58 protein-coding genes (1 of these 58 cut by a window edge) are annotated in these 55,339 nt (G+C 60.4%); 24 read left to right on the forward strand and 34 right to left on the reverse strand.

The window, feature by feature from the left end; translation table 11 throughout:
- Positions 1-179: 179 nt before the first annotated feature.
- On the forward strand, positions 180-1,016 hold the full coding sequence (locus tag ACTJJW_RS08830) for an exodeoxyribonuclease III (RefSeq protein WP_462643877.1): 837 nt from the start codon (positions 180-182) through the stop codon (positions 1,014-1,016).
- Positions 1,017-1,079: 63 nt separating this feature from the next.
- On the opposite strand, the gene ACTJJW_RS08835 is transcribed toward ACTJJW_RS08830, so the two are convergent.
- The 5 genes from ACTJJW_RS08835 to ACTJJW_RS08855 all read right to left on the reverse strand — a co-directional run bounded on the left by ACTJJW_RS08835 (position 1,080) and on the right by ACTJJW_RS08855 (position 7,733).
- A complete protein-coding gene (locus ACTJJW_RS08835; RefSeq protein ID WP_462643879.1) occupies positions 1,080-3,242 on the reverse strand; it encodes an ATP-dependent Clp protease ATP-binding subunit in 2,163 nt (720 codons plus the stop codon).
- A gap of 212 nt (positions 3,243-3,454) precedes the next feature.
- Entirely contained in the window at positions 3,455-4,027 is a 573-nt protein-coding gene (locus ACTJJW_RS08840) for a DUF305 domain-containing protein (RefSeq protein WP_462643881.1), read from the reverse strand.
- 208 nt (positions 4,028-4,235) lie between these two features.
- The gene (locus tag ACTJJW_RS08845) at positions 4,236-4,661 is read right to left on the reverse strand and encodes a DUF6153 family protein (RefSeq protein ID WP_462643883.1); all 426 of its coding nucleotides are present in this window, start codon (positions 4,659-4,661) and stop codon (positions 4,236-4,238) included.
- Positions 4,662-4,739: 78 nt separating this feature from the next.
- Entirely contained in the window at positions 4,740-6,104 is a 1,365-nt protein-coding gene (locus ACTJJW_RS08850) for an NAD-dependent succinate-semialdehyde dehydrogenase (protein ID WP_462643884.1), read from the reverse strand.
- A 120-nt stretch (positions 6,105-6,224) separates the two neighbouring features.
- The gene (locus ACTJJW_RS08855) at positions 6,225-7,733 is read right to left on the reverse strand and encodes a helix-turn-helix domain-containing protein (RefSeq protein WP_462643885.1); all 1,509 of its coding nucleotides are present in this window, start codon (positions 7,731-7,733) and stop codon (positions 6,225-6,227) included.
- A gap of 125 nt (positions 7,734-7,858) precedes the next feature.
- Here ACTJJW_RS08855 and gabT point away from each other — a divergent pair, with 125 nt between their 5' ends.
- The 3 genes from gabT (at position 7,859) to ACTJJW_RS08870 (ending at position 12,150) form a co-directional block, all read left to right on the forward strand.
- Positions 7,859-9,220 carry a 4-aminobutyrate--2-oxoglutarate transaminase gene (gene gabT, locus ACTJJW_RS08860; RefSeq protein ID WP_462643887.1) on the forward strand — a complete coding sequence of 454 codons (1,362 nt, stop codon included), beginning with the start codon at positions 7,859-7,861 and terminating at the stop codon, positions 9,218-9,220.
- 124 nt (positions 9,221-9,344) lie between these two features.
- Positions 9,345-10,811 carry an NAD-dependent succinate-semialdehyde dehydrogenase gene (locus ACTJJW_RS08865; RefSeq protein WP_462643889.1) on the forward strand — a complete coding sequence of 489 codons (1,467 nt, stop codon included), beginning with the start codon at positions 9,345-9,347 and terminating at the stop codon, positions 10,809-10,811.
- A gap of 202 nt (positions 10,812-11,013) precedes the next feature.
- Positions 11,014-12,150: a class I SAM-dependent methyltransferase gene (locus tag ACTJJW_RS08870; RefSeq protein ID WP_462643891.1), complete on the forward strand. Its 1,137-nt coding sequence runs from the start codon at positions 11,014-11,016 to the stop codon at positions 12,148-12,150.
- 566 nt (positions 12,151-12,716) lie between these two features.
- On the opposite strand, the gene ACTJJW_RS08875 is transcribed toward ACTJJW_RS08870, so the two are convergent.
- From ACTJJW_RS08875 to ACTJJW_RS08900, 6 genes are all read right to left on the reverse strand, one after another.
- On the reverse strand, positions 12,717-14,267 hold the full coding sequence (locus ACTJJW_RS08875) for an amidohydrolase (RefSeq protein ID WP_462643893.1): 1,551 nt from the start codon (positions 14,265-14,267) through the stop codon (positions 12,717-12,719).
- 3 nt (positions 14,268-14,270) lie between these two features.
- A complete protein-coding gene (locus ACTJJW_RS08880; protein ID WP_462643894.1) occupies positions 14,271-15,062 on the reverse strand; it encodes an amino acid ABC transporter ATP-binding protein in 792 nt (263 codons plus the stop codon).
- Positions 15,062-16,015 carry an amino acid ABC transporter permease gene (locus ACTJJW_RS08885; protein ID WP_462643896.1) on the reverse strand — a complete coding sequence of 318 codons (954 nt, stop codon included), beginning with the start codon at positions 16,013-16,015 and terminating at the stop codon, positions 15,062-15,064. The genes ACTJJW_RS08880 and ACTJJW_RS08885 overlap by 1 nt, the downstream gene beginning before the upstream one ends.
- A gap of 15 nt (positions 16,016-16,030) precedes the next feature.
- Entirely contained in the window at positions 16,031-16,993 is a 963-nt protein-coding gene (locus ACTJJW_RS08890; RefSeq protein WP_462643898.1) for an ABC transporter substrate-binding protein, read from the reverse strand.
- Between the two features lie 74 nt (positions 16,994-17,067).
- On the reverse strand, positions 17,068-18,177 hold the full coding sequence (gene menC, locus ACTJJW_RS08895; protein ID WP_462643900.1) for an o-succinylbenzoate synthase: 1,110 nt from the start codon (positions 18,175-18,177) through the stop codon (positions 17,068-17,070).
- On the reverse strand, positions 18,174-19,040 hold the full coding sequence (locus ACTJJW_RS08900) for a hypothetical protein (RefSeq protein WP_462643902.1): 867 nt from the start codon (positions 19,038-19,040) through the stop codon (positions 18,174-18,176). The genes menC and ACTJJW_RS08900 overlap by 4 nt, the downstream gene beginning before the upstream one ends.
- 151 nt (positions 19,041-19,191) lie before the next feature.
- Here ACTJJW_RS08900 and ACTJJW_RS08905 point away from each other — a divergent pair, with 151 nt between their 5' ends.
- Positions 19,192-20,793, forward strand: a complete 1,602-nt coding sequence (locus ACTJJW_RS08905) for a PucR family transcriptional regulator (protein ID WP_462643903.1) — start codon at positions 19,192-19,194, stop codon at positions 20,791-20,793.
- 9 nt (positions 20,794-20,802) lie between these two features.
- Here ACTJJW_RS08905 and ACTJJW_RS08910 read toward each other — a convergent pair whose 3' ends face one another.
- Positions 20,803-21,909, reverse strand: coding sequence for a M20 family metallopeptidase (locus ACTJJW_RS08910; RefSeq protein WP_462643905.1), 1,107 nt, complete (start codon positions 21,907-21,909; stop codon positions 20,803-20,805).
- A gap of 195 nt (positions 21,910-22,104) precedes the next feature.
- Between ACTJJW_RS08910 and ACTJJW_RS08915 the strand changes: the two genes are divergently transcribed.
- From ACTJJW_RS08915 to ACTJJW_RS08940, 6 genes are all read left to right on the forward strand, one after another.
- Positions 22,105-22,587 (forward strand): DUF2975 domain-containing protein, encoded by a 483-nt coding sequence (locus ACTJJW_RS08915; RefSeq protein WP_462643907.1) that lies wholly within the window; start codon positions 22,105-22,107, stop codon positions 22,585-22,587.
- Entirely contained in the window at positions 22,587-22,808 is a 222-nt protein-coding gene (locus tag ACTJJW_RS08920; protein WP_462643908.1) for a helix-turn-helix domain-containing protein, read from the forward strand. Before ACTJJW_RS08915 ends, ACTJJW_RS08920 begins: the two co-directional genes overlap by 1 nt.
- A 233-nt stretch (positions 22,809-23,041) precedes the next feature.
- Positions 23,042-23,392 carry a GntR family transcriptional regulator gene (locus ACTJJW_RS08925; RefSeq protein WP_462643910.1) on the forward strand — a complete coding sequence of 117 codons (351 nt, stop codon included), beginning with the start codon at positions 23,042-23,044 and terminating at the stop codon, positions 23,390-23,392.
- A complete protein-coding gene (locus ACTJJW_RS08930) occupies positions 23,389-24,108 on the forward strand; it encodes a hypothetical protein (RefSeq protein WP_462643912.1) in 720 nt (239 codons plus the stop codon). Before ACTJJW_RS08925 ends, ACTJJW_RS08930 begins: the two co-directional genes overlap by 4 nt.
- Positions 24,109-24,179: 71 nt before the next feature.
- A complete protein-coding gene (locus ACTJJW_RS08935; RefSeq protein WP_462643914.1) occupies positions 24,180-24,464 on the forward strand; it encodes a helix-turn-helix domain-containing protein in 285 nt (94 codons plus the stop codon).
- On the forward strand, positions 24,461-25,846 hold the full coding sequence (locus tag ACTJJW_RS08940; RefSeq protein ID WP_462643916.1) for a type II toxin-antitoxin system HipA family toxin: 1,386 nt from the start codon (positions 24,461-24,463) through the stop codon (positions 25,844-25,846). Before ACTJJW_RS08935 ends, ACTJJW_RS08940 begins: the two co-directional genes overlap by 4 nt.
- 396 nt (positions 25,847-26,242) lie before the next feature.
- On the opposite strand, the gene ACTJJW_RS08945 is transcribed toward ACTJJW_RS08940, so the two are convergent.
- Entirely contained in the window at positions 26,243-26,506 is a 264-nt protein-coding gene (locus ACTJJW_RS08945; RefSeq protein WP_462643917.1) for a ribbon-helix-helix domain-containing protein, read from the reverse strand.
- Between the two features lie 174 nt (positions 26,507-26,680).
- Between ACTJJW_RS08945 and ACTJJW_RS08950 the strand changes: the two genes are divergently transcribed.
- The 6 genes from ACTJJW_RS08950 (at position 26,681) to ACTJJW_RS08975 (ending at position 30,698) form a co-directional block, all read left to right on the forward strand.
- Entirely contained in the window at positions 26,681-27,019 is a 339-nt protein-coding gene (locus tag ACTJJW_RS08950; protein WP_462643919.1) for a PadR family transcriptional regulator, read from the forward strand.
- Positions 27,016-27,693, forward strand: coding sequence for an HAAS signaling domain-containing protein (locus ACTJJW_RS08955; protein ID WP_462643921.1), 678 nt, complete (start codon positions 27,016-27,018; stop codon positions 27,691-27,693). The genes ACTJJW_RS08950 and ACTJJW_RS08955 overlap by 4 nt, the downstream gene beginning before the upstream one ends.
- Before the next feature lie 52 nt (positions 27,694-27,745).
- Positions 27,746-28,327 (forward strand): RNA polymerase sigma factor, encoded by a 582-nt coding sequence (locus tag ACTJJW_RS08960; protein ID WP_462643923.1) that lies wholly within the window; start codon positions 27,746-27,748, stop codon positions 28,325-28,327.
- The gene (locus tag ACTJJW_RS08965) at positions 28,293-29,375 is read left to right on the forward strand and encodes a CU044_5270 family protein (protein WP_462643925.1); all 1,083 of its coding nucleotides are present in this window, start codon (positions 28,293-28,295) and stop codon (positions 29,373-29,375) included. The genes ACTJJW_RS08960 and ACTJJW_RS08965 overlap by 35 nt, the downstream gene beginning before the upstream one ends.
- 215 nt (positions 29,376-29,590) lie before the next feature.
- Positions 29,591-30,046 (forward strand): N-acetyltransferase family protein, encoded by a 456-nt coding sequence (locus ACTJJW_RS08970; protein WP_462643926.1) that lies wholly within the window; start codon positions 29,591-29,593, stop codon positions 30,044-30,046.
- Positions 30,047-30,236: 190 nt separating this feature from the next.
- Positions 30,237-30,698, forward strand: coding sequence for a nuclear transport factor 2 family protein (locus tag ACTJJW_RS08975; protein WP_462643928.1), 462 nt, complete (start codon positions 30,237-30,239; stop codon positions 30,696-30,698).
- 122 nt (positions 30,699-30,820) lie between these two features.
- Here the strand turns inward: ACTJJW_RS08975 and ACTJJW_RS08980 are convergent, their stop codons facing one another.
- From ACTJJW_RS08980 to ACTJJW_RS09010, 7 genes are all read right to left on the reverse strand, one after another.
- Positions 30,821-31,093, reverse strand: a complete 273-nt coding sequence (locus ACTJJW_RS08980) for a hypothetical protein (RefSeq protein ID WP_462643930.1) — start codon at positions 31,091-31,093, stop codon at positions 30,821-30,823.
- Between the two features lie 167 nt (positions 31,094-31,260).
- Positions 31,261-31,707, reverse strand: coding sequence for a hypothetical protein (locus ACTJJW_RS08985; protein WP_462643932.1), 447 nt, complete (start codon positions 31,705-31,707; stop codon positions 31,261-31,263).
- 36 nt (positions 31,708-31,743) lie between these two features.
- Positions 31,744-32,073 (reverse strand): hypothetical protein, encoded by a 330-nt coding sequence (locus tag ACTJJW_RS08990; protein ID WP_462643934.1) that lies wholly within the window; start codon positions 32,071-32,073, stop codon positions 31,744-31,746.
- A gap of 137 nt (positions 32,074-32,210) precedes the next feature.
- Positions 32,211-32,876 carry a GNAT family N-acetyltransferase gene (locus tag ACTJJW_RS08995; RefSeq protein WP_462643936.1) on the reverse strand — a complete coding sequence of 222 codons (666 nt, stop codon included), beginning with the start codon at positions 32,874-32,876 and terminating at the stop codon, positions 32,211-32,213.
- 63 nt (positions 32,877-32,939) lie between these two features.
- Positions 32,940-34,523, reverse strand: a complete 1,584-nt coding sequence (locus ACTJJW_RS09000) for a molybdopterin-dependent oxidoreductase (protein ID WP_462643938.1) — start codon at positions 34,521-34,523, stop codon at positions 32,940-32,942.
- Between the two features lie 99 nt (positions 34,524-34,622).
- Positions 34,623-35,351 carry a cache domain-containing protein gene (locus ACTJJW_RS09005; RefSeq protein ID WP_462643940.1) on the reverse strand — a complete coding sequence of 243 codons (729 nt, stop codon included), beginning with the start codon at positions 35,349-35,351 and terminating at the stop codon, positions 34,623-34,625.
- 97 nt (positions 35,352-35,448) lie between these two features.
- The gene (locus ACTJJW_RS09010; RefSeq protein WP_462643942.1) at positions 35,449-36,252 is read right to left on the reverse strand and encodes a FadR/GntR family transcriptional regulator; all 804 of its coding nucleotides are present in this window, start codon (positions 36,250-36,252) and stop codon (positions 35,449-35,451) included.
- Between the two features lie 131 nt (positions 36,253-36,383).
- On the opposite strand from ACTJJW_RS09010, the gene ACTJJW_RS09015 reads away from it, so the two are divergent.
- The 4 genes from ACTJJW_RS09015 to ACTJJW_RS09030 all read left to right on the forward strand — a co-directional run bounded on the left by ACTJJW_RS09015 (position 36,384) and on the right by ACTJJW_RS09030 (position 40,402).
- A complete protein-coding gene (locus tag ACTJJW_RS09015; RefSeq protein ID WP_462643944.1) occupies positions 36,384-37,442 on the forward strand; it encodes an ABC transporter ATP-binding protein in 1,059 nt (352 codons plus the stop codon).
- A 62-nt stretch (positions 37,443-37,504) separates the two neighbouring features.
- Positions 37,505-38,683, forward strand: a complete 1,179-nt coding sequence (locus tag ACTJJW_RS09020) for an extracellular solute-binding protein (RefSeq protein ID WP_462643945.1) — start codon at positions 37,505-37,507, stop codon at positions 38,681-38,683.
- 71 nt (positions 38,684-38,754) lie between these two features.
- Positions 38,755-39,582 (forward strand): ABC transporter permease, encoded by an 828-nt coding sequence (locus ACTJJW_RS09025; RefSeq protein WP_462643947.1) that lies wholly within the window; start codon positions 38,755-38,757, stop codon positions 39,580-39,582.
- A 7-nt stretch (positions 39,583-39,589) separates the two neighbouring features.
- Positions 39,590-40,402 carry an ABC transporter permease gene (locus ACTJJW_RS09030; RefSeq protein WP_462643949.1) on the forward strand — a complete coding sequence of 271 codons (813 nt, stop codon included), beginning with the start codon at positions 39,590-39,592 and terminating at the stop codon, positions 40,400-40,402.
- Positions 40,403-40,477: 75 nt separating this feature from the next.
- Here the strand turns inward: ACTJJW_RS09030 and ACTJJW_RS09035 are convergent, their stop codons facing one another.
- Genes ACTJJW_RS09035 through ACTJJW_RS09045 form a run of 3 tightly spaced genes read right to left on the reverse strand, consistent with a single transcriptional unit; the run spans position 40,478 to position 43,462 of the window.
- Positions 40,478-41,446 carry an ArsA family ATPase gene (locus tag ACTJJW_RS09035; protein ID WP_462643951.1) on the reverse strand — a complete coding sequence of 323 codons (969 nt, stop codon included), beginning with the start codon at positions 41,444-41,446 and terminating at the stop codon, positions 40,478-40,480.
- Positions 41,437-41,730, reverse strand: a complete 294-nt coding sequence (locus tag ACTJJW_RS09040) for a cory-CC-star protein (protein ID WP_462643953.1) — start codon at positions 41,728-41,730, stop codon at positions 41,437-41,439. The genes ACTJJW_RS09035 and ACTJJW_RS09040 overlap by 10 nt, the downstream gene beginning before the upstream one ends.
- A 4-nt stretch (positions 41,731-41,734) precedes the next feature.
- Positions 41,735-43,462 carry a carbon starvation CstA family protein gene (locus ACTJJW_RS09045; protein WP_462643955.1) on the reverse strand — a complete coding sequence of 576 codons (1,728 nt, stop codon included), beginning with the start codon at positions 43,460-43,462 and terminating at the stop codon, positions 41,735-41,737.
- Between the two features lie 318 nt (positions 43,463-43,780).
- Between ACTJJW_RS09045 and ACTJJW_RS09050 the strand changes: the two genes are divergently transcribed.
- From ACTJJW_RS09050 to ACTJJW_RS09060, 3 genes are read left to right on the forward strand one after another with little or no spacing between them, the layout of a single operon-like run.
- On the forward strand, positions 43,781-43,990 hold the full coding sequence (locus ACTJJW_RS09050) for a type II toxin-antitoxin system VapB family antitoxin (RefSeq protein ID WP_462643957.1): 210 nt from the start codon (positions 43,781-43,783) through the stop codon (positions 43,988-43,990).
- Positions 43,990-44,394 carry a PIN domain-containing protein gene (locus tag ACTJJW_RS09055; RefSeq protein ID WP_462643959.1) on the forward strand — a complete coding sequence of 135 codons (405 nt, stop codon included), beginning with the start codon at positions 43,990-43,992 and terminating at the stop codon, positions 44,392-44,394. The genes ACTJJW_RS09050 and ACTJJW_RS09055 overlap by 1 nt, the downstream gene beginning before the upstream one ends.
- A 33-nt stretch (positions 44,395-44,427) precedes the next feature.
- Positions 44,428-44,613, forward strand: coding sequence for a hypothetical protein (locus ACTJJW_RS09060; RefSeq protein WP_462643961.1), 186 nt, complete (start codon positions 44,428-44,430; stop codon positions 44,611-44,613).
- A gap of 75 nt (positions 44,614-44,688) precedes the next feature.
- Here ACTJJW_RS09060 and ACTJJW_RS09065 read toward each other — a convergent pair whose 3' ends face one another.
- The 11 genes from ACTJJW_RS09065 to ACTJJW_RS09115 all read right to left on the reverse strand — a co-directional run.
- Entirely contained in the window at positions 44,689-46,014 is a 1,326-nt protein-coding gene (locus ACTJJW_RS09065; RefSeq protein WP_462644271.1) for an aminotransferase class III-fold pyridoxal phosphate-dependent enzyme, read from the reverse strand.
- Positions 46,015-46,129: 115 nt separating this feature from the next.
- Entirely contained in the window at positions 46,130-47,281 is a 1,152-nt protein-coding gene (locus tag ACTJJW_RS09070; RefSeq protein ID WP_462643962.1) for an ABC transporter substrate-binding protein, read from the reverse strand.
- Between the two features lie 83 nt (positions 47,282-47,364).
- Positions 47,365-48,216, reverse strand: a complete 852-nt coding sequence (locus ACTJJW_RS09075; protein WP_462643964.1) for an ABC transporter permease — start codon at positions 48,214-48,216, stop codon at positions 47,365-47,367.
- A gap of 26 nt (positions 48,217-48,242) precedes the next feature.
- Complete coding sequence (locus tag ACTJJW_RS09080) at positions 48,243-49,139, reverse strand: ABC transporter ATP-binding protein (RefSeq protein ID WP_462643966.1); 897 nt, start codon at positions 49,137-49,139, stop codon at positions 48,243-48,245.
- Positions 49,136-50,017, reverse strand: coding sequence for an ABC transporter permease (locus tag ACTJJW_RS09085; protein WP_462643968.1), 882 nt, complete (start codon positions 50,015-50,017; stop codon positions 49,136-49,138). Before ACTJJW_RS09085 ends, ACTJJW_RS09080 begins: the two co-directional genes overlap by 4 nt.
- Positions 50,018-50,021: 4 nt before the next feature.
- The gene (locus tag ACTJJW_RS09090) at positions 50,022-51,038 is read right to left on the reverse strand and encodes a TIGR03842 family LLM class F420-dependent oxidoreductase (protein ID WP_462643969.1); all 1,017 of its coding nucleotides are present in this window, start codon (positions 51,036-51,038) and stop codon (positions 50,022-50,024) included.
- Positions 51,039-51,085: 47 nt separating this feature from the next.
- Positions 51,086-52,549 carry a dihydropyrimidinase gene (hydA, locus tag ACTJJW_RS09095; RefSeq protein ID WP_462643971.1) on the reverse strand — a complete coding sequence of 488 codons (1,464 nt, stop codon included), beginning with the start codon at positions 52,547-52,549 and terminating at the stop codon, positions 51,086-51,088.
- 66 nt (positions 52,550-52,615) lie between these two features.
- Positions 52,616-53,464: a nitrilase-related carbon-nitrogen hydrolase gene (locus ACTJJW_RS09100; RefSeq protein ID WP_462643972.1), complete on the reverse strand. Its 849-nt coding sequence runs from the start codon at positions 53,462-53,464 to the stop codon at positions 52,616-52,618.
- Between the two features lie 146 nt (positions 53,465-53,610).
- A complete protein-coding gene (locus ACTJJW_RS09105) occupies positions 53,611-54,396 on the reverse strand; it encodes a YqjF family protein (protein WP_462643974.1) in 786 nt (261 codons plus the stop codon).
- A 30-nt stretch (positions 54,397-54,426) separates the two neighbouring features.
- Complete coding sequence (locus ACTJJW_RS09110; protein ID WP_462643976.1) at positions 54,427-54,861, reverse strand: heat shock protein transcriptional repressor HspR; 435 nt, start codon at positions 54,859-54,861, stop codon at positions 54,427-54,429.
- 5 nt (positions 54,862-54,866) lie between these two features.
- Positions 54,867-55,339 carry the final stretch of a DnaJ C-terminal domain-containing protein gene (locus ACTJJW_RS09115; protein ID WP_462643977.1) on the reverse strand. It continues 511 nt past the right edge of the window, so the window shows 473 of its 984 coding nt (coding positions 512-984); the start codon falls outside the window, past its right edge — the gene reads right to left on this strand; its stop codon occupies positions 54,867-54,869.

Here is a 55,339-nt window from a genome sequence, read left to right on the forward strand (position 1 = left end):
AGACAACGGGTCGAGTTGAGAGAGTTCGGCACACCTAAGGGTCACCGAGTATGACAACCTCGCTCTTGCCCAGTATTCATATGGTCAGATCAAGATCCCATCCACACGTTTTGGCCTATAACCCGCGCTTCGACCGCTGTCGTCGCCCAATCCGGGGGTAGAACGATTAGCGTTGACGTATGCGTATTGCTACATGGAACGTGAACTCGATTCGAACCCGCGTCAGTCGCGTTGTCGACTGGATGCTTCGTGAAGATATTGACGTTCTGGCAATGCAAGAAATTAAGTGCAAACCCGAACAGTTTCCGCACGACGCGTTCGTCGAAGCGGGCTACGAGGTTGAGCTTCATGGCCTGAACCAGTGGAACGGTGTTGCCTTCGCAAGCCGACTTCCCATGGAAGACGTAACCGTCGGTTTCGACACGCAACCCGGCTTTGGCAAGCCTCTCGATGACGGCACCATCCCCATCGAGGCACGCGCTATCGGGGTCACCGTTGAAGGCACGCGCCTGTGGAGCCTCTACGTTCCCAACGGTCGTGAGCTCGACAACCCGCACTACCCATATAAGCTCCAGTGGCTCGCCAACCTAGCCGAGCAAACCAGCAAGTGGATGCGCGACAACCCCGAACAGCCCCTCGCGCTGATGGGCGACTTCAATATTGCACCGTTCGATATCGACGTGTGGGATATCGGCGCGTTCGAAGGCAGGACCCATGTGAGCGATGCCGAGCGCGCAGCATTTAGAGCATTCGAAACCGCTGGCCTCATCGACGCACTGCGCAGTCGCGGCATCGAGGGCTACACCTACTGGGACTACCAACGCCTGCGTTTTCCGCGCAACGAGGGTATGCGCATCGACTTCATCATGGGCTCTCCCCAGTTTGATGAGCTCGTGACCGAAGCATCCATCGACCGCGAAGAGCGCAAAGGCGATGGCCCAAGCGACCACGTTCCCGTCGTCGTTGACCTCGCGGTCGACACCGAGAACGATGACGATCGGCCGATGTTCCTGTAGCTATTCGAGCCCGGCAGCACAGCCAATTAGCTACGCGGCCAGCCATTACTTTTCTGGTGTTCTCTAACTGCCGTCAGCCTGCATCCGAGTCACAACCAGAGCGTTGCCATCTGAGGCGAGCGCCACAAGCACAGTGTCTCCGTCGCGAATATCGCCGGCGAGCAGAGCCTTGGCGAGCCTGTCGTCGATCTCGCGCTGCATGAGTCTGCGCAGCGGACGCGCCCCATAAATCGGGTCGTAGCCACGCTCAGAAAGCCAGGTGCGAGCATCCGGAGTCACCGCCAATTCGAGCCTGCGGTCAACGAGGCGCTTGCTGAGCCGATCGATGTCGAGCTCAACGATCTGGCTGAGGTCATCGGTCGAGAGCGGCTGGAACACCACAATGTCGTCGAGTCGGTTGATGAATTCTGGCTTGAACGACTTGCGCACCAGGTCGTGCACAGCGTCCTTGCGGGCCTCCCACGGCAGTGCCTGCTCGGTAATGAACTGGCTGCCCAAGTTGCTCGTCAGGATCAGAATCACGTTGCGGAAATCGACTGTGCGACCCTGGCCATCAGTGAGGCGCCCGTCGTCGAGCACCTGCAAGAGAACATCGAAGACTTCTGGATGCGCCTTCTCAACCTCATCGAGCAGAATCACCGAATACGGCCGACGTCGCACGGCTTCGGTCAGTTGACCGCCCTGCTCAAAGCCGATGTAGCCGGGAGGGGCGCCGACGAGTCTTGAGACCGAGAACTTCTCGCCGTACTCGCTCATGTCGATGCGGACGAGGGCTTTCTCGTCGTTGAAGAGGTACTGAGCGAGCGCCTTCGCGAGTTCAGTCTTTCCGACGCCGGTGGGGCCGAGAAACAGGAATGAACCGGTGGGCCTGTCGGGGTCGGAGATTCCCGCACGAGTTCGACGTACGGCTTCGGAGACGGCTTGCACCGCTTCTCGTTGGCCGATGAGTCGCTTGCCCAGTTCCGCTTCGAGGTGCAGCAGCTTTTCCGTTTCGCCCTCAGTGAGCCGATCAACAGGGATGCCGGTCCACGCGGCAACGACTGCGGCAATGTCTTCTTCGGTCACCTGGTCGTTGACCATGCGTGGGCCGGTCGGCTCGTTGCTTTCTGCCGTTGCGATGGCTTCCTCGATGGAGGGAATGGTCTCGTAGTTAAGCTTGGATGCCTTCTGATATTCACCGTCGCGCATGGCGCGGTCGAGCTCAATGCGAGCATCGTTGAGCCGAGTTTTGAGTTCACCGACGCCCGTGAGGCTCGACTTTTCGATCTTCCAGCGCGCTTCAAGTTCGCTCAGCTGTTTTCCCTGAACTGCAAGATCTTCGCGCAGTTTCGCCAGGCGAGCTTTAGAGGCGTCGTCTTTCTCTTTCTTGAGAGCCAATTCTTCGATGCGGAGCCGATCAACGGCACGCTTCAACTGATCGATCTCCACCGGTGAGGAGTCAATCTCCATCTTGAGACGGCTGGCTGCTTCATCGATCAGGTCAATGGCCTTGTCGGGAAGCTTGCGCCCGGAGATGTAGCGATTGCTCAAGGTTGCGGCAGCAACGAGCGCCGAATCTGCGATCGCGACCTTGTGGTGCGCTTCGTAGCGCTCCTTCAGGCCGCGCAAGATTGCGACGGTGTCTTCAACGGATGGCTCACCCACGAATACTTGCTGAAAGCGTCGTTCGAGTGCGGCATCTTTCTCGATGTACTGGCGGTATTCGTCGAGAGTGGTTGCACCGATCAGGCGGAGCTCACCGCGCGCCAACATCGGCTTAAGCATGTTGGATGCCGCGACAGAGCCTTCGCCACCACCGGCTCCCATGAGGGTGTGAAGCTCGTCGATGAAGGTAATGACCTCACCGTCAGACTCTTTGATCTCCTTGAGCACTGCCTTGAGTCGCTCTTCGAATTCACCGCGGTACTTTGCGCCGGCCACGAGAGCAGCAAGGTCGAGCGAGATGAGTTGTTTGCCCTTAAGCGAGTCGGCGACGTCGCCGGCGATGATGCGCTGCGCGAGGCCTTCGACTACAGCAGTCTTGCCGACACCGGGTTCGCCGATGAGCACCGGGTTGTTTTTGGTGCGCCGAGTCAACACTTGGCTAACGCGGCGGATCTCGGCATCTCGCCCGATTACGGGGTCGAGCTTGCCGCTGCGCGCGATTTCAGTGAGATTGACGCCGTATCGTTCCAGAGCACTTTGTTGCTCTTCATCAGAGCTCGGGGCCCCCTGCATGTTTGCCATTGCAAACCCTCCACAAAAGTTGAGTTAAGACGACTCAAGTTTATACCGGCGAGCGGACTCGTGGCTAGGCGAACGCAGCGTGCTCACAGGGAACAACTCCGAGTTCACCCGCGCTGCGAGGGTGGTGTCGACAACCGCGGCCAGAAACGGCGGGCAGTGGCTGCGCGCACCCTTGCGGAGAACGCGCAGCCCTAACCAGTGTGTGCCGAGCCCTAGAACGCCGGGACCGGTCGCGCGTCTGCTTCCTCCTGGGTTGTTGCCTTGCCGTTCGCCGCGATGTCATCAATGAGCCACTTCATCTCGGCTATCTCTTTCTCCTGAGCGTCAATGATTCCGTCGGCAAGTTCGCGAACCCGCACATCATCGAGGTTCGCGCGCGTGCTGGTGAGAATGGCGATCGAGTGATGCGGGATCATTCCATCCATGTAGGCAACGTCCTCTACCAACACCTGTGAACGGGAGAGGCCCAACGCCGAGCCACCGAGCACAAGTGCGACGAGAATGATCGCAATATTGACCTTCACATTGCGGTACATCATCACCCACATGAAAATCAACATGATGATTGCCATCGCCGAGCCCATGAGTAGCGCCATATAAAAGCGTTCCTCGCTCCAGCGAACATGGTCGATGCTGAAGTTGTTCGTATAGGTGAGAAGGAACATCGCCGTCGTAGACGTGAGGATCATCGCGACAAACAACAAGTACATGCGCCGTTGGCTATGGGCGCCCGACTCGCTCCCCTCGTTTTGGTGATCTTTAGATTCGTGGTTACCAATGCTCATTTCGATTCCTTTTCTCCGTCGGCGGGGCAAGCAAACCGGCTCACCCTCGCCGTTTCATATGTACCCATGGGGGTATCTTTCGCAGGGTTTTCTGCAGCATCAATCGAGGCTAGAAAGTCTCGAGGATTGCGCCGAGTTTTCGCCGGTGTTGCCGCCTGTTTGGGCCGCCGCCGAGCATCCAGCGTTGGTCGCACCAGAGCGGGCGGAATCAGGTCCTACTGATTGAAAGAACGTGGAGCGAAGGCGGTTCAGGTAAGGGTAAAAATGCGAGCGTCGCGGCGAACGACGCAATCACGCGCCGAACAGGACGCCAGCCCGCAATTGCGCGGATTCGAGCACCAACAAGCACGGCACCGACAAGTGCGAGGATGCAGCCCATCACGATCATCGAATGCTCCGGGGCGCACGACCCACCGCATGCATCTGGACTCGCCGAGGCACTAGGAACAAGAGCCATTGCACCGTCGTGCTGCGACGCGGAACTGCTCATCGCGGTCGAACTATGGTCGAGGCTCAGCGAGTGCATAGCTACGAGCGCAAGAACCACACCCGTGACGACTAACACAGTGAGTATGAGGCTATGCAGAAGAGCATGCTGCGGACGCAGCGCTCGACTTAGCCCAGTCATGCCCATGTGCACTCCCCTCTCGCAGCGAGAGTAAATCAGCTTCTTGAGTGAGCGCTGTAAGTTGGTAACTTCAGTGGCGAGACACTAGGGGCGCTTGACCAGCTTGCGGTTCATGAACTCGTCAACACCGTGAGCGCCAAGCTCGCGACCGGTGCCGGAGTTCTTGACTCCACCGAATGGCAGCTCGGGAGCATCCGCCCCCACCTCGTTGATGTAAACCATGCCAGCGTCGATGCCGTCGGCGATGCGGTCGGCCTGGTCGGCATCCGTCGTGAACACGTAGGAGCCAAGACCGAACGGCGTTGCGTTGGCAAGCTCGATTGCCTCTGCTTCACTGCTCACGCGGTGAAGTTGAGCCACCGGCCCGAAGAATTCGGTGCTGTAGGCAGGGTTCTCGGGGCTGATGTTCTCAAGAACGGCAGGCGCAAACTTGGTGCCATCGCGCTTGCCTGTACCGACGCGAAGGGTCGCGCCAGCCGCAACCGCTTCAGCAACCTGCTCTTCAAGATTCTTGGCCGCAGCCTCCGATGAAAGCGGGCCCAACTCAGTGCTCTCATCCATCGGGTCACCAACGGTGATAGCACCCATCGCGGCACTAAACTTTTCGGCGAACTCTTCATAGAGGGAGTCGAGCACAACGAATCGCTTCGCACCGTTGCAGGCCTGTCCATTGTTGTCGATTCGGGCAGCAACTGCAGCCTCGACCGTGACATCCATATCGTCGGTCGACATCAGGATGAACGGGTCAGAGCCTCCCAGTTCAAGCACGCTCTTCTTGAGGCTCGCACCGGCGGCAGCACCCACGATACTTCCGGCGCGCTCTGAGCCAGTGAGCGAGATTCCTTGGATGCGGGGGTCGTCAATTATTTTCGCAATTTGGTCGTTATCGGCGAGCAGGTTCTGGTATCCGCCGACCGGCATCCCAGCATCGCGAATGAGCTTTTCGAGCGCTGCCGATGACTCGGGGCACTGCTCTGCTGGCTTCACCAAGACGGGGTTGCCGAGCACCATGTTGGGGCCGGCAAATCGTGCGATCTGATAGATCGGAAAGTTCCACGGCATGATGCCCAAGATGGGCCCGATGGGGCTCTTACGGATCCAGGCGGTGCCCGCTCCAGCGGGAATTTGTTCGTCGGCCAAGAACTCTTCGGCGTTGTCGGCGAAATAGCGGAAAATGTCGGCCGAGAACTCAACTTCTCCAACCGCCTGAGCCAGCGGCTTGCCCATTTCACGCACGATGATGTCGCCGAATTCGGCCGCGCGTTCGACCAACAGATCGGCAACCCGGGTAACAATTGCAGCGCGCTCTTTTACCTGATCACGGCGCGATCCGTTCGCGTACTCGGAGTGTGCTGCGGCGACGATCTGCTCGACAACTTTGTCGCTCGCAGCGGGGTGTTCCGTGCCCGCTTCACCAGTGTAGGGATTGATCAATTGGTAGGTCTTCATGAGAGGTTCCTCGCTGCTTGAGAATGTCCGGCGACGCCGCCGAGAATTGTTCGTAGGCTACATGCGAAATCCTGTGAGGGGGAAGTCAGACTTTTTCGAGCGAGGCTTCAGCCCTAGCCGTTACGGCTTTTCGTTGAGGTCAATTGCCGCCAACATCGCCCACAATTCGGCTCGTCCTTGGAAGGTGTCTAGGCCCAAATTTGTGAGCTCGGCGAGCCGCTGCATCCGCGTCTTGAGACCGTGCCGGTGGATGCCCAACTCCCGTGCCGCCGGATCCCACTGACCGTTGTGCCGAAGCCACACTTGCGCGAACCGCAGCAGCCCCAATCCTTCATCCGAATCGATGACGCTCGCGAGTCGCGCGTGGGCAATATCGGCGACGGAACTCGACGCAAGGAGCCCGAAGAAACTCTCCCCGACGAGGCTGTCGAACTCGGTGACGCTGCCCGGGGGTGCGGCTTCGAGTGATCGCACGGCCTGGGTGATGGCGACGGTCAATTCTGCCCAACCGACTTCGGCGGAGAGCCCAACCGTGAGGCCGTTGATTTCGAAAAACCGGCGCTCGGCGGCGAGCTGACTCGCGTCGATGAGCACGAGCAGGTGCCGACCATCCGAGACCGCAAAGAATCTGCTCTCGGGCCGGGCAGCGCGACGCTCGAGCACGTCGCGAACGTTCGCGCTGGTGCCGCCGAGGTCGAGGGCTGCCACCGCAAAATAGTCAGTCGGAAGAGTGATGCCAGCGACTCGCACTGCGCGACGCACACTGTCGACGCGGCCGTCTTTCAGGAGTTGAAATAGTTGTTCGAGAATCGCGCGGTGGCCGACTCGCAGGTTCTCGGTCTGTTCGAGCGAGACTTCGGCGAGCGCCGCAAGCACTGTCATGACCGAGCGATCAAGGTCACCGAATTCGCTGCTGCGTGACCACGCCACGGCGCCACACAGCTGGCCGCTCGGCCCCAAGGTCTGCACGATGCGGTGCTCATCTGGGGTGTCATCGGCGACGCGTGCGCGGCTGGCCCGGTCGAGAAGCTCGTTCACCGAGGAGCGGATGTCGGGAGGGCAGTCTGGCGCGCTTCCTTCGGCACGGTCGCTCACGATTTCTCCATCGGCATCGAAGATCCACACCTGGCAGTCGAGGTGTTCGGCGGCTCGTGCGGTTGCCGCGCTGAGGCGGCCTTTGCCGACAGCAGCGCGAGCGATGTCATTCTGGGCCGCAAGCGCGCGGTCGAATTCTGCCCGGGTCTGTTCGGCTTCGTTGTCGGCAACGAGTCGGCTGATGGCGATGAATGGGATTCGGTACGGCACTTCGAAGAGCGGCAAGCCGGCCGCAGCGCAGGCGTCGATGAGCTGCTCGGGAACGCCGTGGGTGATTACTTCGGTTCCGAATCCGAGCGCTGCGACCCCCGCCGCGGCGAGCCGGGCGACGTAGGCGACGAAGTCGGCGTCGGGGTTGTCGACGAACTGGCGACCGGTCGTCAGCAGCAATTGACCTTCGGCCAGGAACGGGGTCGGGTCGTCGAGATCGGAATTGTGTACCCAGTTCACCGACCGGTCGAAAGTCTCTTGTGGGGTTAGCGCGCGCAACGCCAATTGCGGCGTCGAGACGATGTCCCAAACCGGTGTTGGCATTGTGAAACCTCCTCGTGCCATTCTGGCACTATGTGCGATCTAAGTTGCCATTGTGGGTCTATTGCCGGCGGCATCCAGAGACTACGTTGATCCAAACGAATTCTTCACAGATTGGATCGGTGGCCATGACTACTTCCGCACTCGCCCCCACGGCCCCGATCGGCGGCCCCACCCTCACGCAGAAGCGCGAGCTGGTCACGGCGATTCCCGGGCCCCGTTCGCTTGAGCTCCTCGAGCGCAAGAAGCAGTCGGTTGCCGCAGCAATCGGAATCACCCTTCCCGTGTTCGTTGAAGCAGCAGGCGGCGGCGTCGTGCGCGACGTCGATGGCAACACCCTCATCGACTTTGGTTCCGGTATCGCCGTGACCGGTGTCGGCAACGCGGCCCCCGCCGTTGTCGAAGCCGTCACCCAGCAGGTAGCCCAGTTCACTCACACCTGCTTCATGGTCACCGGCTACGAAAGCTACATCGAGGTCGCCGAGAAGCTCAACGAAATTACCCCGGGCAGCCACGAAAAGCGAACCGCCCTCTTTAACTCCGGCGCCGAAGCCGTCGAGAACGCAATCAAGGTCGCCCGCTACTTCACCGGCAAGCAGGCCGTCGTCGCGTTCGATCATGGCTACCACGGGCGCACCAACCTCACGATGGGCCTCACCGCCAAGTCGATGCCGTACAAGAGCGGCTTCGGCCCCTTCGCATCAGAGATCTACCGCGCACCCATGTCGTACCCGTTCCGCGACGGTGGAATCAGCGGCGAAGAAGCTGCCGCCCGCGCAATTCTGCAGATCGAAAAGCAGGTCGGCGCCGCCAACCTCGCTGCCATCATCATCGAGCCCATCCAGGGAGAAGGCGGATTCATCGAGCCCGCCCCCGGATTCCTCCCAGCGCTCAGCGCGTGGGCAACCGCGAACAACGTGATCTTCATCGCCGACGAAGTGCAGACCGGATTCGCACGCACCGGAGACCTCTTCGCTTCCAACCACGAAGACCTCGTACCCGACATCATGGTCACCGCCAAGGGCATCGCCGGCGGCCTCCCCCTCTCAGCAGTCACGGGCCGCGCCGATGTCATGGATGCCGCCCACGTTGGTGGACTCGGCGGAACCTACGGGGGAAACCCCATCGCCTGTGCCGCAGCACTCGCCACTATCCGCACCTTCGAAGAGAGCGGCGCCATCGACCGTGCCCGCGAAATCGGAACCATCTTCCGCGGCCGCCTCAACGGACTCCGCGCCGGCGACCCCCGCATCGGAGACGTACGAGGCCGTGGCGCAATGATCGCCATGGAAATCATCGACCCCGCCACGAAGGAACCAGACGCAGCGCTCACCTCGAAGGTTGCGGCTGCAGCGCACGCCGCCGGCGTCATCGTGCTGACCTGCGGAACCTTCGGAAACGTCATCCGCTTCCTTCCGCCGCTATCAATCTCCAATGAGCTCATCGCTGACGGTCTCGACGTCGTTCGCGACGCTCTCGCCAAGGCTTAGTTCACCGCCTTAGCTCACACAGCACTGCCCCACACAGCACTGCTCCATGCAGTACCAAGCCGAAGTTCAGCTAGCGCTGTTTGACTGACTTACAGATTTCATCACCACGGAAGGTGCACACCCCATGACTAACTCCACCGAAACCCAGCTCCTCGCGACCGTACCGAACCAGCTCTTCATTGGTGGCGAATGGGTCGCAGCATCAGGCGACAAAACCCTCGACGTAACCGACCCCGCTACTGGCAAGGTCATCCGCAGCATTTCGGATGCCTCAGCCGACGATGGAATGCGGGCACTTGACGCAGCCGTTGCTGCTCAGGATGCGTGGGCTGCAACCCCCGCTCGTGAGCGTGGCGAGATTCTGCGCCGCACGTTCGATCTCGTGCAGAAGCACCGTGATGACATCGCCCTGCTGATGACGCTCGAGATGGGCAAACCGCTCGCGGAGGCCAACGGCGAAGTGACCTATGGCGGCGAATTCTTGCGCTGGTTCAGCGAAGAGGCCGTGCGCATTTCGGGTCGCTTCGGCGCCACGCCTGAAGGTACCGGTCGCATGATTGTGTCGCAGCGTCCGGTTGGGCCCAGCTTTCTGATCACTCCGTGGAACTTCCCGCTCGCGATGGCGACCCGCAAGATTGCTCCGGCGCTGGCCGCCGGATGCACTGTCGTCGTGAAGCCTGCAGCGCTCACTCCTCTCAGCACCCTGTTCCTCGCAAAACTCTTCGAAGAGGCCGGCCTTCCCGCCGGTGTGCTCAACGTTGTGACGACTTCGAGTTCGTCTGCTGTGTCGGAGCCGATCATCGCCGACTCGCGCCTGCGCAAGCTGTCGTTCACCGGGTCTACCCCGGTGGGTAAGGCACTCATCAAGCAGGCTTCCGAAAACGTTCTGCGCACGTCGATGGAACTCGGCGGCAACGCCCCGTTCGTTGTCTTCGACGATGCTGACCTCGACAAGGCTGTGGATGGCGCGATCGCAGCGAAGTTCCGCAACATCGGTCAGGCCTGCACGGCAGCCAACCGCTTCATCGTGCACAGCTCGGTTGCCGCCGAATTCGCCGAGAAGGTAGCGGCCCGCGTTGCTGACATGAAGATCGGTCGCGGCACCGAAGACGGCGTCAACATCGGCCCCCTCATCAACGACAAGGCTGTCGACAAAGCAGACGAGCTGGTTCAGGATGCTGTGAAGCGCGGCGCGACTCTCGTCGCTGGCGGCAAGCGCGTTGAGGGCGATGGAAGCTTCTATGAGCCCACGATCGTCTCAAGCGTTCCGGCCGACAGCGACATCCTGCGTGAAGAGATCTTCGGACCGGTTGTCTCGATCGTTGAGTTCACCGACGAAGTTGACGCCGTGAAGATCGCCAACGACACCGAATATGGTCTGATCTCCTACGTGTTCACCGAAAGTTTGGCTCGGGGAAACCGGATGATTGATGCCCTCGACACCGGAATGATGGGACTCAACGTTGGTGTGATCTCCAACGCAGCCGCCCCCTTCGGCGGTGTCAAGCAGTCCGGTATCGGTCGCGAAGGTGGCTCGGAGGGTATCCACGAGTATCTCTCCACTAAGTACACGCTCGTACCGAATAGCTGATGTGCAACTGCATCCCGTCGGCACATATAGAGGAATGCCCTCTGTGCGTTGACGAGCCCCAGATCACGCGGGGCTACAACTAGGTTCCGGGGTTGGGTGGTCTCACTAGTGCCGAGGCCGCTCAACCGCCGAGTCACTCCGTTACGATTGCCCCACAGCTTCACGCCGATGCGTGCGGTACCGCGTAATCGAAAGAGTGCCCATGTCTGACCACCTCTTCGGTTCGCTACGGCGCTGGCCAGACATCGAAGCTCCCAACCTATTTGCGGTTGACGCGAGCGATCGGCTGATCCTCGACGAGGCACAGCCCCTGATCGCAGATTTGCAGGCTGGCGAGCTTGTCGTGATGGGCGACAACTACGGCGCCCTCACGCTCGGGGCGGCTGCGTTGAATGGATGCCGCGGCATCCGTGTGTTCCAAGACTCGCTCGTCGGTGAACTCGCTCTTGCGTCGAACGCCGGCGAGCTGGCAGATAACTATCAGTCGCACACACTCAACGGCTCGCTGCTGACCGGCGCCCGGTTGGTGTTGATGCAGTTGCCGCGCAGCCTGGCTGAGCTTGATGAGTGGGCCCAGGCGATTGCTCGCCATGCGGCGTCCGATGTGACCGTGATTGCCGGTGGACGTATCAAGCACATGACGCTCGCGATGAACGAGGTTCTCGCTCGGTCCTTTAACGACGTGTCGGCAGGGCGTGCCCGCCAAAAGTCTCGTTCTCTGACTGCCGTTGGGGTGCAGCGCTCAACGGAAGAGCCACGTTACCCGGTGACCTCGGTGCTGCGCGAGCCTGAGATTCCGGCCGACGAACTTGTCGTCAGCGCGCACGGTGGCGCTTTTGCTGGTGCTACGCTCGACCTCGGCACCCGCTTCTTGTTGACTTTCTTGCCCGAGATGAAGGCGGATGCTGTCGCCGCAATCGATCTCGGCAGCGGCACCGGAGTGCTCGCCGCGTCGCTCGCTCTTGCCCGCCCCAACCTGCAGGTGGTCGCGATCGATCAGTCCATCGCCGCTGTCGCCTCAACTCAAGAAACCGCTGAGGCCAACGGTTTCGGCGCTCGCGTGGAAGCCGTGCGCGAAGATGCCCTCACCGAACGCCCAACGGCCAGCGCTGACCTGATCGTGTGCAATCCGCCGTTCCACAGTGGGGCAACCGTTCATGCCGGTGTCGCACTGCGGATGCTGGCTGACGCCCGCCGCGTCCTCAAACCGGGCGGAGAACTGTGGGTAGTTTTCAATACGCACCTCGGGTATCGCGACTATCTGAACCGCACCGTCGGCCCCACCCACCGGGCCGGACGCAACAGCAAGTTCACCGTGACGGTTTCGGTGCGCGAGTAACTTTCTGTCGGCCCCTGGCGCTCACATCCTGCGCACGCGCAACGCGATTTCCTCTGCCGTGCAGAGCGTCGCGTAACTAACAGTGACTACCAAAAATCGGGTGTTTAGCTATGAGACGTAGTTGTAAGAAGCCGCGTCTCGCAGAGATTCGCGGTCTCGCAGAAAAGTTGCGCGGTGGGTGAGACATCTCTTCGACTCCAAATTTCCCGCCATCACAACAACCCCAATCGATTAGGTGTTGCAACGACCCCTTGAGGCCAACTATGGGTTTCGAGACATGCGACGCCACGAGAGTTCGAGTCAGGTACAGGGAACACCACGAAGAGCACTCCGCAAATATCAGTCGCCCGAACTTAGAGGGAGAATGTCGCGATGCGGGATGATAGACACGGTATCCAGACGCGGATCACTACGGGGTTGGCGGATTACAGATAATTTGGCGGCAATAATCAAAGAGTCCGGATACAGCCTCCCGCCCCCAGAGAGGTGACCGTCACCGTCCCACGCGAACTCGGGGATTCTCCGGCCGACTCTCACGTCTTCGGGATAAAGACGTGGTGAAGTCTCTATAGACCGTCGTAGCTGAATTGGCCTCCCAAAATAGTGGCGGCCACGGCCATCCCCCGCAACTGCTCCACAGTGCAGGAATAGGGGTCGAAATCCAGCACAGCGAGGTCGGCCACCTGGCCAACAGCGAGTTGTTCTCTCCCGAGCGTAGACGCTGCGATTGCCTGTTCGCGCGATATTGCCTCGCCAGCATGCCAGGGCTCGCGTCCGTCTCGACTTCGCCCTACCGCTGAGGCGATTGTCATCCAGGGATCGAGTGGTGCGACCGGCGCGTCAGAGCCGAGAACGAGCGTGGCTCCGGCCCGCAAGAGGCTACCGAGTGCGAAAGCGCGCTCGGTTCGGCCTGCCCACAGGAGATCAGCCACATCGCGGTCATCCATTGCATGCTCCGGTTGCACGCTGGCCACAACACCAAGCCTGGCAAAGCGCGGAATATCCGACCGATCAAGAAGTTGAGCATGTTCGATAAACCCCACGGCACCGATCGTTTCGAAAGCGTCGAGCGCAAGCGTATTGGCGTGATCACCGATGGCATGGACGGCCGGGACGATCCCCGCCTGTGTGGCCATCCGCAAGAGCGGAAGGAGTTCTTCAGGCGGCGTGACAAGCATTCCGCGGCCTTGCTCACCAGCTTCAGCGCCGGCGTAGTCCTCAAAACAGAAAGCCGTGCGAGTGTTCAGCGAACCATCGGTGAGAACTTTGAACGGCCCAACAGTCAACAGACCGTTCGTGTCCGGGATGATGTCTCCGGTGCGATATCCCTCTGCGATAGCACGCTCCAAGTCTGGCGTGTAAATACCGAACGCAACCCGAAGCGACGTCTGGCCCGCTTTAATGCGCCGCAACCACGGTTCCACGTTCCACGCCATCTCGAGGTCGACAACCCCCACGACGCCACGCCGTGCCGCCGCATCGGCAGCCTCACTCACCCAAGTATCGAGAGTGTCCACGTCGACAGCGTCTAGCCCCGCAAGTATGGGATAGCAGTCCGCCTCACGGAGTAGGCCCGTCGAGTGATCCTCCATGCCGCGCTCGACGAGTGCCGCCGAGTTCAGCCAGCAGCTGTGAAGGTCGCCACTCACCAGCACCACCGGATGCGTGGCGCTGGCGGCGTCGAGAAGTTGTCGGTTCGGCGCATCCGCCCACAGCGCGTCACGAAACCCGAAACCCACAATGAGTTCCCCCGGTGAGACTCCGCTTCGGCTGCCCGGCCCGGCATCCTTCGCCTTCACATGTTGCGCGACGATCGCTACGGTTTCTGACGCGGATGCTGCACTCTGCAGATCGAGCCGGCGGGATGCCAGCGCCCACTGGGTGAAATGCACGTGATGATCCCACAGCCCGGGAATAACGAACCTTCCGTCAAGATGCACTTCGCGTTCATCGCTGAAGCCCACCAATTCGCGTGCCGGCTCTATCGCGGCGATGACACCATTGTCGAGTCGTAGATCAACCAGCGAAGTGAATCCCGCGATGCGCGCCTCACGGAGCAGAAGCGCCCCTCGTTTCTGTTCAGTCGCGACGATTCGCCGCGGAGCAACAAGTGTCATCGCTCAGAGCACGCTGTGGAGAAACCCGCGCGTACGCGGATTCTGCGGGTTATCGAAGACGAAGCTCGGCTCGCCACTCTCGACGACGACACCGTCATCCATAAACACGACGGTGTCGGCAGCGCTGCGGGCAAAGCCCACTTCATGCGTCACCACAACCATCGTTGTGCCGGCATCAGCTAGCTCTCTCATAACGCCAAGAACGTCGCCAACGAGCTCTGGGTCGAGAGAGCTGGTCGGCTCATCGAAGAGCATGATTTTCGGATGCATCGCTAGAGCACGCGCAATCGCAATGCGCTGCTGTTGGCCGCCAGAAAGTTGCGCCGGGTAGTGATTTGCCCACTCACGCAAACCGACCTGCTCCAAGAACTCGAACGCTTCCGCGCGCGCCTCGTCTTTCGGACGACGTGCGACACCGACAGGCGCCTCCATGATGTTCTCGATCGCCGTCTTGTGTTGAAAGAGGTTGAACTTCTGAAAGACCATCCCGATCTTCTGGCGCTGGCGTGCAATGTCACGCGGATGCATCTCATGAAGCACGCCACTCTTCTCCCGGTAGCCCACCAGCTCTCCATCGACGGTGATGCGGCCACCATCGATTCGTTCGAGATGATTGATGCAGCGCAGGAGTGTTGATTTGCCGGAGCCCGATGGGCCAAGCAGGCAGGTAACTTCACCGGCCCGCACATCCATATCGATGCCTTTCAGTACCTCTAAGGATCCGAAACGCTTTCTCACGCCACGGAGTTGCACGAGGGCATCATCATCGAGCTCGACTGTACGATTCTCAGACATTATTTACGTCCCAACTTCTTGCTCTGACGCTGTCGTTGGCGCTGTATTTGAATGGATCCGGTGACCTCGCGCACCCGTTGAAGCGGACCGAGTGGTTGATTCTTTGTGCTCCCCCGGCCAAAGTAGCGCTCGAGGTAATACTGCGGAACCGACAGAATCGTCACCAGCGCGAGATACCAAATGCTGACAACGATGAGCAGCTCGACCTGGCGTAGGTTCTGTGCCGAAATCTGGGTTGCCTGCGTGTACAGCTCAAGGACCGCGATAAGGGAGAGCAATGACGTGTTCTTAATCATCGAGATGAGCTGGTTGCCCATCGGCGGAATGATTACGCGCATTGCCTGCGGAAGAAGGATCTTCACGAAGCAATACCTCGGGCTCATCCCGAGCGAAGCCGCGGCCTCACGCTGCCCCTCATCGACGGACAGCATTCCAGAACGCACAATCTCCGCCGAGTACGCCGCCTCGTTGAGGGTCAACGCGAGAATGCCAGCCACGAAAGCCGAGACCAGGGTGTTCGTATCGACCGAGAAGAAGACGATGTCGGTAAACGGAATACCGATGCTGATCTTCTCGAAGATGAGTCCGAGATAGCCCCAGATCACAATCTGCACCAGTAGCGGTGTGCCACGAAAAGCCCACACATAGAGGGCCGAGAAGACCACGAATACTGGGTTTCCCGATAGCCGCATCGCGGCGAGAAGCACAGCAAGTATCGCCGCGCTGAGCATCGCGATAATCGTGACAGTCACAGTGATTTGCACACCCGAGAGGATACGACTGTTGAAGAGGTACTCCCCGATTGTCGGGAAATCGATGTTCTCATTCGTGGCGATCGCCTGAGCGAACGCCACGAAGAAGAAGATCAGTACTGCGGCGGCGACCCACCTACCGGGGCGACGTAACGGTTGAACGAAATTGTCGAACTCCTTGTTGGGGGGTGCTTGCGCCATGGGGTTCCCTTGTTGTTAGTTCGTTGCTGCGTTCACGAGCGCCTCATCGAGGGCCAGCGAACCCATGCCGTGGGTGTCGAGAATGTCCTGGTAGATGCCTTCATCCATCAGATCCTGCATTGCAGCCTGCAGCGCATCGGTCAGTTCCGTGCGCTCCTTGAGAAGGGCAAAACCGGTGTAAACGGGGTTGAAGCCCTGCGGGTTCTCCGGGTCAGCCACCATCTCGAAGTACTCGCCATCACCGGCGGTTGCAACAGTGAAGGCAGCAACAGGTGCGTCGACAACGTAAGCCTGAACTCGACCCGCACGCAGAGCAGTCTGGGCATCCTGCGCTACAGGAAGACCCTGCACGTCGATGCCGTCAGAGCCAGCCGCTTCACAGTCACCCTTGAGGTTCTCAAGCAGTTCAGCCTGCACCGTGGACTTTTGCGTTGACACGCTGTGGCCGCAGAGATCCATCAGAGTGGTGATGTTCTCGGGGTTGCCTTTCTCCACAACAATGGCAAAACCAGCGTTGATCTCCTCAACGAAGTTGAGGGTTCCCTGCCGTTCCTGCGAATCGTTCATGCCCATCATAATGACGTCGTGACGATCGGATTGCAGCGACGGAATCACCGACTCAAAAACCTGGTGATTCACTTCGAAGGGAATACCGAGCTTGGCGCTGAGCGCCGCCACCATGTCGACGTCGACACCGATGATTTTGTCGTCATCGCCGTACGCCACGAATGGCGGATACGGCACACCCATGGCGATACGAATCTTGCCACGGTCAAGAACGTCCTGAGGAAGAAGGGCGGCCGCATCCTCGTCGATGTCGGTGCTGAACTCGGTCATGACGGTCATCGGAAGGCCACCGACAGAGGGTTCGTCGGAATTGCCGCCACTGCCGCTGCCGGCGCCGGTGCTGCACCCTGCGGTGAGAGCCAGTGCTCCGACCGCGACGAGCGCGAAGATCGGGCGTGTGATGTGTTTCATACTGATTCCTTTCGATGGTGGCGAAGTTCGCCGCGGTGCACGGGGTCTAGGGCCCCTTGGGTGAAAAGCGATGATCAGAAGGAAATCTCTGTGGTCGAAACAGTGACGGCATCCAACACGCCGGGCAGTATCTCGACACCGATACCGGGACCGGTCGGCACTCGAAGGTGCCCGTCTTCCAGCACAAAAGGAGCAGTCAGGTCTTGTTCGTAGTAGCGACTCGACGCTGAAGTATCACCGGGGAGAACGAAGTTTGGCAGCCCGGCAAGGGCAACGTTCGCGGCGCGACCGATCCCCGTTTCGAGCATCCCACCACACCAGACCGGCACTCCGTGGGCGGCCGCAACATCGTGGATGCGGCGGGCTTCGAAATAGCCACCCACCCGTGCCGGCTTCACATTGATGATGCTGCAGGCGCCGAGAGTGATCGCGGCTGCAGCATCTCGGGCTGACTCGATCGATTCGTCAAGGCAGATTGGCGTGGAAATCAGCGTTGCTAGGCGTGCGTGGCCCAGGATGTCGTCTTCCTCCATCGGCTGTTCCATCAGAAGCAGATCGAATGGGTCTAGCAACGCTAGGTGGCGAGCATCCGCCAACGTGTATGCGGTATTGGCGTCGACCTGAAGCAGCATGTCGTCGCCAAAACGCTCACGTACGGCCCGCACTGGTTCGAGATCCCAGCCGGGTTCGATTTTCAGCTTGATGCGCAAATAGCCTTCGTCGAGGTAGCCTCCAACGGCGTCGAGCAGTTCGTCGATCGAGTCCATGATTCCGACCGAGACACCAGCAGGCACCGTGTCATGGATCGCACCCAAATGTTGCGCGAACGAGACTCCCGTTTCTTTGAGCTGCGCGTCGAGAATCGCCGTCTCGAGAACAGCTTTCGACATCGGATGCCCCTTCACCGGTGCAAGCGCCGTCGCCACCTTCTCGGCAGTCAGGGCATCGCCCATTGCCTGCAGTCGCGGCACGAGGTGATCCCGGATCACCAGGTCACAACCGTCAAGAAACTCTGAGCTGTACAGCGGGTAGGTTTCAGAAGCACACTCTGCGAAACCCTCGGCATCAGCAGTAGTGACCCGCGCAACGATCATTTCTCGTTCAGAAACCGATCCGAAGGATGTTCGAAAGGGGCGCACGAGCGGCATGACAATCCGCCGTAGTTCAATGTTCTCGATCTTCACTGTTCTCCTCCTTTAGTGAGCCGGTACCAGCCGTCTCGTGAAACCCAGCTGGCACCATGCCCGGAAGCAAAGGCTGTTGATAGGGCGGTTCGGATGCAGCTGCGCCACTCCGCGGCAAGTTCTGGGTTCTGCTGCCGGACGGCAACAATGTCGCGAGGAACTCGACACCACAGTGAGTCAGCCGCCTCAACGAGAACGGGTGCGTCATCTGGTCCGAAGGTTCGTACATCGCTCGGACCAAATTCCGGAAGGTGAAAGTCAACAACCCTGCCCTCACTGGCCGCGATTGCCCTCTCGGAGTTGAGCTGCCACGTTGCAACGAGACGATCGCTCTCATCGTTGGCATTGATCGCCCCCTGCATCTGGCCATAAAAGTTGTCAATGTATCCGGTAGATGAGGCACCCAACTTGGTCAGGTTGAACCGAGCATTCCGGCTGACCAGGGGGTCGAAGGTCCACAGCATCCGATCGATCCCACGCTCCAAAGCCACCGCTCTCTGGTGTTGCTTGATCGCGAACCCGACACCATGTTCGATAGCCCGAGGCAGAACGCCGGTGATCAGCGAATAGACCGAGGCGTCTGTGGCGGAACCGATCAATACCGCTGCCCCACAGAGCCAGCTCTCGGCGTCGTAAGCCGCAGTGACAATCGCTCCGCCATGGCTCATGCTGCGCAAAAGTTCGGCCGGAATCGGCCTGCCTGCCGAAGTAACACCCCACACTGATTTGAACAGGTCGTCAATGTCGCGGAATCGGTCCATCTCGTGCTCATCGACGATGCGCACACCAGCCCGCAGCGCCGCCTGCGTGGCAGCAGTTCGCGCCTGATCGGCTGCGATATCGGATTCAACGGTGAACGACATCCGATAAGTGTCACGCAGCTCCAGCCGTAGCGCCTTAGCGTGGAGCACAGAAATGGCGCCCATATTCTGTGCTGCAGCACTATGGGTGAGCCGGCCAAACTTTTCCTAACGGATCAGTCGAGGGAGGAAAGAACCCAGCTAGTCTCGTGGGATGTCTGATCTGAATATAACCCCCAACGAAGTGGGTGTTCGTGAGCTTCTTCAGATTCTTGATGGTTGCGGATTACGCCTCGAGACGCCCGAGGTCACGCTGCATCCCCTCGTTGCCGGCACAAGACTCTTCGACCCGCTCACGCCGCTGAGGCCAAGTAACGGGGGAATTCTTCTCGGAATCGGGGTTCACCCCAGTGCCCCCGATTCAGCACAAGTGGTGCGCGCCGCCGCCGCCGCGGGGTTCAATGCGCTCATCATCAAATCGTTCTCTGTGAGCTTCGCGCACCTTGCCGAGATCGCCGCTGCAGCGTCAATCGACCTCCTCTCTGTTGACGATGACATCGAGTGGCGTCAGCTGGATTCACTGATCAGTTCAGCCCTGGCGAGCACAAGCGATGCACACAGCGCCGACTCAAATCTTGCCGTCGGAGATCTCTTCGCCCTCGCAAATGCCATTGCGGCGATGACCGGTGGAGCCAGTGCAATCGAAGACATGCAAGAGCACGTTCTGGCATATTCGACGATCGCCGGCCAGCCCATCGATGGCAATCGTCGCGCGGGAATCTTGGGACGCAAAGTCCCTCAGATCGAAAGTAGCGCATCGGTTTACGCCGAGCTTTTCCGGGCCGATGGAGCACGCCGCATGCCGCGGGCCCCGGATTCCCTCGGCCGCCTGGCCGTCGCCATCCGGGCCGGTACCCAGCCGCTGGGTTCGATCTGGGTCGTAGATGCAAATGGCTCCCTGACCGCTGATGCGGAACGTGCCATCGAGCGCGCGGCCGACGTCGCAGCCCTCCATCTCCTCCGGGCCCGCAGTAGCGCAGACTTGGCCCGTGCTCAACGCACAGAACTTTTGCGCCGCCTGCTTGAGGGCAGCGAATCCAGTCACCTCGTCGCCAGCCAGATGGGTTGTGAACCACAGGGAGCGTTCGTGGTGCTGGCCTGTCAACCAGCGCTATCGGAGTCGGTCAATGAGATCGATATGTCACGCCTCGTCGATCTCATCAGACTGCACTGCCAAAGCCATCAACCGAGCGCTGAATGCGTGAACATTGGAACCACCGTCTACGCCCTCTTCGCGGGAGCCTCCGTAACCGACCTCAGTCGGGTCAGCACGATGGCTCAAAAACTGATTGCACGCTCCGGCGTAGCCTTAATGATCGACCTCAAAATTTGTGTGGGCACACGCGCTACAGGTTCGGAGCAGATCTACCGTTCACGCACAGATGCAGACTTGGGTCTTACGCTGCTCTCGCAACCCAACTCACACACCTCGCTCGTTAACGCGCGCGATGCCCGCAGCCAGCTCGCCCTTCTCGAGATTTCGCAGATATTGCGTGAAAGCCCTCGGCTGGTCTCAGATGCTGCTCGCCAAATGCTAGAGAGCGATAAGCGGTCGGGGACTGAGTATGCCAAGACGCTGAGCTGCTACCTCGAGCATGCACGAGACTCAGCAGCAACGGCTCACACGCTGTCGGTGCACCAGAATACGCTCCGGTATCGTTTGCGGCGGGCGGGTGAACTATTCAATATCGACCTGACGAACGCCGACGATACGCTCTTGCTCTGGCTGAGCCTTCGAGCCATCGAGCTCAAATAGCAGCGTAGGTCAGGCGCTACGAATCGCGTTCACTAGTCCAGCAACGAGGTTCGCTCTCTCGGCCATGAATCCGACCACCAGATATTCGTGGTCGGCGTGGGCACCGCCCCCTACTGCTCCGAGGCCATCAAGTGTTGGCACTCCGAGTGCGGCGGTGAAGTTGCCGTCGCTTCCGCCGCCGACTGTTTTGCTTTCGAGGTCGGGAAGCAGCTGCTGTGCTAACGCAAAGAGCCCAGCCGCGGCAGACTCGGGCATCGGGGGCCGGCTAATAGCTCCCTGAACCGTGATCCGTGCCCCTTCGAGATGCGGTACCAGTACTGCGAACGCAGATTCGATTCGTTCTTTCTCGTCGACCGACTCGACCCGGACGTCGACGATGACGGTTGCCTCTGCGGGAACAACATTTTCCACGGTTCCTGCTGACGCCACGGTTGGGGTAACGGTCGTACCAATATCGGGCCGATCAAGCGCTGCGATATCAAGCACCTGATGTGATACTTCGATCAGAGCGTTGATCCCGGCTGCGGGTTCTAGGCCTGCGTGAGATGACCGGCCAGCGATAGAGACTCGAAACGTGCCGCAACCTTTACGGCCGGTCTTCACGCCGCCGCCATCGGCAGCGCCCTCGATCACTAGTACAGCGCCACACGCAAGGGCTCGTTCTTCGATGAGAGCTCGAGAGGCACCGGAACCAACCTCTTCGTCAGCGGACACAAGGATCTCAACACCCGACCGCTCATGTTCATCTAGGGTCGCCAGGCCGTGAATGGCCTGGACCAAACCGCCAAGCATGTCAAAGACCCCTGGGCCGGTCGCGTGCCCGTCTTCGACCATGAATGGGCGGCGTTCAAGGGTGCCGAGCGGAAACACTGTGTCATGATGACCAAGGATCAGCACTTCGGGATCGCCGCCACCTGACCAGTGGACGATCGGCCCGGCTTCACTGTCTATGAGGACAGCGTGCCCGCCTAGGCGGCTCTCGATAACAGCGGCGACAGCTTCCGCCGATGCTGTTAAGGCGTCGAGGTCGCGCGATGGAGACTCGATTTCGACGAGTGTCCTGAGGTCCTCAATCATCGCGTCAACACTCACGGCGACTGCCTTGTGAATCATCATTTGGCAAGGGTAGTACACGCCGTAGCGGATAGACATTGAAGGACCGGCTTGATGAAACGGCCTGCCGGTGTTTGGAATCTGCCGCGAGAAGCGTCTGCGCGATGCAAACTCCTGGATTCCTATGAGGTTAGTTTTCTGTTGCGACTCCCCACTGAACTCATTGACATTCGATAGATAACAATCGATGATCGATAGATGCAACAGACTATTAGAACGCCATCCTTGGCAGCAGCAGTGGCCACCTGGCTAGCAATCGGGCTCCTCGTCGTATTGGTTCTTGCTGGTTGCGTCGGGCTATTTCCCTTATCCGACTTGATCGCAGACCAGAATCCAGAATTTCAGAGCCTGCGAACCCCACTTCTCACGCTGGCATTGGCCGTTGGCCTTTGTTTGGAGACGATTCTCATATCGACAGCCGTTTTAGTCCGTTTTATTCGACGAGACCGCATCTTCACTCAAGCCGCGGTACGACTGGTTGACGTGCTCGTGATCAGTGTCATTCTCGCCACCATCTTGACGGGATCCACGCTGGCCTTCATACCAGGGCCGCCGTTGCTCGCGATCGCGATCATGGCGAGCGTCTTGGTAGGAATCGCACTCTTCTTCGTTCTCTTGGTTTTAAGGTCGCTGTTGAAACGAACGGTGCTGATGAGAACCGAGCTGGATGAGGTTGTGTAGTGGCAATACGCATCCTCATCGACCGCTTGCTTGTAGAGCGCGGGATGTCGGTCGGGGACTTCGCCACGGCCGTCGGCATCACCCCCGCCAACGTCGCCGTGCTCAAGAACGGACGCGCTCGCGCCATCCGGTTTTCAACCCTCGACTCAATTTGTCGAGTTCTCGACTGCCAGCCCGGCGACATCCTGATTTGGGATAACGAGAGTCTCGCGGACTCCTAGCACCAATAATTGTGCCGGCCGTGTAGCTTCTCGAAGCTTCCCTGACAGGTGAGGGCTCGCGCAAGGATCCCGCGTTTACCCAGCTTTACTCCACTCAGCGAATGTGTCGCATAACCTCAGCGTCTTATAACCCGTGGGCCACAAGACACCGCCAGCGTCGTCCTATCGAAACAGATTTTGTTGGTTTTAGATTTCAGGCGCGGGAGAGGGATTGTTCTACTATCATCTAGAACATGTTGTTTAGGTTAGATCAGGGGTCGACGATTTCGCTTGCCCAGCAGATCGCTATTCAAGTGCGTCTGGCGATCGTGAAGGGCGATCTCAAGCCTGGCGAGCGGCTTCCGACTGCTCGTGAATTGGCTACCGCGTTGGGCATCAACATGCACACCGTGCTCCGCGCCTATGGCGAATTGCGCGATGAGCGCATGATTGAGATGAGGCAGGGCCGTGGAGCGTGGGTTCGCCCAGACCTGGAGCCCGGTTTCATGCGCTTAGCGGAAATGGCCGAGCAGTTCCGCACCGAGGCACGAAAACTAGGACTGTCCCAGCTGGAGATCCGTCACATGATCGAAGAGACCTCATGATGCACAACCCGAACTCAGGCCAAGCACGAGCTCGGGATGTCGTTGCGGCGCTCACACTCTGGGGGCCTCTCGCTATCATGGTCACAACCTGGCTGATCTGGCACGGCCAGCTTCCCGCCGATCTGCCACGTCAGTGGAACAGCGGAGGAGTGAGTTCGACGTGGCCGACGTGGTTAGCGATCCTTCTTCTAGGACTGGTGGGCCTCGGCTCGGCCATCATTGCAGCCTTCGCACTCCGTACGGATGCGGCCGCCAGTCGCCGTAAGACATTCCTCTGGAGCGGTTTCGCCGCTGGCATGGCGAGTGGATCTTGGCTGTTGGTTGCCGGATCTACGATCACTTCCGGTGCCACCGCGGAACCGCAGGTAGGTGCGTGGCCGGTGCTTCTCATAGCGGCAATGGGTTACGGTCTCTTTCCGTTTCTGATTGCACATCGCTGGGTGGATGTGGAACCAGAAGTGGACTGGCGCGGTCTCAAAGTAGTTACTTGGCTACTGGGAATCCCGCTGAAGACAGTGCCTCTTAAGACCATCGAGTCTGTGCACACCGAGCCCTTGGAACCAGCGCATTGGGGGGGGGGATGGGGTTACCGGGTTATGCCTGGCCGGTCAGCGATAATCCTCCGCACAGGGCCCGGAATCGTCGTCGATCTCACCAGTGGCAAACAATTCGCACTCTCCCTCAAGGAGTCCTCAATGTGGGCTGTGCAGGAATGATTGATAATGCCGCCACAGTTTCATTTAATGCACGTAAATGATAGTGTGATGGCATTATCTGAGGAGCGATCATGGCGTACAACATCGAAAAGCAGCAGGTGATTTTCGGTGAGCATCTGCGCTCGTGGCGCATGGTGCAAGGGCTGACCGCTCAGCAGGTCTGCGAACGTGCCAGTATCTCCTTGCCGACCCTACGCAAATTGGAGCGCGGTGAAGGCAATGTACACCTCGAAAGCGCGTTGCAAGTAGCGCGCGCTCTCGGCATCCTCGACAGCATCGTCACAGCAGCTGACCCACTGCGCACTGACCTTGGCCGCGCGCGCGCCGATCTCCTGCATCGGAAGCGCGCTCGATGACCGACGTCGAAGTCCATGTGAACCGTGACGGCCAGCCGATTCTTGCTGGCGTAGCGCATTTCACGCGCGAGCGACAGAATGTCACGACGACGTTCACGTACGAATCCAGCTACCTCGCGGATCGAAAGAACCGACAGATCGACCCAGCGCTTCCATTGTTCTCAGGTAACCAATATGTGGCGACTATGCCGGGAGCATTTGGAGACAGTGCGCCCGACAGATGGGGCCGTAATCTTCTGACGCGTAGGGAACGCCAGCTGGCCACGGAAGAAAGCAGAACAGCACGCACGTTCGACGCTGTGGATTTCCTTCTCGGCGTGAACGATGAAACTCGACAGGGCGCGCTGCAGTTCTCACTGGTCGGAAGCTCCGAGATGCTTTCTCCCCGAACCGACGTGCCGAGACTCGTCGCGCTACCCGCGCTGCTCCGGGCCAGCGACGACGTCGCCACGGATAGCGACGGCGCCGAGGCGTACAAGATGCTTCTCGCCGCAGGAACCGCGTCACTCGGCGGCGCACGCCCGAAAGCCTCCGTTCGCTTAGCGAACGGCGCGCTCGCCATCGCGAAGTTTCCGCACGCACACGATGAGTGGGATGTGATGGCTTGGGAGGCTCTCTCCCTCGACCTCGCCGAGCTCGCCGGCATCACTGTTCCGCACCGCCAGCTCGTGAAGGTAGGCGACCGGCATGTGTTTCTCGTTGAGCGATTCGACCGCGCCGGAAAATCCCGCGTCGGCTACATGAGTGCCATGACAATGGTGGAAGCGAAAGATGGGGCGTCGGGTGACTACATCGATCTGGCAGACAAGCTCGCCGACCACTCAGCGTCGCTCGACGAGGACCGTCGGGAGCTATTCGACCGTGCAGTATTGAACGTCGCCCTGCACAACACCGACGATCACCTACGAAATCACGGGCTGATCGACAGCGTCGGCGGCTGGAAACTCAGCCCCCTCTTTGACGTGAACCCCAACCCCGCGATAGGCGAGGCTCGAGCAACCTCTATCGCGGGCGCAACTGCGGCCGCCGATGAGTGGGCAGGCCTGGTCGAACTCGCGTCCGCATCCGGCATCAACGCTGTGGAGAGCCGCGAGCGCATCGCCCGCGTTGTGACGGCTGCCGAATCTTGGAGAGCGGTAGCGAGCAAGCACCAGATTCCTGCCTCGGAGCAGCAGAAGATGGCTGGAGTACTCGATGATCGCATCAACATGCTCCGCGCCTCTTCAGAACTACGTTTCTCGGCTTCAGACAGCCAGGCCCGTTCACGACGCGCTGATGCGATTCGCACTCCACGCCGAAAGACCACACGCAAATCCAACACCGGCTCATTCGCACCGCGCGAGCGACCGGCTCCGAAGGACGACCTATCGGACGAGAACTGAGTTGCTAGATCCTGCAGCGCGCACGCTTGCGCCTTAGCGGCGCACCCTGTTCCCCGCAAGGCGGTGAATCGCGGAGCTCAATGAACTTTACTGTTCACATGGGAGAATGCAGAGCGATCCGAGCCGACTCGGAAGAACGTACCGAACTCGTTGCGCTCATCTTCACGTTCCCACGTCCGACCGTGACAGAGACAGAGTTCACGGTCGTTCATCGCAGGTGCCGCGGGCAAGGCCTGGGCACAACGGTCTCGAGCAGTCTTCCCTGAGTGTCGAATCCCAGTCGGAGTTGGCGCGCCGGCGAATCGTCGTCGAGGTCTTCGACCCAGAGTGCCCAAGTGGCTGCCTGGATTGCATCCTCGGGCGGGATGCCGTGCTTACGCGCAGAATCGTGCACCTTTACGCGACGTAGGAAGTCAATGCGTCGCGGATTGCCTCTGACCGGGTCTTGTTCTCGCGCGCCGCCCGAGCATCGATTGCTGCGAGCTCATCTGGAGTCAGCCGCACAGCGACAACCTGCGAGGGCTCGGCGCCTCGGCCAGGCCGACCACGACCTCGCTCTTTCAGCTTGTTGATGTCGTACCCGGCGTCTGCCTCCGCGGCCCATGCCGCGATCTGCCTTTCCGTGACGGGCACACCACTTACGGACTCACCGATACTCATATGGTTAACGTAATACGAAATTACCCGCGCGGCGAGGGTGTCCAGCATCCACGTGTGCGTCGCACTGTAGGACCGAGGCCCCTGGAGGCCCACTGCTGCCCCACTCATGAAAACTCTCAAAGACTCCAAACCTAAGCATAGCAAGGCCTTGCTACGCAAGGTATTGTCGAGGCCATGAGTAACGACGAGGACAAGATCCTCACCAACTTGCGGAAAGGCGTACTCGAGTTTTCTGTTCTAGCGGCACTCGCCAAGGAACGTAGCTATGGACGCAACCTCGCCCAACAGTTGAGCGAACGGGGGCTGATTGCCAGCGAGGGAACGCTTTATCCGCTGCTATCGCGTCTTCGCACTACCGGCTTAGTTGATACGGAATTGACCGATCCGGCCGATGGGCGCCAACGGCGCTACTACACACTGACACCCGCGGGCCAGGCCCGCCTCGACGCATTCCGATCGGCCTGGGTCCCGCTCCGGGGCACCGTCGACGACCTACTGGAGACGAACTCATGACACCCACGACTGTCGATGATCGCGCAACCGAGCAGCGTGACTATCTGAAAGAGCTCGACAAAGAACTCGCCGTGCTGCCGTCCGAGTTGCGAGGTGACATCGTTCGTGACATCAACGAGCATCTCGAGGATGCGATCGACGACCCGCGACCGTTTCCTGACTCTATTGGCACCCCCAGCGACATCGCTCGCTCTGGACTAGAACAACGCGACCTGACCACGGGAAGAATTAGTCGCCCACATACGTCACTGCTCGCCAAGCGACTGCAGTTGATTGTTGCCGCCGTCTACGCGCCTGTTGTGATTTTGGCCCTGTTGGGGCTCACCAGTGTCGTGCCACCAGCGTTCAGGGCGGCCTTCCTCCTGCAACTCGCACCGCTGCTTGTGCTCGCATTCCCACCACTTCTTGCCCGTTGGACTTCGTGGTGGCGCATCTCATTACTCTGCACTGCGACCTACGCGGTCTACTTCATCACGGCGCTTGTCTTCGTCATGGTTGTCGTGGGCGCACCGTGGCCGACATCCTTTCCCACCATCGTCACACCATTCCTCATCGCTTGGCCGACAATGGTGGTCATGCACGCACCCGCGTTGGTACTTTTGACAGTCGCATTGGTCCGCGCCCCAGTGACACTTCGAAAGCCACGGCGGAATAGTCACCGTCTGCACATGTAAAGTTCTTTCTCCCAGTCGTGAACTTAATTCGGCCAATTGAGCAATACCTATTGTGACTAGCGATAACGAGATCATCCAGAGGTCGCGGGATAACCCTGCGGTCTTTGCTGAGATGTATGACAGTCACGCGACTGCCGTTTATCGGTATGCCGCGCGACGGGCGGGCATCGATACTGCGGATGACATCATGGCCGAAACGTTTCTGGTGGCTTTTGAGCGGCGCAATCGCTTCGATAGCGCCTTCGAAAGTGCCCTGCCGTGGTTGCTCGGGATTGCGACAGTTCTGATTCGCAAACACCGCGGCGCGGAGGCGCGATTCTTGCGGGCGGTGGTGGCATCAGGTCCACCGGCGACGGTGGTTGATGATCGAGACGATCGACTCGATGCCGACCTCGCCGTTCGGGCTTTAGCAAGTGCGATTCGTCGCTTACCTGCCCGGGACCGCGATGCCCTGCTGTTGTACGCGTGGGGCGACCTCGATTACGAGGGCGTCGCACTCGCATTGAACATTCCCATCGGGACTGTTCGGTCACGTCTCAATCGCGCGCGGCGAGTGCTGCGCCAGTCCGCTGGTGAAATTCCAGCAGAGGAGGTGAACCGTGGACGAACTAACGCTGCTCCGATCGGTAGGTAAGGATGTTGCCGATCCATCGACTGACGCTCTCGGCCGAGGCCGTCGCGCCCTGATCGAGCACATCGGATCGCGTCCGACCAAGAAGAGCCACCCTGGGTTGAGGAGAGCTGCGTGGTTCAGCGGAGGAACCGCCGTCGCCGCCGGCGTCGTTGCCGCTCTCGTGCTGTCGAATGTGCTCGGATTGGCCGGCTGGCGAGGTGGGGCGGATGCCGCAGCCGCATCCGCATTGAACGATGCTGCCGCCGCAACGATCAAGACTTCCGACCCCGTAGTCGGGCTAGGCCAGTACCTGAAGGTTGACACTCAGGCCGTCTTCAAAAGTCAGGTTCAAAACGCGGAGTGGGAGAACTTCGCCTACTTGGGGACCCAGAACCAGCAAATGTATATCCCTGCGGACTACAGCGATGACTGGGTTTTGGTGACGGAGCCGAGAACTGCAATCAAAGTTTTTGGGGTGGGTTTCGAGCAAGACGCAAAAGAGTCTGCTGAAGACGGCTGGGAAATAGAAGACATCAGCCGCGCCGACTATGGCGGTTTCTATAACTCGAAGCCGTTAGATTGGGGCCTTGACGAGCTGCCGCGAGACCCGCAGCAGCTGCTCAACTACATCTACCGAATAACTGCTGGCCACGGCGTGAGCGCCGATGGGCAGGCGCTGGATTTCATCGCGACCAAGCTGCGTACTGGTGTGGTTCCGGCAGACCTGCGGGCCGCGCTGTATCGGGCAGCAGCAGGCATCCCCGGGGTCGAGATCACCGACGAAGCCGCCACCCTGAATGGCCGCACGGGAATTGCGTTCGGCCGCGAAGAAAGTAACGGGATGCGCTACGAGATAATCATTGACCCCGACACGGGCCTCCTGATCGGCGAGCGCACCGTGCAACTCAAAGACAGCTTGATGGTGCCCGTTTTCGCCGGGGAAGTCATTGGGTGGACGGCCGTGACGACCACGGTTGTCGATTCTGCTCCCGCCGGCGGCAGCTTGTGCGGCAACACAGGCAAGCCGATCGGCGGCGCAGGCAGCGGCCAATGCGACGACAGGAATTGACGATGGATGCAGAGATTCGTCCCGATGCGATCGAGCTGCCGCCGATTGTGTCTATCGAAATCAACCTAATCCCTCTACACACAGCCACCCAGTAGCCCGAGACAATGACCGCTGTAGCGGCCAGGAGCCTTCAAATTCAACGGTTTCGTGCGTCAAACGCCGATTCGTGTCCATCAGCAGTTCGTCACATGATCGGGTGCAATTACTATTGCGGGATGGTCGATGTTCAGATCCGCATGGCGCAAGTAGAGGACGCTCAGAGCGTAGCGGTCATTCATGTCGACAGTTGGCGAGCCGCGTATCAGAGGCTCATCGCGCAGGAGGTGCTCGATGCCTTGCAGGTCGACACGCGAGCAGCAGGCTGGTCTCGCTGGATCGAGTCATCGCTTTCGGAGCGGCCCACCGATGGCATCGATGGGCCCTCGCACAGAATGTTGCTGGCGGAGGTGGATGGCCGGGCTATTGGTTGGGCCTCGTTCGGCGGTGGCCGAGACGATACGATGGCACATCTCGGAGAGCTTGCCGGACTCTACGTGCACCCTGATTACTGGTCACAGAGGATCGGACATGCGCTAATCGAGCGCGTGGATCAGGAGCTACGCGCTGAAGGATGGCAACAGGCCTATCTGTGGGTACTGCGGGGGGAACACCCGCGCGATCCGCTTCTATGAAGAGCACAGCTGGCAAGCGGACGGGGAAGAAAAGATCGCCGTCGCAGGGGGCGCGGCACCACTTCAGGAGCTGCGTCATCTCCGCCATCTGTAAATGCCAGCGAGGGCAAACGAACGGTTTTCGGTGTCGAACATCGTGTCTCGAATTCCGTCTGACCCGGCCTCAACGTCAGCTGGTAGTTTCATGCGCATGACTGTGGAAGGGCGCGTGCAACGGTTGGAAGACCGCGTGGCGCTGGAGGAGCTGGTGTCGGCCTACTGCCGAGGAGCAGACGGCAGGGACCCAGTCTTGTTTGAGTCAGTGTGGCACGAGGATGCCGTTTGGGATGTGGGCAACCACGTCTTCCGTGGGCATGAGGAGATTGTTCCTGCGGTCGAGCGGCAGTGGGACGCTTTCCAGAGCATGCACCACTGGACCACAAATTCCCACTATGACATCGACGGGGATTGCGCGGCAGCCGAGCACGACGTGGCTGCGCTCACCCAGTTAATGGGTGGGTCGTACGTGCTCAGCGCCGGGCACTACAGCGATGAGTTCGAGCGGCGCAGCGGAATCTGGCGGTTCACTAAACGAGCCGCGACGGTTACTGCGACCGTTGACCTTCCTGGCAAGCAATGGGAAAGTTACCGCGCCGACAGTGCAAAGCTCTGAGCGCGCAACCCAACTACACGAGCATCCGCGTGGAGCACCCAATTGTCGAACCTCTCACGATTGACTTCTGGAGTCTGCGACTTTCGCTAGCCCAGCCGCGTCTGATCCGGGAAGCGGGCTTGTCATTTGAGGCTGGCATGTTCGACGCGTGAACGTCGATAAACGAAGATTCCGAGGATGATCAGCAGAAGTCCCGACATGGCCAAGACTGCGAACACCAAAAGTTGAAAGGGCCCACTTCCGAAACTACTGAATGGGGCCGGCCCGCTGATGATCCAGAGATACCGATCGGCGTCACCGTGGATAAACCAGTAGAGCAGGACGGGACTCACGGCGAGCAGGGATCCGACACCGATGAGCAACGGTGCAGTTTTGTGTCCGGCTGACTTGGTCATCGCTCCTCCGCGAATTTTATCGCCCGCTGCAAGCTGGCAGTGCCGTGGGTGATGAACTTAGTTGTCGAACCGGTTTTGTGAACCTCCGACGCTTGGCGACCTTCTTGCAAGAATGAATCCGCCAGAAGGGGCGCATACGCCGTCTTGACCGTAAGAGTGTCCCACGATCAGTCGGGGAGCTCAATAGCCGCCTCTCGAGGCCCGCCACACTGCACTGTTCCTCCGACTCGAACCCAGTCAACATCGACGCTGCCTTCCGAGACGATTTCACCTGATGCATCACGAAGGCGATATCCGACCACCGGTTGGCCCCCTAGGAAGTCAGCACTCCACCCATTCACGCTGTCGCCCGACAGGCTCACCACCCCAGTGTCTATCGCGACAGGTGCTGGTGAAGTTTCTGCGGGCTCCACGCCACCACGTCGCGGTGGTGCGCCTGGCTCGCAGTCCTGGCCATCGCACAACTCAAGACTGATGCCCATGCGTGGATCCAAAAGGGTTATGCGGGCCACACTCAGGTAGCCAACTGCGGTACAGACAGTCCCGAAGCCAGCGCATCCTGCGAGCCCGAGACTCATCAGCACCATCATGAATACCGCGAGGAGTGAACGCATCGTGCAACCTTTCCGTTACGAGGGGCCCTGGCGAAGCTATTCCACGGGCTCATAGATGGTGATCGTGCCGTCGGCGAGCCCCAATTCCAGACAGTCGGCTATTCGCTCCGCATCGGTTTCGTCTGACTCCGGGGTGAGCGTCCACATGTAGCGGCTTGAAGGGGCATCCAAACTCATGATGCCTTCGGCCACCGCCACATCGTCTCCGCAGTCGCCGATATCTCCGTCCGGATGCTGGACTCCCACCTGCCAAGTGTCACCGGTCGCGGCTTGCCGGCTGAACTCGCTGTTGTCGCCAACGGGCAGCGAATTGCCGCAGCCAGCAAGCGTGGCCACGACGAGTGGCGCGGCGGCGATTGTGAGCAATAAGGGCTTTAGCCCCCTACGGTGAGAATTCATGATCGGTGAGGTCTCCAGTTAGCGGCAGGTCGCGGGCGTTGGGATGAGCTGCCCGGTCAGTGGCTTGTTGCGCCGCGGCCTCTTCAAGTGATGCCGCCTGGGGGCTACGGTATCCGCCGAGAGTACTTGCTCCGGGATGGATCCCGCCACATTGTGTTGATCGCTGGCCTGCCAGGGGCAACCGGAATGCTGCCGTGCACCCTGAATCCGGCTGACTCGTAACGGTGATCATTGGCGCCGTTGCTCGACTCAAGATAGGTTCCGATTCCTTGAGCATCGGCCTGCTCCACAACGCGGGCCAGCAACGCGGGCCCAATTCCGTGACCGCGCGCCTGATCTCGAACGCCGAGCATGGAAACATAAAGATGTGGAGTATCGACGGGGCGAGCATTATCGAAACGCTCAAAGAGCCCATTGACCGCCTCGGCGTGATCTCCGAGAAGATCACCAAGAACGGTCGGAAATCGTTCCGCATCCGCATCCGACATCTCGTTGACGCCGGGGCCGAAAGCCGTGTTGACAGCATCGCAACCGGAGGTGAGCCAGACGGCGTCATTGGCGATGGCGTGGGTGACGGTCATCCGGAAGACAACGGCGTGCTGCGCTGCGCGTGCCTGCGGGTCGGGAAATGCCCAACTCCACACCGGATCCTGGTCGAACGCTTCAACAAGCGTGCCAAGGACACCTGGCAGATCCGTCGGCGTGGCCAGACGCGTTGACAAACCGGCATCAGTTCTTACCGGATCCGCGCTACCACTCGTCGCCGCCATGGGTACAGCCTACGATGGCGTTCACGATGCCCCCACAACGAAAAGCGCACGCTTCGCGTGAAGTTAGGCCACCTGCACGCTGATGGTGTGCCAGCCCTCGGCGCCATCCGGCACGACCGGCACGCGCTCGCCGAGCTGGGTCAATCCCGCCGCATCCGTCGCACGCACCTCGATGAGGTGCTCCCCCGTCGTCGCCGACCAGTCATAAACCCACTGCACCCAGGTGTCTGCCGAGATGGCCGTTGCCAGCCGCGCCTCAGACCAGGCACCGCCATCGATACGCACCTCGACTCCCTTCACTCCCGTGTCGGGCGCCCACGCGACACCGGCAATTGCAACCGTGCCAGCATCCACGCGGGATCCCTGCCGCGGCACATCGATGCGCGACTGAACCTTGACCGGGCCCTTCGCCGACCATCCCCGATCGGTCCAGTACGCCCTTTCGTCGGCAAACCTAGTGACCTTCATCTCGACGAGCCACTTGGTTGCAGACACGTAGCCGTAAAGGCCGGGAACAACCATGCGCACAGGGAAACCGTGCTCCCGCGGCAGCGGTACCCCGTTCATTCCCACTGCAAGGATGCTGTCGCGATCCTCTTCCAGCAACACCTCGAGCGGCGTACTGGCAGTGAAGCCGTCAATGCTCCGCGACAGCACCATGTCTGAACCGGGCAGCGGCTTCGCCATCGCGAGCACGTTGCGAATGGGATATCCAAGCCAGACGGCGTTATCAACGAGCTGACCGCCGACCTCATTCGAAACGCAGGAGAGCGTAACGGCCTTCTCGATCAAAGGCAGGGCGAGCAGCTCTTCGAACGAGATTTCTACCTCGTTCTCGACCATTCCGGTGACCCGTAGTCGCCATTGATCTGTGTCGATGTTCGGCACAATCAGCGCGGTGTCGATGCGGTAGAAGTCGGCGTTCGAGGTAACTATCGGCGAGATGCCGGGCACTTCGAGAGTCGCGCTGGCAGGAATCGGTGCGGCGGGAATCGCGGGGTCGGGCAGTGTCAGCGCCCTGCGAACCGTGTCGACGACGGTGGCACCGGCGTTCGCCACTCGCGCACTGATGCCGACGAGCACGACACCAACCGAGGTAGCGCCGATAAAACGTAAGAAGTCGCGGCGGGTGGCCACGGCCGGTTCAGCGTTGCGAGCAGCGGATGGGCGTTGCGAGCCTGCGGGAACGGCGGCGGATGACGCACTGGCCCAGCGGCGCAGCCGAATCATCCCGAGGCGCAGCAACAGCACCCCAGCGACCACGCCAAGCACCGTGGGCAGGGGCCAGAGCGCACTCGCCTGGGCGCGCGTCGTGACGGCGACAGTCGCGATCACGCCGACAAGCACGAGCAGCATAACCCCCAAGCCGGGTCTCGCGAACTCAAGAACGCCCACTGCCAGAGCGAGTAGCAGCACTAGAAGAGCAAGGCAGAGCAGCAGCACCAATTTGTCGTTGGTGCCGAACAACGCGATCGTGAGGTCTTTCAGCCATGACGGCACAAGGTCGATGACGAGAGACCCAACAGCGAGCAACGGGCTACTCGCTGGAGCGATGAAGAAAGCCACGAGCTCCGCGACCGCGAGAGTGCCAGCAGTGCTGACAACACCGAGCAGCGCGGACCATCTCCGAACTCGCTGCACACTCATGCTGTCAGAATGGGCAGTTTTCGGCTTATTGGCCACAGGGGAATCGCATCTTCCTTAGTAAGACGAGAGACCCTAGAGCCAGTCGAGTAATCCAGGCACCTATTCGGCGATGATCTCAAGTGCGACACCGTCACAGGGAGTACGCGGGAGGTCGGCGAGAGGGCCGCTCCGCACAGCATCACCGGTGGCGTGGCGCGGGTTAGTGGAGACCACTACGCGCCCGACACTGTTGATGACGGTGACGTTATCGCCGAGCTCCGAAAGCAACGGCAAGAGCTGGCGCTCGACAGAATCGATTAGCAGATCGAGGCCAGCGACTCCCACGAACCGTCCCTCAATGTGCACGGGGGCGGCGACGGTGATCGTGTATTCGTCGCTGCAGAGGTAGTCGACGTACGGCCCGGCAACGTGTCCACGCCCTGTTTCCATCGGCACCCGGAACCACTCGAGTTCGCTGTAATCAATGAGTGCTTTGTTCACGGATTGCGCGGCCAGCAACAGCTTGCGAGGGTCGTCGCCCTGCCACCACGAGAGGTGGTTTCGTTCGTCGGTCAGTAGCCCGATTGCGGCAATAAATCCTGCGCCGTAGATCTGTGCGTCGGGGAGCCCGAGGATGCGATGCGCGTGCGGTTCGACCAGCGCGTCGAGTCGCTGCGCCGAGAGTGCACCGATGTGCGGAGAAGAGGCGAGTTCTGTTCCGAGCTGTGCTGCCGTCGCGTCGAGAGCTTCGATCGGGCCTCTCAGGTATTCGGACACGATCTCGGCTGCGCGCGCGGCGGTTGTAGGCGCTGCGGTTCCGGGCGCCGTCGCACTGCTTGCCGTCACCATAGGGTGCTGCTGTCGGTCAAAATCATGGGTGCCTCGCCTGCTGGTTGCGTGGTTCTATTCGTCGCATCCTACGCACGGTATGGCATGCACCGCTAGTTCACCGATTTTTGGACTGAAGCTCAATGAGCGCATTGATCATGCTGTCGACCATGCGTTCCGTGGCTTCTACCGCAGCCTGGTCATCGCCCGCTTCGACAGCATCCACCACGTTCACGAGCAGTTGATGCTGCGTTGCCCGGGAGTCGCTTTCGGCATCGACGAGCCGAAGGAGCGGAGAGATTTCTGCTTGGAGTCGCATCTGCTCGCGAGTAAGGCGCGCAGATTGGCTCAGCGAGACGAGTTCGACTTGAACATCGTCGAGCGTGCTGCGCCACTGGGCAAGGTCGGTGTCGTCCAACCGCACAAGGCGCGAGCGAATTTGTTGCACTTCTGAGAGCGCTGCGCGGCGGGCCGCAAGCCGCACACATGCCGCGGTGATGGCCGAATAGTGGGCGCCCAAATCGCGCAAAGCGAGGCGAGATGTTTCGGCCAGGGCAGTGCGTGCGTGTGCCACGGGGTCGGCGGAGTCTGCAACGAAACTGCCTCCGTTGCGTCCGCGCTTCGTGACAACAAGTCCCTGGCTGCGCAGCGCAAGGAGCGATTCGCGCACAGTTGTCGGCGCTACCCCAAAGGTGCGAGCGAGGTCGTTTTCTGAGGGAAGCCGCTCTCCTGCGCGGAGGTGTCCACCAGTAATTGCCCCGGCAAGGCGACGTTCGACGAGCTCCGCACGGCCGGCATCACCGATGGATTGAAAGAGGGAACCGTGTAGGCGGCCCGGTCGCGTGGCATCGCGGGATCGTGCGGTGTCGTCGGCGACTACCGCACTGTCTTGTGGTGCGTCAGTCGATTCGGACGGGGGCATTGCTCAATTCTCGCACCTTCCACCTGAGTCGTTGCTGTTTTGTGACTTTTTGGACACACGCTTGAAATATGAACTCTGGTTATATAGGTTTAGTCTCACTCAGTGATCAATGTCGTTCCAAGGAGTCACACGTGCACGTGTCCGCCCAGCAAGCTTCGTCCGAATTGGACTCCACTACGGCACCCGGCTCCGTGACACTCGCCGGTGTCTCCAAACAGTTCGGTGAGTTCACCGCTGTTGAAGCACTGAACCTCGACGTCAAGCCGGGGGAGTTTCTGTCAATGCTTGGCCCCTCCGGCTCTGGCAAGACGACCGTGCTGCGGATGATCGCGGGTTTCGAGAACGTCACCAGCGGCAGCATCCACCTCAGCGGCGTCGACGTGACCGACGTGCCACCGCACGCTCGCCAGGTGAACACCGTCTTTCAGGATTACGCGCTTTTCCCTCACCTGACCATCGCCGAAAACGTCGGCTACGGACTGCGCGTTGCCGGGGCAAGCCGCGCAGAACGAACTGCTCAAGTTGGCCTCGCCCTTGAACAGGTTCAGCTATCCGCTGTCGCCGATCGGTTGCCCCACCAGCTCTCCGGCGGCCAACGGCAGCGCATCGCCCTCGCCCGCGCGCTCATCTTGCGCCCCCAGGTACTGCTTCTTGATGAGCCGCTCGGCGCCCTCGATAAGCAACTCCGTGAGGAAATGCAGATCGAACTCAAACAGATTCAGCGCGATGTCGGCATCACGTTCATTTTTGTCACCCACGATCAAGAAGAAGCCCTCACCCTCAGCGATCGCGTTGCCGTATTCAACAAAGGGCGAATCGAGCAGGTCGGCACCGCTCGCGAGGTCTACGAGTTTCCCGCCACCGAGTTCGTCGCCCAGTTCTTGGGGCTCTCAAACCTCATCCCCGCTGAACTCTCTAGCGATGGCGTTCAGTCGAGTGTGCGGCCCGAGCGCGTGCGCCTCCGGCCGGCCGACTCTGCGGCGAGTGCCGGAGCAATCTCGCTACTCGGCACGGTCTCCGAAACGGTCTACACCGGACCGACCACCCGCTTCCTCGTCGACACCGAAGGGGGCGTTCGCATCATCGCCGAGCGCGCCAACGACCACCATCCCTCTGCCGAATCGGCCTTCGCTCGCGGAGACCGGGTGCGCGTCGAGTGGACGAAAGACCACGCCTCGCGCATCGGCTAGCTGGCAGCATCCACTTCACCCATAGACCGCACCATCACATCAATCACACAAAGGAGACACCCATGAGATCAAAATTCATGACCGGCGCAGCAATTCTTGCTGCTGCCGCTCTGGCCCTCACCGCCTGTACAACAGAGTCCAACGGCACCGCAGCCGGCGGCCTCTCGATCGACGTTCCTGACATTCCCATGCTCGAAGAGCTGGGCGAAATGGAAGACGAAGTCAATATTGTTGCGTGGAGCGGCTTCGTCGAGCCAGCGTGGACCGACGAATTCACCGCTAACACCGGATGTACAGTCAACCGCCGCGTTGCTGGCACCAGTGACGAGATGGTTCAGCTCATGCGCACCGGCGACTACGACGTCGTCTCCGCTTCGGGAGACGCAAGCCTGCGCCTCATCGCAGGTGGAGATGTTCAGCCCATCAACCTCGGCCTGGTTCCCAACTTCGGTGACGACATCGTTGAGGGCATGAAGGGTCAGATCTACGACACCATCAACGGCAAGTCCTATGGTGTTCCGATCGGCCGCGGCGCCAACATCCTGCAGTACAACAGCGAAGTTGTAACCGAAGCACCCACGAGCTGGGATGTTGCGTGGGAAGCTGACAGCCCCTACGCCGGCAAGATCATCGCGTATGACGCACCGATCTACATTGCTGACGCTGCCGTGTACCTGATGGCTCACGAGCCTGACCTCGGCATCACCAATCCGTACGCGCTCGACCAGACTCAGCTTGACGCTGCGATCGACCTCCTCAAGCAGCAGAACGAGATCGTCTCCGAGTACTGGGCTGACCCGGCAGCACAGATCACTTCGTTCGCCGGCGGTACCACCGCTCTCGGCACCTCGTGGGAGATCCTTCGCAAGCTGACCGATGACGACAAGTTCAAGAGCGTACTTCCCGAAGAGGGCGCAACTGGCTGGTCCGACGCCTGGATGATCAGCACACAGTCGGAGTCTCCCAACTGTGCCTATGCCTGGGTTGACTACACGAGCGCACCAGAAGTGAACGGCGCCATCGCCACGAACTTCGGTATGGCTCCTGCAAACGGCGCCTTCTGCGAGACCAGCGACGAAGCAGCAGCACACTGCGAATACTTCAACGCAACCGACGAAGAGTACTTCGAGCAGGTCTGGTTCTGGACCACTCCCATCGAGCAGTGCATTGACGGGCGCACCGACGTCACCTGCACCAACTTCCAGCAGTGGACGGATGCCTGGCTCACCGTCAAGAGCTAAGTAGCCGAGGGGGTGGGTCTCTCGGACCCGCCCCCTCCTCCACTTCTTCACACCCAACCGATCGGAATCCCATGAATCGCCGCGCGCAACTCTCGGCACTGCTAGCGCTGCCCATGCTGTGGCTCATTGGTATCTACATCTTTTCGCTCGTCATGCTTCTCGTGACAGCCTTCTGGGTGACCGACCCCTTCACGTCGAAAGTGAAACCGGGCTTCACCCTTCGCAACTTTGAACAGATCATTGCCAACCCCGCCTACGCCTCAACCTCGCTGCGCACTCTCGGCATCGCACTTGCGGTGACCGCACTGAGCATCCTCATCTCTGTTCCACTCGGTATTTTTATGGCCAAGATTGCTTCTCCCAAGCTGCGCGCCATTTTGGCGGTTGCGATCACCCTGCCGCTGTGGGCGGGCTACCTGGTGAAAATTTTGGCAATGCGCATCACGTTCACCGAAGAAGGTTTTTTCAACTCGATGCTTGGACCGCTCGGAATAAGCGGCCCCGGCTTCAGCATCGTCACCGTCGTTCTGACTCTCACGTACCTGTGGCTGCCCTACATGGCTGTACCCGTATACACCGCAATCCAACAGCTGCCCCCCAACCTTTTTGATGCCTCGGCAGATCTTGGCGCTGGCGCAGGATTCACCATCCGGACCGTCGTACTCCCCCTCATCAAGCCCGCCATCATCGCGGGGTCGATTTTCACTTTCTCGCTGAGTCTCGGTGACTACATCGCCGCGAAGTTCGTGGGCGGCTCCACCCAGATGATTGGAAGCATCATCGCTTCCAATATCAATCTCAATCCCCCGATCGCCGCCGCGTTCTCACTCGTGCCGATCGCCTTTGTAGTCATTTACCTCGTCGTTGTGCAACGCACCGGCGCACTGGAACGGATGTGATGCCGCCATGTTGAGACTCTCCTTAGGCGCCAAATTCACTCTCGGAATCATCGTCGCGATTTCGCTCGCGTTCATGTATATTCCACTGTTTTTGGTCGTCATCAATTCGTTCAGCGCTGCGCGCATCTCAAGTTGGCCGATCACATCCTTCTCCTTCATCTGGTGGGAGAAAGCGTTCGTCAGCGAGCCCATCCGCGCGGCACTCCTCAACTCGGTGATTGTCGGGCTAGGCGCAACAGCTATCGCACTCATCCTCGGCACCCTCGTGGCCTTCGCCCTCCAGCGCTACACCTTCTTCGGAAAGCAGAGCGTCAATCTGCTCGTCGTCCTTCCTATTGCGCTGCCGGGCATCGTGACCGGTGTTGCGCTCAACAACACCTACAACCGCGTGCTCGAGCCGATCGGAATCGAAGTCGGATATTTCGGCATGATCATCGCCCACGGCACTTTCTGCATCGTCATGGTCTTCAATAACGTGCTCGCGCGGTTGCGTCGCATCAACCCCAGCATTGAGGAAGCATCCCGCGACCTGGGCGCAACACCGCTGCAGACGTTCCGCCTCGTGACCTTCCCCCAATTTCGAAGCGCATTCGTCGCGGGGGCAATCTTGGCCTTCGCCCTCAGCTTCGACGAAGTAGTTGTCACGATCTTCACGGCTCCACCTGGCGTGGACACACTTCCGCTGTGGATCATGAACCAGATGGCGCGACCCAACGAAGCGTCGCTCGTCAACGTCGTCGCCACCATCGTGATCCTCGCGTCGTTTATCCCGGTATGGGTCTCGCAACGGCTCGCGCGCGGAGCGGACGAACGCGACTAGCGCGACTGCCGCGACTGCCGCCGTGACACGGCAGCCGCCCCGCGCGGGGGATGCACCGTGACGTGGGCTGCGGCGTCATGTCGCTGTGATCAGCGCCGCAAGCTCCTCCAGCGCATCTTCTCCGGTCATGTCACGAACCAGCAGCGGCAGTTCGGTCATCGGAACTGTATCGAGATGCTCGCGGAGCACTTGCAGACAGGCATCTTCGCGTTTCCTGCGTTCAGCCAGGAAGGCGCCGGCGTCAGCAGGGGAGCGGCGATTGACAACAAGGGATGCGACATTGACGCCCAAACCGTGCAATTGGGCGACGATGTCCAGGGATTCGGCAACCGGCATTTTTTCGGCCAGGGTCACGACCACGAAGCCGGTGGTCGTGCTCTCGGTGATCGTCTTCTTCATGCGGGCGAACCGGTCACGACGGGCGATCAAGGTGCGCCTCAGCTCCGAGTCGGCTGCAGCCTCCGGGTCTTCACCGCCGACAATTCCTCGGGCTGCCGCGGCGAATCGGTCCGATCTGGAGCGGCTGGCGAGCAGCGATTCTGTCCACCCCGTCAACTTCTCCGGCAGGCTGAGCAAGTGCAGCGTGTGGCCCGATGGCGCAGTGTCGAACAGGACGAGGTCATATGCGTCGAGACCATGGTCGATGAGTTCGGCGATCCGTTCGAGCACGGCCGACTCGTGGCTGCCCGGCGCGGTCTTCGCCAGCTCGAGGTGCGCCTTCGCCGAACGGTGCAGCTGCTCGGGCAGGAGCTTCATCATCGTGGCGCTGACCGCCGTGAAATGCCGCTCGATGGTGGCGTGGGGGTCGATCTCAACGGCATCCACATATCCATTGGATGCGGTGTAAACCCGTGCGGCAGTATCCGACAAGGCCATATCCCAGATATGCCCGAGGTTGTGTGCCGGATCCGTGGAAACGAGCAGCACCCGTCCACCGTTCCGCGCACAGGCAAGGGCCAAAGCCGATGCCACGGAGGTTTTACCCACTCCGCCCTTGCCTCCGACGAAAAGCACTTTCCGTTCGCCAGCGAGTGTCAGCAGCATCCGATATGGTCCAATGGTGAGCGGGGGATTCCAATGCGGCGATGCCACGCGTGGAAGTCCTCCCAGAGGGCGGGCATTAATTCGGCGGTGTAATACGCGGCCGGATCGGGCACGCCGAGGGCCTCACCGAGGACAGCAATCATGAACAGGTCCTCTTCGTCCTGCTGTTCCCGTTTGAACATTTGACGGTACGGCCCCACGTAGACCTCGAGCATGCCCTCCCGGAACGCCGACCAGCGCCGGAAGAACTTCTCCCGGCGCAGGTCAGTAGGCGATGATTCCATTTAGTTAGACATGTTCCTTGATGCCGGTGGGTTCCGCGTCAGCATCCTCGGCTTCCGGAACCATGTTCCTGGCTTTGCGCATGGCGCTGATCGCTTCGACTGCGACCCACACGCTGGCCACGATGATGATCACGTCGAGCGAGAAGAGCACCCAGTCCGGGTCGCTGGGATTCGTGAAACTGCCCAGCTGCACGAGCGCTGCCCAGAATGCCATGGAGAAAATGATCGCGAGCGGAATCAACGCGGTGATGGGGTTGCGCCCCTTGCGGATCAGGATGACCGCAATGATCGACAGGCTCAACGATGCCATCAGCTGGTTAGTGGTTCCAAACAACGGCCAGATGCGGAGACCGCCCTCGCCTCCGAGTCCCTGTGAGAACGTCAGGCCGAGGCCGAGTGCCACGACGATGAGGGTCGCCGGGATATTGCCGATCTTGAACTTGAAGACCTCTCCGGCTTCCTGGACCACAAAGCGCAGCAGCCGCATTCCGGTGTCCATCGTGGTTGCGGCAAATAGCACGGCCATCGTCGCCAACAGCGTTGCACTCAGTGACGCTGGCAGGCCGATCCCGTTCTGCATCAGATTCGCGCCGCCTTGGACAAAAGCATTGACCCCGGCTGAGCCAAATGAGCTATAGATTTCGTTCCATTCGGCAACCGACTTGAATCCACCGATGACGGCAAGGATCGTTCCTAGGGAGAGCAGTCCCTCACCGATAGCACCGAAGTACCCGACGAAACGAGCATCCGTTTCCTTGTCGAGTTGCTTCGAGGTGGTGCCGGAGGCCACCATGCCGTGGAATCCTGAGATGGCGCCACACGCAATAGTCACGAATAGCAGGGGAATCATGCTTGGCGTGCCCTCGGGAACGTTCATGTTGATTACTGGGGCGACGATATCTGGTGGTGTTGCGGAGAACAGCGTGGCCAGCAGGACAGATCCGAAGAGCAGGATCAAGCCGACGAAAAGCTGCACACCATTGATGTAGTCACGTGGCTGAAGCAGGACCCATACCGGCAGCAGCGAAGCGATCGCTCCATAAGCGAACAGGGCGACAATCCAGAATGTAGCCGGGGACATGCCCAGTGTTGATTCGGGGAGCACCACCGGCATCTTGTCCCCAACCAAGATGAGCGCATAGAGGGCTACGACGCCGACTACGGTAACGGGCACCAAGTGCCAGCGAAGCCGGTACATAGCCACACCCACCAGAAGGGCAACCACAATTGCGCCCCACACGGGGATGACCGCGCCCGGTGTGCTGATCAGGAGGTTCTTGATGACGACGGCGAATGCCGCGATCACCATGAGCAGGACAAGGAAAATCACGACCAGGAAGAGGTTGGCCCCGCGCTTACCGATGTACCGGGCGGACAGGGCACCGATGGAGCGTCCCTTATTGCGCGTCGAGGCCCACAGCGTTCCCAAATCGTGCATCCCGGCGAAGAATACGGTGCCGAGGGTGACCCAGAGCAGTGCTGGAAGCCAGCCCCAGATCACGGCAATCGCAGGACCAACGATGGGGGCAGCACCGGCAACGGAGGTGAAATGGTGGCCCCACAGAATGAACTTGTTCGTGGGCACGTAGTCCACGCCGTCCTTGAGCTCGTGCGCCGGGGTCACGAAAGCGTCGTTGAGTTTGTAGACCCTGCGCGCGAGGTACTTCGAGTAGACAAAGTAGCCCGCGGCCATGACGCCCAGGCCAATGATCATGAGAATCAGGGAACCCATAAAGTTCTCCCCCTCCTTGTTGAGCCGCGCGAGTGAACCGGCACGACGTTGTGCTGGTGACCAAAGTGACGCCAGTTCTAATATCTAATACTACGCATCAGGTCTTGTAAAGAATGGCTTCATTGCCCTTCGATTCGGAGATGGTGCTGATGGTTCGTGTCGTGCGTTGGTGATGCTGTTCGGGCTAGTTGCCGCCCTCCAAGAGACTCGCCCGCGAAGCCGACGAGCGCGAATAGCCTCGAACGGCTAGCCCCACACCGATCTTCACACGCAGGCCTCCTTGTTATATACTTGGATATATAAGGAAGGGAGCACCCCATGGCCGTCACATCAATTGACATCAATCCAGAGGAATTACTTACTGCTAAGGAGCTAACTGGCTCAAGCAGTAACCGCGAAACCGTCGATCTGGCTCTCCGCACATTGATCGCCCTTCGCCGTCAGCCTGCCGCCGTGGAACGCATCATCGGCCGCAGGTTCGCCGCCGACCAGATAGACGCTCCCACGACACCTCCAGATGTCGACTAGTGGCAACCTATTTAGTCGATAACAGCATCTGGCAGAAGGCGAACAGGAGTGAGCAGATTGCCACACACCTCCGGGCCCTCTCCCCGCAACACCTCATTATGACGTGCCCACCGCAGGTTTTGGAGTACTGTCATTCAGCGCGAACCGCAGCGGAGTATGCCGACCTCCGCGAAGATATGGACCAACTGCTGCCCGCACTGACACATCCCGCTGCGAGCCAAGCGCTGGATATCCAGCAGGCGCTCTGGAATCACGGCCTGATCCGTGCCGCTGGGGCCTTCGACTGTTTGATCGCCGCTTATGCCATCGTCAATGACGCCATCATCCTGAACAGCGACCGTGACTTCGGCTATATATCAGGTGCCACCGATGGAGCCGTCCGCCAAGAGTTCGTGCCGGAATGAAATCCGTCGCGGGCACCTGCTCATAGGTGACAGATGGATGCCGCCCTCCAGGAGGGTGACGTCGACCGGGCTGAAGTCTGCACCGGTGGTGTCGACTCCGTCGGCCTCGAGCTCCTCGAGAGCTTTCTTGATCCAGTCGCGACTGTCGTAATCCTCGCGTCGTTCATCCCGGTATGGGTCTCGCAACGACTTGCCCGCGGAGCTGACGAACGCGAATAACCGAGGGCCTCAGCGTCGGCGCGCGACGTGCGCGCGAGAAACAGGCGGCCAGCTTCCACTATCGAACCGCAAGCATCACCCCAGTTCGGCCGTAAGCACATCGTCGTAGATCGCCATCGCTTCAGCAACCTCATCACCGGTGACCACGCACGGCGGTACGACGTGGATGCGGTTCTCCGACACGAATGGCAACAGCCCGCCAGTGACGAGCGAGGCTCTGATGCGCGCCATCGTCGCGGCGAGTACGGGCTCGCGCGTCTGCCGGTCGGTGACGAGTTCCATGGCCCAGAAGACGCCACGACCGCGCACTTCGCCGATCGCGGAGTGACGCTCGGCCAGCGCACGTAACCCGGGGCCGATGTGGTTCTCACTAATGTCGCGAGCGTGCTCGAGGATGCCCTCGTCAGCGATCGTGTCGAGCGACGCAACCACTGTCGCAGCGGCGAGCGGATGCCCGGAATAGGTCAGCCCGCCGGGGAACGGCCGGTCATTAAAGAACGCCGCAATGGGGTCGTCGATGATGACGCCGCCCACGGGCACATAGCCAGAGTTCACGCCCTTCGCGAAGGTGATGAGATCGGGCCGCACGTCGAACGCATCAAAGGCGAACCATTCGCCCGCTCGTCCGAATCCGCTCATGACCTCATCAAGAATCAGCAGGATGCCGTGCTGATCACACAGTGCGCGCACCCCCGCGAGGTAGCCGGACGGTGGCACGAGGATGCCCGGAGTTCCCGGAATCGGTTCGAGCAGAACGGCTGCAATCGACTGCGCGCCCTCCGCTTCGATCACCCGACGCAGGTGCTGCAGCGCCCGCTCGCTCTCCTCTTCGGGAGTCGTCGCCCAAAACTCTGAGCGGTACAGGTAGGGCCCAAAGAAGTGAACGTGTCCGCGAGCGTATTCGTTGGGGATGCGCCGCGGGTCACCGGTTGCGACAATGCTGCTGCCGGTGTTGCCGTGGTACGAGCGGTACGCCGACAGAATTTTGTCGCGACCCGTGTAGAGCCGCGCCATCCGCATCGCGTTCTCGTTTGCGTCGGAACCACCATTCGTGAAGAACACCCGGTTAAACCCATCGGGGGCAATAGCGGCCAGCCGTTTCGCTGCCTCGCCACGGGTGGTGTTGGCTGTCGGCGGCGAGATCGTCGCCAGCAACTCTGACTGCGTGCGGATCGCCGCGAGCATCGCTGGGTGCTGGTGCCCGACGTTCATGTTTACGTGCTGGCTTGAGAAGTCGAGATACTGCTTGCCAGCGTGATCCCAGACGCGAGTGCCAAGGCCGCTCGCAATGCTGAGGGCGGAAGCGTGTGCTGGCGTCTGCGCCGACCACGAGTGAAAGACATGTGCCTGATCGAGTTCGCGCGCGTAGGCGTCAAGATCGTTGGCGTTCTGCTCGGTCATGGCATGGGTGTCCTTCACTCCGGAGATAGTGCTGATGGTACTTGTCGTGCCCAACGAATGGATGCCGCCCTCACGATTGCGAAAGCGGCATCCGGTTATCGGTTAGTCAGTTCGACTAGTTGCCGCCCTCCAGGAGGGTGACGTCGACCGGGCTGAAGTCTGCACCGGTGGTGTCGACTCCGTCGGCCTCGAGCTCCTCGAGAGCTTTCTTGATCCAGTCGTTCGACCATGCACTTGCCGGCGGTGCTTCAGTGATGGGGCTCGCGCCCGTTTCGTTCACGGCGCTGATCGCACCGTCAACGGTGCGCTGCCAGGATGTTTCATCGATTACGCCGATGCCGTTCGGTGCCGGCCAGATGAGGTTGTTGGTCTCGTTGACCATCCAGAGCTCGTGGCTTGGTCCCCATCCGGAACCTGCACCGATCGTGATGTCTGCAGCATCTTCGGGGTTCTCAGCGGAGTAGATCCAACCCCTGACGACGGCCTTGAGGAACTTGACCGTAGTTTCTTGGTAGGCCTCATCGCTGTCGAGGCGTTCGCTGTCAGCCCAGATCGCGTCCTGCAGCATGCCACCAACGGTGTCTTCATAGCTGATGACGTTGAAATCCTCAGGCTGGTAAAGCTCACCAGTCTCGGGGTCGGTCGACTCAAGAAGCTGAGCGTATTCGTTGTAGGTCATCGCCTGAGCAGCATCGATGTCACCCTGCAGGAACGCGTTCATGTTGAAGTCCTGCGTGATGATCTGCACTGTCGACGAGTCGAGGCCCTCTGCTGCCATCGCCGCAAAGATCTCCCACTCGTTTCCGAAGCCCCACGAGCCGATCTTCTTGCCTTCGAAGTCGGCAATTGAGTCGATGCCTGAGTCGGCCCATGACACCTGCAAAGTTCCTGACTTTTGGAAGATCTGGGCGATGTTGGTGAGGTTGGCACCCTGCTCGATCGAGCCGAGCACCTTAGGAACCCACGCGACTGCGTAGTCGACGTCGCCGTTGGCGAGCGCATCCTGCGGAACAATGTCGCCACCAGAGGGGATGATCTCAACGTCTAGACCTTCGTCCTCAAAGTAGCCCTGATCGGCTGCGGCAAAGTAGCCGGCGAACTGGCCCTGTGGCAGCCATTGGAGTTGGAGCTTCACTTCGGTGAGGTCGTCAGCGGAACCGGACGAACCGCTGTCTCCCCCATCTGTTGGTGAGCAAGCGGCAAGGAGGAACGCTGCCGAGACGGCAAACGCTCCAGCCGCGAGTGCGCGGCGTTTGGTGAACTTCATTTCAGACCTTCCAGATTCACGGTGCAAGTGGATACTGCTGGTAGAGCTGGTGGTGCCCTTTCTCCTTTCTGAACAGGGCGTAGTTATCGGGAGCCCCCGGTCGGGACACGACGCAGCGCAAGTCTCTCGAGTGCGAGCGTCGCAAGGTAGAAGAGCAGGCCGAGAGCGATGGATGCCGCGACGTATGCCCATGCTCGGGCGTACGCACTTGAGGCGGCAGAGGTAGCGATGAGGCTGCCGAGGCCGCCTCGCGGGCCGCCGAAGTATTCGGCGACGAGTGCTGAGATGACGGCGAGTGACGAAGCGATTCGGATGCCTGTGAGAATAAAGGGGCGTGCCGTCGGGAGCGTGAGCGAACGCAACATTTGTGTGGAGTTGGCCGCATACGCCTTCATGAGGTCACGGTGCACCGGCCTTGTCTGCCGGAACCCCCGCAATGTGTTGAGGAAAACGGGAACGAACGAGGCGATGGCGGCAATCGCTTGGCGCCCGAATTGGCTGTCAGCGCCAAACATCGAGTTGAGTACGGGCGCGAGCGCGACAATCGGTACGACAGCGAGTGCCGCGATGATTGGCGCGCTCATCTGGTCGGCGATTCGCCACCGAGCGGCGATCGCGGAGAGCACGATCCCGAGCACCGAGCCGACGAGAAGGCCAAGTAGGGCGTTTGTTCCGGTGAGCACTGTCGCCGAGACGACCGCCGGCCAGAACTCGACGAGTTCGCCGACAATCGAGGCCGGGCTTGGCAGCAGATAGTCGGAAACCCCTCCCACTGTCACGAGAAGCTGCCACACGCCAAGCACAATCAAACCCAGGGTGATCGGCGCCGCGATACGAAGCGTCGATTCGGTTCGCGGGCTCCAGCCCTGCTTTCGGCTCGTACCCGCTCCGCCTCGGGGAGGCATTATCGCGTTCGCTGATGTGCTGGTGCTCATCGAGTCTCTGTTCATCGAGTCTCTGCTCATCGAGAATCGACTCCTCGGGCGGATCGCGCTTCGAGTCCTGGCTGAGCTGCAGCCCCACCGTGCAGCGCTTCGCGCACCTCGGTGACCATCTCAAAGAAGGCTCCATCTTCACGCAATTCGTCGGTGCGATCCTCGCGACCGGCGGCGGCACCAAGGCGCATGGGCACTATCTGACTGATGCGCCCCGGTCGCGGCGACATGACGACGACACGGTCGGAGAGGAACACTGCCTCGGGAATGGAGTGCGTCACGAAGACCACTGCTGCCCCGGTATCAGCCGCGATGCGCACGAGATCGGTTTGCATTTTCTCGCGGGTCATCTCGTCGAGTGCCCCGAACGGTTCATCCATTAGCAATAGCCGCGGTTCTTCGGCGAGTGACCGGGCGATCGCAACACGCTGCTGCATGCCGCCAGAAAGCTGATCGGGAAAGCGATCGGCAAACTCGTTGAGCCCGACCATGTCGAGCAACTCGGCGACACGAGACCGACGAGCAGCGGATGCCACACCATGAAGTTCGAGCGGCAGGGCAACGTTCGCGGAAACCGTGCGCCACGGCAGGAGTCCGGCCTGCTGGAAGGCGATGCCATAATCCTGGTCAAGGCGGGCCTGCGTTGCTGTCTTGCCGAACACGGTGAGCTCGCCAGCACTGGGCGTATCGAGGTCGGCGATGAGTCTCATTAGTGTCGACTTTCCACAGCCCGACGGGCCGATGAGCGAGACGAACTCGTCGTCGGCGACCGTGAGGTTGATCGCCTCAAGCGCGTTCACGATGCCGGATGCGGTTTCGAAGTGTTTGTCGACACCGCGCACCTCGACGGCTGCAGCACCCGCGGGGGCTATGGCATCCGTCTGGTCGTTCTGAATTGCTGAGTTGGGGATGTGATCGCTCATGCGGTCTCCTCGGTTCGTCGGTAGTCCTTGAGAATCACACTGAGCAGCGCGACCGAACCGGCCGCCACTAGCCCGAGCACGATGGCGCCGAATATCGGACCCCATGCTTTCGCTGGGTCGCCGGAAGCCTGCCCGGCGAATTGGATGAGAAGGCGACCGATGCCGCCTTGAAGCCCTGTCGAGACTTCGGCGACAACCGCACCGATGACCGCGTTCGCGGCCCCGAGTCGGAGCGCCGGCAAGAGGTACGGCACTGCTGCGGGAAAGCGAAGTCGTGTGAGCGTCGGCCAGTAGCCCGAAGCGTAGGTCTCGAATAGCTCGACGTGGATGCGGTCGGGAGACTGCAGCCCTTTGAGAGCGCCAACCGTGATGGGGAAGAACGCCAGGTAGCTCGCAATGAGCGCGACCGACATCCAGTCCTGCCACTCGAAGCTGCCGATCTCCACACGCGAGCCCCAGCTTTTTACGACGGGGGCGAACGCGATCAGGGGCACGGTCTGGCTGATGACGATCCACGGCAGCAGGCCAAACTCGGCTAGCCGCCACCGCTGCATCAGGAGCGCAAAACCGACGCCCACGACGACACCGACCAGCCAGCCTGCCCCAGCAATTCCCAGCGTCGTTACTGCGGCGAGCGCAACGACCGCCCAGAGTGGCAACGCATCGTCTGCCCGCGTGACGGGTTCGGTAAGACGCACCATCATGTCCCAGAGATGGGGCATTGCGAGATCTGTCGTGCGCGGAAGCACACGAAGCTCGCCGATGGAGAGGCCGTCGGCCGGTCCGAAGAACTTGTACCCCTCCCACAGCAGAGCGATCAGCAGTACGCCAGCGAGACCCCAAACGAAGCCGCCAACGAGACGGGGTCGCGCCGTCATCGGCTCACGCCTTCGCCGTGACGTGCTCGGCGAAAGCAGGGATCACGGTCTCGCCATAGACACGCAAAGTCTCTTCCTTGTTGTCGTGCTGGAGGTAGCCAGCGAACTGGTCGACCCCAAGTTCTCGCAGCTTCTCCAGCTTCTCGATGTGCTGCTCGGCGGTGCCCATGAGGCAGAAGCGGTCGACGATCTCGTCAGGCACGAATGCGGCGTGCGTGTTGCCCGCCTGACCATGCTGGTTGTAGTCGTAGCCTTCGCGCTCCTTGATGTAATCGGTGAGTGCGGCAGGCACAGAACCATCTGACCCGTACTTCTTGACGATGTCGGCCACGTGGTTGCCGACCATTCCGCCAAACCACCGGCACTGGTCGCGCATGTGCTCCCAGTCATCACCGATGTACATGGGTGCTGCAACGCAGAACTTCACCGACATGGGGTCTCGTCCGGCAGCCTCGGCCGCGTCACGTACCTTCTTGATCATCCACTCGGCGATGTCGAGATCAGCGAGCTGCAGAATGAAACCGTCTCCGACTTCACCGGCGAGTTTGAGCGCAAGCGGGCCATAAGCGGCAACCCATACCTCGAGTTCAGAACCCTTGCTCCACGGCAATTGCAGCTGTGCCCCGCCATATTCGACGGAACGAGAGTTCGCGAGTTCGCGGATGACGTGGATCGACTCCCGCAAATCCTTGAGCGTTGTCGGCTTGCCGTTAGTCACTCGCACCGCCGAGTCGCCGCGTCCGATACCGCAGACGGTGCGGTTGCCGTACATCTCGTTCAGGGTCGCGTAGGTGGCTGCCGTGACCGTCCAGTCGCGGGTCGCCGGGTTCGTGACCATCGGCCCAATCGTGATCTTGCGTGTCTCGGCCAAAATCTGGCTGTAGATGACGTAGGGCTCCTGCCACAGGATGTGCGAATCGAACGTCCACACGTGACTGAAGCCGTGGGCTTCGGCAAGCTTGGCAAGTTGCACCGTGCGTGATGCTGGCGGGTTGGTCTGTAGTACTGCTCCGAAGTCCATGGGGCTCCTCGTTCGTGGTGGAAGATTGGGCGACGCGACGCGATCGTTTAGGTCAGGTACTGAGTGAGGCCGCGCTTCATGTAGCGGCCATCGCCCTTCGAACCGAGGTATTCATCGCCGTCGACGATGACCTTGCCGCGGGAGATGACGGTGTCGACGTGCCCGTCAATCTCGAAACCTTCCCAGGCAGCGTGATCCATGTTCATGTGGTGCTTCTTGCCGGTGGGGTTACCGTTCTCGTCTATCGGCATCCCGATCGAGGTGTGCCCCCGGGGGTCGTAGACGACGATGTCGGCGTCGGCTCCGGGCTGAATTACGCCTTTTCTGCCGTAGATGCCGAACATTCGTGCCGGCGTCGTGCTCGTGAGTTCGACCCAACGTTCGAGGGTGATCTCACCGGTGACGACGCCCTGATACATGAGGTCCATGCGGTGCTCGACCGTGCCGATTCCGTTCGGAATCTTGCGGAAGTCAGCCAGGCCCAACTCTTTCTGGTCCTTCATGCAGAAGGGGCAGTGATCGGTCGAGACCATTTGCACATCGTTGGTGCGCAGTGACTGCCACATCGCTTGCTGATGGCCCTCTTCACGCGACCGCAGCGGCGTTGAGCACACCCATTTCGCGCCCTCAAAGTGACCGTACTCTTCGCTCCTCGCACCGAGCTGTTCTTCGAGGCTCAAGTAGAGATACTGCGGGCAGGTTTCGGCAAAGACGTTCTGGCCGCGGTCGCGAGCGCCGGCGATCTGTTCGACCGCCTGCTTCGCACTCACGTGCACCACATAGAGCGGGGCGCCGGTGAGCTTCGCGAGCATGATCGCCCGGTGGGTCGCTTCCTCTTCCATCTCCCACGCACGCGCTACGCCGTGATAGTACGGATCGGTTTTACCCTGCTCTACAAGCTGCTCGGCGAGCACATCAATGACCGGACCGTTTTCCGCGTGCATCATCGTGAGCATGCCTGAGTCGCGAGACACCTGCATCGCTTTCAGAATCTGCGCGTCATCCGAGTAGAAAACGCCCGGGTACGCCATGAACATCTTGAAGCTCGTGATGCCCTCGTCAGGCAATCGCTCCATCGCTTTCAGCGACTCGGGCGTGACATCTCCGACGATCTGGTGAAAGCCGTAGTCGATCGCGCAGTTTCCCGAAGCCTTGCCATGCCAGGTGGCGAGGGAATCTTCGATCCGGGTGCCGTAGGTCTGCACTGCGAAGTCGATGATCGAAGTTGTGCCGCCCCACGCCGCAGCGCGAGTGCCCGTCTCGAACGTATCGATTGCTGCGGTGCCGCCGAAGGGCAGCTCCATGTGAGTGTGCGCGTCAATGCCGCCAGGAATGACGTACTTTCCGGTGGCGTCAATGACGTGATCAACGGATGCCGCGATATCCGTTCCGAACAGGGTGCTGCCGGGTGACAGCACCGCCTTGATTACTTCGCCGTCGATGAGAACGTCAGCTGGGGCTCGCCCCGTTGAGCTGACTACCGTACCGCCGGAAATGAGAGTGGTGGCCATGATTCGCTCCTCTGCTTGTCGTGTGCCTGCTGTTCCCCGGGCGCAAAGACAACCCGGGGGCTGTCGTTATGGCTGGGGAATCGAGGTGTAGGAGTCCGGACGACGGTCACGGTAAAACTGCCAGTCGTCGCGCATCTGGCGAATCATGTCCATGTCGAGATCGCGGATCATGATCTCTTCGTCGGTGCCCGATCCACGCTCGCCGACAAAGTTGCCTCGCGGGTCGATGACCTGGCTGGTGCCGTAGAAGTCGACGGCCATGTCGCCGTACTCGTTGTCTTCGCGACCAACCCGGTTGGGCTGAAGCACGAAGTAGCCGTTGGCCACGGCAGCAGCCGGTCCTTCAACCTCCCACAGGCGGTTGGAGAGTCCGGGCTTGGTGGCGTTGGGGTTGAAGACCATCTGGGCACCGTTGAGGCCGAGCTCGCGCCATCCCTCAGGGAAGTGGCGGTCGTAACAGATGTACACACCGACCGGGCCGACCGCGGTGTCGAAGATGGGGTAGCCCTTGTTGCCGGGGCGGAAGTAGAACTTCTCCCAGAACTTGTCGAGGTTCGGGATGTGGTGCTTGCGGTACGAGCCCAGGTTGGTGCCATCCGAGTCAACAACGACTGCGGTGTTGTAGTACACACCTGGCATGTCTTCTTCATAGATCGGCAGAATCATGACCAGGTCGAGTTCTTTGGCCAGTGCCTGAAAGCGCGTGACGATCGGGCCATCAACGGGTTCTGCGTAGGCGTAATACTTCTTGTCTTCGGTAATTCCGAAGTATGGACCGTAAAACAGCTCTTGGAAGCAGATTATTTGAGCGCCCTGTTCCTTCGCGTCGCGGGCGAACTGCTCGTGCTTCTGGATCATCGACTCTTTATCGCCTGTCCAGGTTGTCTGAGTAATAGCTGCGCGGACCGTCGTCATGGTGCCTCCTGCGTTGTTCGGCATCGTTGCCTGCTGTGGTTACTCATCATGTCCCTGTCGGGGCAAAGAGGCAATGCTCATTTGTGCTGATGAGACCACGTTGAGCGCCCTATACCATGCATTCAGGGGTCAGGAAACCAGAGCCGTTACGATGAACGAGCAGGAATCCAGATCGTGCGCGCGCGGGGCTGGCGAACACGAATCGGCTGCTGCGGCGCAGCAAATACCGTCGTCACATCGCTCGCATACAGAACCGAGTCCGGGGCGCGATCAGCGAGACCGTCGAATCCCGCAGCAGCGAGAAGCCCGTCGTCGAGATGTACGAGCTCAGCGGGCTGCAACGGCCACGGTTCGTGGTGGTTGCGACAGTAGATGGTGCGTCCACGGTGAGTTTCGTGAAACGCCCACCGCGCAGTCAGGAACGTCGCCAGAGGGTCAGCCGCGAGCGCAACACTTGCCACCGGATCGTCGATCGGTCGCACGATGATGTGGGATGCGGCATCCGGTTGACCGTGCCGCTTTGTTTTGTAGGCCACTTGGCCGTCGCGCTGCCCGATCTTCATCGATGCCCACCGGTAGGGCAGGCCGAAGGCGGCTTGCGCTGCGAGCGCCGGGATCAGGCGCGACGCTTCAAGCGAGAGAAACACGACTCCCCGGCGGCCCTGCTCGTCGATCGAATAGAGCCGCACGTTGACTTCGGGAAAGTCACCGAGCAACGGAATGCGGGGCCCACCAAAGAACGAACTGCAGGACATCTGAAATGCGATCAGCCCCACCCACGTGCTGCCGTCGATCGTGTCGGGGCGACAGCCTACCGGCATGAAAGGTTCAACAATGCTGGGGTCGACCTGCCAGTGCAGAAACGTGACTTCGCTCCAACGCTGCCGCAGAATTGCGGGGCTTCCGAGTGGGGGTGCTTCTGACGACATCATCGCGACACATACATCATGAGGACACGTGCATCAGCGCGGCAGTTGGTTGTCGCGCCGGGTGAAGGGGCGCCACAGCACTACTTGGTCGGTGCGTTCGCCTCTGGTGCCCGCTCTGAGCGAGATCACTTCACCGGCGGCTCCTGCGGCAAACACTCGTCGTCCGGGTTTGGCGAGCAGTTCATCCGCTAGCGCTGCTTCGAGTTCGTGCACTCTCGAACTCAGTTCACTCACCCGATTTTCGAGATCGAGGATGCGCTTGACGCCCTCAAGGTTGAGACCTTCAGCGCTCAGGGCACCAATCTCGCGCAACTGCATCACGTCGCGCATGCAGTAACGCCGCGACCGACCGCTGGTTCTCGTGGGTGACACGAGACCCAGACGGTCGTACTGTCGCAGCGTCTGTGGATGCATGCCTGCCAGCTCTGCCGCGACGGCAATAGCAAAGGCGGGCGTGGACTCATCCATGGTTCTTAGCTCCTGGCTCTGGCAATCAGGTCATCCCGCGGGTTTTCTGCGGGCATTGCTTTCGCAAAGGCTTCGAGGTGTTCGAGTGCGGCCTCCGGGATGCGGTTAGGCACCGCCACTTGCACTTCGGCAAGCAGGTCTCCGGTTACTTTTGTCGTGGCCACCCCGCGGCCCTTTACTCGCAATACTCGTCCGCTTGGCGTTCCCGGCGCAACCTTGAGTTTCACCGGGGCACCGCTCAGGGTGGGAACCTCGATGGTGGCGCCGAGCACAGCTTCCGCAAACGTCACAGGAACAACAACCCGCAGGTTGTTGCCCTCGCGTTCGAATACCGGATGTTTGCGAACCGACACGGTCAGCACCAGATCGCCTGGTTCCCCACCGTTCGGGCTCGGCTCGCCCTTTGCTTTGAGGCGGATCTTCTGCCCGTCGCTGACTCCCGCAGGAATCTTGACGTTCATGGGACGACCGCCTGAAG

It is taken from the genome of Rhodoglobus galactosidasius, assembly GCF_054957775.1.

What these genes read in the sequence shown, in the direction of transcription:
- ACTJJW_RS08830 (WP_462643877.1), top strand. Translation starts at nt 180, where the DNA reads ATGCGTATTGCTACATGGAACGTGAACTCGATTCGAACCCGCGTCAGT.
- ACTJJW_RS08835 (WP_462643879.1), bottom strand. Translation starts at nt 3,242, where the DNA reads ATGGCAAACATGCAGGGGGCCCCGAGCTCTGATGAAGAGCAACAAAGT.
- ACTJJW_RS08840 (WP_462643881.1), bottom strand. Translation starts at nt 4,027, where the DNA reads ATGAGCATTGGTAACCACGAATCTAAAGATCACCAAAACGAGGGGAGC.
- ACTJJW_RS08845 (WP_462643883.1), bottom strand. Translation starts at nt 4,661, where the DNA reads ATGGGCATGACTGGGCTAAGTCGAGCGCTGCGTCCGCAGCATGCTCTT.
- ACTJJW_RS08850 (WP_462643884.1), bottom strand. Translation starts at nt 6,104, where the DNA reads ATGAAGACCTACCAATTGATCAATCCCTACACTGGTGAAGCGGGCACG.
- ACTJJW_RS08855 (WP_462643885.1), bottom strand. Translation starts at nt 7,733, where the DNA reads ATGCCAACACCGGTTTGGGACATCGTCTCGACGCCGCAATTGGCGTTG.
- gabT (WP_462643887.1), top strand. Translation starts at nt 7,859, where the DNA reads ATGACTACTTCCGCACTCGCCCCCACGGCCCCGATCGGCGGCCCCACC.
- ACTJJW_RS08865 (WP_462643889.1), top strand. Translation starts at nt 9,345, where the DNA reads ATGACTAACTCCACCGAAACCCAGCTCCTCGCGACCGTACCGAACCAG.
- ACTJJW_RS08870 (WP_462643891.1), top strand. Translation starts at nt 11,014, where the DNA reads ATGTCTGACCACCTCTTCGGTTCGCTACGGCGCTGGCCAGACATCGAA.
- ACTJJW_RS08875 (WP_462643893.1), bottom strand. Translation starts at nt 14,267, where the DNA reads ATGACACTTGTTGCTCCGCGGCGAATCGTCGCGACTGAACAGAAACGA.
- ACTJJW_RS08880 (WP_462643894.1), bottom strand. Translation starts at nt 15,062, where the DNA reads ATGTCTGAGAATCGTACAGTCGAGCTCGATGATGATGCCCTCGTGCAA.
- ACTJJW_RS08885 (WP_462643896.1), bottom strand. Translation starts at nt 16,015, where the DNA reads ATGGCGCAAGCACCCCCCAACAAGGAGTTCGACAATTTCGTTCAACCG.
- ACTJJW_RS08890 (WP_462643898.1), bottom strand. Translation starts at nt 16,993, where the DNA reads ATGAAACACATCACACGCCCGATCTTCGCGCTCGTCGCGGTCGGAGCA.
- ACTJJW_RS08900 (WP_462643902.1), bottom strand. Translation starts at nt 19,040, where the DNA reads ATGTCGTTCACCGTTGAATCCGATATCGCAGCCGATCAGGCGCGAACT.
- ACTJJW_RS08905 (WP_462643903.1), top strand. Translation starts at nt 19,192, where the DNA reads ATGTCTGATCTGAATATAACCCCCAACGAAGTGGGTGTTCGTGAGCTT.
- ACTJJW_RS08910 (WP_462643905.1), bottom strand. Translation starts at nt 21,909, where the DNA reads ATGATGATTCACAAGGCAGTCGCCGTGAGTGTTGACGCGATGATTGAG.
- ACTJJW_RS08915 (WP_462643907.1), top strand. Translation starts at nt 22,105, where the DNA reads ATGCAACAGACTATTAGAACGCCATCCTTGGCAGCAGCAGTGGCCACC.
- ACTJJW_RS08925 (WP_462643910.1), top strand. Translation starts at nt 23,042, where the DNA reads ATGTTGTTTAGGTTAGATCAGGGGTCGACGATTTCGCTTGCCCAGCAG.
- ACTJJW_RS08930 (WP_462643912.1), top strand. Translation starts at nt 23,389, where the DNA reads ATGATGCACAACCCGAACTCAGGCCAAGCACGAGCTCGGGATGTCGTT.
- ACTJJW_RS08935 (WP_462643914.1), top strand. Translation starts at nt 24,180, where the DNA reads ATGGCGTACAACATCGAAAAGCAGCAGGTGATTTTCGGTGAGCATCTG.
- ACTJJW_RS08940 (WP_462643916.1), top strand. Translation starts at nt 24,461, where the DNA reads ATGACCGACGTCGAAGTCCATGTGAACCGTGACGGCCAGCCGATTCTT.
- ACTJJW_RS08945 (WP_462643917.1), bottom strand. Translation starts at nt 26,506, where the DNA reads ATGAGTATCGGTGAGTCCGTAAGTGGTGTGCCCGTCACGGAAAGGCAG.
- ACTJJW_RS08950 (WP_462643919.1), top strand. Translation starts at nt 26,681, where the DNA reads ATGAGTAACGACGAGGACAAGATCCTCACCAACTTGCGGAAAGGCGTA.
- ACTJJW_RS08955 (WP_462643921.1), top strand. Translation starts at nt 27,016, where the DNA reads ATGACACCCACGACTGTCGATGATCGCGCAACCGAGCAGCGTGACTAT.
- ACTJJW_RS08970 (WP_462643926.1), top strand. Translation starts at nt 29,591, where the DNA reads ATGGTCGATGTTCAGATCCGCATGGCGCAAGTAGAGGACGCTCAGAGC.
- ACTJJW_RS08975 (WP_462643928.1), top strand. Translation starts at nt 30,237, where the DNA reads ATGACTGTGGAAGGGCGCGTGCAACGGTTGGAAGACCGCGTGGCGCTG.
- ACTJJW_RS08980 (WP_462643930.1), bottom strand. Translation starts at nt 31,093, where the DNA reads ATGACCAAGTCAGCCGGACACAAAACTGCACCGTTGCTCATCGGTGTC.
- ACTJJW_RS08985 (WP_462643932.1), bottom strand. Translation starts at nt 31,707, where the DNA reads ATGCGTTCACTCCTCGCGGTATTCATGATGGTGCTGATGAGTCTCGGG.
- ACTJJW_RS08995 (WP_462643936.1), bottom strand. Translation starts at nt 32,876, where the DNA reads ATGGCGGCGACGAGTGGTAGCGCGGATCCGGTAAGAACTGATGCCGGT.
- ACTJJW_RS09000 (WP_462643938.1), bottom strand. Translation starts at nt 34,523, where the DNA reads ATGAGTGTGCAGCGAGTTCGGAGATGGTCCGCGCTGCTCGGTGTTGTC.
- ACTJJW_RS09005 (WP_462643940.1), bottom strand. Translation starts at nt 35,351, where the DNA reads ATGGTGACGGCAAGCAGTGCGACGGCGCCCGGAACCGCAGCGCCTACA.
- ACTJJW_RS09010 (WP_462643942.1), bottom strand. Translation starts at nt 36,252, where the DNA reads ATGCCCCCGTCCGAATCGACTGACGCACCACAAGACAGTGCGGTAGTC.
- ACTJJW_RS09020 (WP_462643945.1), top strand. Translation starts at nt 37,505, where the DNA reads ATGAGATCAAAATTCATGACCGGCGCAGCAATTCTTGCTGCTGCCGCT.
- ACTJJW_RS09025 (WP_462643947.1), top strand. Translation starts at nt 38,755, where the DNA reads ATGAATCGCCGCGCGCAACTCTCGGCACTGCTAGCGCTGCCCATGCTG.
- ACTJJW_RS09030 (WP_462643949.1), top strand. Translation starts at nt 39,590, where the DNA reads ATGTTGAGACTCTCCTTAGGCGCCAAATTCACTCTCGGAATCATCGTC.
- ACTJJW_RS09035 (WP_462643951.1), bottom strand. Translation starts at nt 41,446, where the DNA reads ATGCTGCTGACACTCGCTGGCGAACGGAAAGTGCTTTTCGTCGGAGGC.
- ACTJJW_RS09040 (WP_462643953.1), bottom strand. Translation starts at nt 41,730, where the DNA reads ATGGAATCATCGCCTACTGACCTGCGCCGGGAGAAGTTCTTCCGGCGC.
- ACTJJW_RS09045 (WP_462643955.1), bottom strand. Translation starts at nt 43,462, where the DNA reads ATGGGTTCCCTGATTCTCATGATCATTGGCCTGGGCGTCATGGCCGCG.
- ACTJJW_RS09050 (WP_462643957.1), top strand. Translation starts at nt 43,781, where the DNA reads ATGGCCGTCACATCAATTGACATCAATCCAGAGGAATTACTTACTGCT.
- ACTJJW_RS09060 (WP_462643961.1), top strand. Translation starts at nt 44,428, where the DNA reads ATGGATGCCGCCCTCCAGGAGGGTGACGTCGACCGGGCTGAAGTCTGC.
- ACTJJW_RS09065 (WP_462644271.1), bottom strand. Translation starts at nt 46,014, where the DNA reads ATGACCGAGCAGAACGCCAACGATCTTGACGCCTACGCGCGCGAACTC.
- ACTJJW_RS09070 (WP_462643962.1), bottom strand. Translation starts at nt 47,281, where the DNA reads ATGAAGTTCACCAAACGCCGCGCACTCGCGGCTGGAGCGTTTGCCGTC.
- ACTJJW_RS09075 (WP_462643964.1), bottom strand. Translation starts at nt 48,216, where the DNA reads ATGAGCACCAGCACATCAGCGAACGCGATAATGCCTCCCCGAGGCGGA.
- ACTJJW_RS09080 (WP_462643966.1), bottom strand. Translation starts at nt 49,139, where the DNA reads ATGAGCGATCACATCCCCAACTCAGCAATTCAGAACGACCAGACGGAT.
- ACTJJW_RS09085 (WP_462643968.1), bottom strand. Translation starts at nt 50,017, where the DNA reads ATGACGGCGCGACCCCGTCTCGTTGGCGGCTTCGTTTGGGGTCTCGCT.
- ACTJJW_RS09090 (WP_462643969.1), bottom strand. Translation starts at nt 51,038, where the DNA reads ATGGACTTCGGAGCAGTACTACAGACCAACCCGCCAGCATCACGCACG.
- hydA (WP_462643971.1), bottom strand. Translation starts at nt 52,549, where the DNA reads ATGGCCACCACTCTCATTTCCGGCGGTACGGTAGTCAGCTCAACGGGG.
- ACTJJW_RS09100 (WP_462643972.1), bottom strand. Translation starts at nt 53,464, where the DNA reads ATGACGACGGTCCGCGCAGCTATTACTCAGACAACCTGGACAGGCGAT.
- ACTJJW_RS09105 (WP_462643974.1), bottom strand. Translation starts at nt 54,396, where the DNA reads ATGATGTCGTCAGAAGCACCCCCACTCGGAAGCCCCGCAATTCTGCGG.
- ACTJJW_RS09110 (WP_462643976.1), bottom strand. Translation starts at nt 54,861, where the DNA reads ATGGATGAGTCCACGCCCGCCTTTGCTATTGCCGTCGCGGCAGAGCTG.